At 68.1% G+C, this 56285-nt stretch carries 57 protein-coding genes (2 of these 57 cut by a window edge); 30 read left to right on the top strand and 27 right to left on the bottom strand.

What is annotated here, in order from left to right:
- On the top strand, window positions 1-553 hold the 3' portion of the coding sequence (locus OG474_RS07125; RefSeq protein ID WP_405061407.1) for a hypothetical protein. It extends 380 nt beyond the left edge of the window; the window shows 553 of its 933 coding nt (coding positions 381-933); its start codon lies off the left edge, out of view; it ends in the stop codon at window positions 551-553.
- On the opposite strand, the gene OG474_RS07120 is transcribed toward OG474_RS07125, so the two are convergent.
- From OG474_RS07120 to OG474_RS07075, 10 genes are all read right to left on the bottom strand, one after another.
- A complete protein-coding gene (locus tag OG474_RS07120; protein ID WP_405061406.1) occupies window positions 550-1374 on the bottom strand; it encodes an acyltransferase domain-containing protein in 825 nt (274 codons plus the stop codon). The two genes, OG474_RS07125 and OG474_RS07120, sit on opposite strands and share 4 nt — an antisense overlap.
- A 46-nt stretch (window positions 1375-1420) precedes the next feature.
- Window positions 1421-1708: a 4a-hydroxytetrahydrobiopterin dehydratase gene (locus tag OG474_RS07115; RefSeq protein ID WP_405061405.1), complete on the bottom strand. Its 288-nt coding sequence runs from the start codon at window positions 1706-1708 to the stop codon at window positions 1421-1423.
- A gap of 10 nt (window positions 1709-1718) precedes the next feature.
- Window positions 1719-3110, bottom strand: coding sequence for an MFS transporter (locus OG474_RS07110; RefSeq protein ID WP_405061404.1), 1392 nt, complete (start codon window positions 3108-3110; stop codon window positions 1719-1721).
- 17 nt (window positions 3111-3127) lie between these two features.
- Window positions 3128-3985, bottom strand: coding sequence for an alpha/beta hydrolase (locus tag OG474_RS07105; protein ID WP_405061403.1), 858 nt, complete (start codon window positions 3983-3985; stop codon window positions 3128-3130).
- Between the two features lie 26 nt (window positions 3986-4011).
- A complete protein-coding gene (locus tag OG474_RS07100; protein WP_405061402.1) occupies window positions 4012-5997 on the bottom strand; it encodes an ABC1 kinase family protein in 1986 nt (661 codons plus the stop codon).
- Between the two features lie 1584 nt (window positions 5998-7581).
- Complete coding sequence (locus tag OG474_RS07095; RefSeq protein WP_405061401.1) at window positions 7582-8331, bottom strand: succinate dehydrogenase/fumarate reductase iron-sulfur subunit; 750 nt, start codon at window positions 8329-8331, stop codon at window positions 7582-7584.
- Window positions 8328-10223: a fumarate reductase/succinate dehydrogenase flavoprotein subunit gene (locus OG474_RS07090; RefSeq protein ID WP_405061400.1), complete on the bottom strand. Its 1896-nt coding sequence runs from the start codon at window positions 10221-10223 to the stop codon at window positions 8328-8330. The genes OG474_RS07095 and OG474_RS07090 overlap by 4 nt, the downstream gene beginning before the upstream one ends.
- A gap of 13 nt (window positions 10224-10236) precedes the next feature.
- On the bottom strand, window positions 10237-11037 hold the full coding sequence (locus OG474_RS07085; protein ID WP_405061399.1) for a hypothetical protein: 801 nt from the start codon (window positions 11035-11037) through the stop codon (window positions 10237-10239).
- A complete protein-coding gene (locus OG474_RS07080) occupies window positions 11037-11345 on the bottom strand; it encodes a hypothetical protein (protein ID WP_405061398.1) in 309 nt (102 codons plus the stop codon). Before OG474_RS07080 ends, OG474_RS07085 begins: the two co-directional genes overlap by 1 nt.
- Window positions 11346-11452: 107 nt before the next feature.
- Window positions 11453-12079 (bottom strand): hypothetical protein, encoded by a 627-nt coding sequence (locus OG474_RS07075; protein WP_405061397.1) that lies wholly within the window; start codon window positions 12077-12079, stop codon window positions 11453-11455.
- A 62-nt stretch (window positions 12080-12141) separates the two neighbouring features.
- Here OG474_RS07075 and OG474_RS07070 point away from each other — a divergent pair, with 62 nt between their 5' ends.
- The 5 genes from OG474_RS07070 to OG474_RS07050 all read left to right on the top strand — a co-directional run bounded on the left by OG474_RS07070 (window position 12142) and on the right by OG474_RS07050 (window position 16487).
- Window positions 12142-12510 carry an NUDIX domain-containing protein gene (locus OG474_RS07070; protein WP_405061396.1) on the top strand — a complete coding sequence of 123 codons (369 nt, stop codon included), beginning with the start codon at window positions 12142-12144 and terminating at the stop codon, window positions 12508-12510.
- A gap of 177 nt (window positions 12511-12687) precedes the next feature.
- Window positions 12688-12984, top strand: a complete 297-nt coding sequence (locus OG474_RS07065) for a LuxR C-terminal-related transcriptional regulator (protein WP_405061395.1) — start codon at window positions 12688-12690, stop codon at window positions 12982-12984.
- Between the two features lie 100 nt (window positions 12985-13084).
- Window positions 13085-13999 carry an N-acetyl-1-D-myo-inositol-2-amino-2-deoxy-alpha-D-glucopyranoside deacetylase gene (mshB, locus tag OG474_RS07060; RefSeq protein WP_405061394.1) on the top strand — a complete coding sequence of 305 codons (915 nt, stop codon included), beginning with the start codon at window positions 13085-13087 and terminating at the stop codon, window positions 13997-13999.
- Between the two features lie 56 nt (window positions 14000-14055).
- Window positions 14056-14574 carry a flavin reductase family protein gene (locus OG474_RS07055; protein ID WP_405061393.1) on the top strand — a complete coding sequence of 173 codons (519 nt, stop codon included), beginning with the start codon at window positions 14056-14058 and terminating at the stop codon, window positions 14572-14574.
- Between the two features lie 149 nt (window positions 14575-14723).
- A complete protein-coding gene (locus tag OG474_RS07050; protein WP_405061392.1) occupies window positions 14724-16487 on the top strand; it encodes a VanW family protein in 1764 nt (587 codons plus the stop codon).
- Window positions 16488-16499: 12 nt separating this feature from the next.
- On the opposite strand, the gene OG474_RS07045 is transcribed toward OG474_RS07050, so the two are convergent.
- Both OG474_RS07045 and OG474_RS07040 read right to left on the bottom strand, forming a co-directional pair.
- On the bottom strand, window positions 16500-16937 hold the full coding sequence (locus OG474_RS07045; RefSeq protein ID WP_405061391.1) for a type II toxin-antitoxin system PemK/MazF family toxin: 438 nt from the start codon (window positions 16935-16937) through the stop codon (window positions 16500-16502).
- A gap of 9 nt (window positions 16938-16946) precedes the next feature.
- Window positions 16947-17843, bottom strand: coding sequence for a GNAT family N-acetyltransferase (locus tag OG474_RS07040; protein ID WP_405061390.1), 897 nt, complete (start codon window positions 17841-17843; stop codon window positions 16947-16949).
- 320 nt (window positions 17844-18163) lie between these two features.
- Here OG474_RS07040 and fdxA point away from each other — a divergent pair, with 320 nt between their 5' ends.
- Window positions 18164-18493 carry a ferredoxin gene (gene fdxA, locus OG474_RS07035; RefSeq protein ID WP_132172177.1) on the top strand — a complete coding sequence of 110 codons (330 nt, stop codon included), beginning with the start codon at window positions 18164-18166 and terminating at the stop codon, window positions 18491-18493.
- A 39-nt stretch (window positions 18494-18532) separates the two neighbouring features.
- Here the strand turns inward: fdxA and OG474_RS07030 are convergent, their stop codons facing one another.
- From OG474_RS07030 to dapD, 3 genes are all read right to left on the bottom strand, one after another.
- Window positions 18533-19036 carry a hypothetical protein gene (locus OG474_RS07030; RefSeq protein WP_405061389.1) on the bottom strand — a complete coding sequence of 168 codons (504 nt, stop codon included), beginning with the start codon at window positions 19034-19036 and terminating at the stop codon, window positions 18533-18535.
- 39 nt (window positions 19037-19075) lie between these two features.
- Window positions 19076-20053 carry a hypothetical protein gene (locus OG474_RS07025; protein WP_405061388.1) on the bottom strand — a complete coding sequence of 326 codons (978 nt, stop codon included), beginning with the start codon at window positions 20051-20053 and terminating at the stop codon, window positions 19076-19078.
- Window positions 20054-20146: 93 nt separating this feature from the next.
- Entirely contained in the window at window positions 20147-21082 is a 936-nt protein-coding gene (dapD, locus tag OG474_RS07020) for a 2,3,4,5-tetrahydropyridine-2,6-dicarboxylate N-succinyltransferase (protein WP_405061387.1), read from the bottom strand.
- 273 nt (window positions 21083-21355) lie between these two features.
- Between dapD and OG474_RS07015 the strand changes: the two genes are divergently transcribed.
- From OG474_RS07015 to OG474_RS06970, 10 genes are read left to right on the top strand one after another with little or no spacing between them, the layout of a single operon-like run.
- Entirely contained in the window at window positions 21356-22333 is a 978-nt protein-coding gene (locus tag OG474_RS07015; RefSeq protein ID WP_405061386.1) for a LacI family DNA-binding transcriptional regulator, read from the top strand.
- Between the two features lie 11 nt (window positions 22334-22344).
- Window positions 22345-23388, top strand: coding sequence for a hypothetical protein (locus tag OG474_RS07010; protein ID WP_405061385.1), 1044 nt, complete (start codon window positions 22345-22347; stop codon window positions 23386-23388).
- Between the two features lie 9 nt (window positions 23389-23397).
- On the top strand, window positions 23398-24246 hold the full coding sequence (locus OG474_RS07005; RefSeq protein ID WP_405061384.1) for a nucleoside hydrolase: 849 nt from the start codon (window positions 23398-23400) through the stop codon (window positions 24244-24246).
- Window positions 24243-25517 carry an extracellular solute-binding protein gene (locus OG474_RS07000; RefSeq protein WP_405061383.1) on the top strand — a complete coding sequence of 425 codons (1275 nt, stop codon included), beginning with the start codon at window positions 24243-24245 and terminating at the stop codon, window positions 25515-25517. The genes OG474_RS07005 and OG474_RS07000 overlap by 4 nt, the downstream gene beginning before the upstream one ends.
- Window positions 25514-26383 carry a carbohydrate ABC transporter permease gene (locus tag OG474_RS06995; protein WP_405061382.1) on the top strand — a complete coding sequence of 290 codons (870 nt, stop codon included), beginning with the start codon at window positions 25514-25516 and terminating at the stop codon, window positions 26381-26383. The genes OG474_RS07000 and OG474_RS06995 overlap by 4 nt, the downstream gene beginning before the upstream one ends.
- Window positions 26383-27219, top strand: coding sequence for a carbohydrate ABC transporter permease (locus OG474_RS06990; protein ID WP_405061381.1), 837 nt, complete (start codon window positions 26383-26385; stop codon window positions 27217-27219). Before OG474_RS06995 ends, OG474_RS06990 begins: the two co-directional genes overlap by 1 nt.
- 1 nt (window position 27220) lies before the next feature.
- Entirely contained in the window at window positions 27221-28300 is a 1080-nt protein-coding gene (locus OG474_RS06985) for a hypothetical protein (RefSeq protein WP_405061380.1), read from the top strand.
- A gap of 57 nt (window positions 28301-28357) precedes the next feature.
- Window positions 28358-29185 (top strand): phosphotransferase family protein, encoded by an 828-nt coding sequence (locus tag OG474_RS06980; RefSeq protein ID WP_405061379.1) that lies wholly within the window; start codon window positions 28358-28360, stop codon window positions 29183-29185.
- Window positions 29182-30051: an NAD-dependent dehydratase gene (locus OG474_RS06975; RefSeq protein ID WP_405061378.1), complete on the top strand. Its 870-nt coding sequence runs from the start codon at window positions 29182-29184 to the stop codon at window positions 30049-30051. The genes OG474_RS06980 and OG474_RS06975 overlap by 4 nt, the downstream gene beginning before the upstream one ends.
- 20 nt (window positions 30052-30071) lie before the next feature.
- On the top strand, window positions 30072-33149 hold the full coding sequence (locus tag OG474_RS06970; protein WP_405061377.1) for a GH92 family glycosyl hydrolase: 3078 nt from the start codon (window positions 30072-30074) through the stop codon (window positions 33147-33149).
- Between the two features lie 201 nt (window positions 33150-33350).
- Here the strand turns inward: OG474_RS06970 and OG474_RS06965 are convergent, their stop codons facing one another.
- Both OG474_RS06965 and OG474_RS06960 read right to left on the bottom strand, forming a co-directional pair.
- Window positions 33351-34262 (bottom strand): hypothetical protein, encoded by a 912-nt coding sequence (locus OG474_RS06965; protein WP_405061376.1) that lies wholly within the window; start codon window positions 34260-34262, stop codon window positions 33351-33353.
- 4 nt (window positions 34263-34266) lie between these two features.
- Window positions 34267-34554, bottom strand: a complete 288-nt coding sequence (locus OG474_RS06960) for a helix-turn-helix domain-containing protein (RefSeq protein WP_405061375.1) — start codon at window positions 34552-34554, stop codon at window positions 34267-34269.
- An 82-nt stretch (window positions 34555-34636) separates the two neighbouring features.
- Here OG474_RS06960 and map point away from each other — a divergent pair, with 82 nt between their 5' ends.
- On the top strand, window positions 34637-35422 hold the full coding sequence (gene map / locus OG474_RS06955) for a type I methionyl aminopeptidase (protein ID WP_405061374.1): 786 nt from the start codon (window positions 34637-34639) through the stop codon (window positions 35420-35422).
- Here map and OG474_RS06950 read toward each other — a convergent pair.
- The 5 genes from OG474_RS06950 to OG474_RS06930 all read right to left on the bottom strand — a co-directional run bounded on the left by OG474_RS06950 (window position 35415) and on the right by OG474_RS06930 (window position 39974).
- The gene (locus OG474_RS06950) at window positions 35415-35939 is read right to left on the bottom strand and encodes a hypothetical protein (RefSeq protein WP_405061373.1); all 525 of its coding nucleotides are present in this window, start codon (window positions 35937-35939) and stop codon (window positions 35415-35417) included. The genes map and OG474_RS06950 overlap by 8 nt on opposite strands.
- Window positions 35936-37036 (bottom strand): helix-turn-helix domain-containing protein, encoded by a 1101-nt coding sequence (locus OG474_RS06945; RefSeq protein WP_405061372.1) that lies wholly within the window; start codon window positions 37034-37036, stop codon window positions 35936-35938. Before OG474_RS06945 ends, OG474_RS06950 begins: the two co-directional genes overlap by 4 nt.
- 278 nt (window positions 37037-37314) lie before the next feature.
- Entirely contained in the window at window positions 37315-38310 is a 996-nt protein-coding gene (locus OG474_RS06940) for a LacI family DNA-binding transcriptional regulator (protein WP_405061371.1), read from the bottom strand.
- 69 nt (window positions 38311-38379) lie between these two features.
- The gene (locus OG474_RS06935; protein WP_405061370.1) at window positions 38380-39315 is read right to left on the bottom strand and encodes a ribokinase; all 936 of its coding nucleotides are present in this window, start codon (window positions 39313-39315) and stop codon (window positions 38380-38382) included.
- Window positions 39312-39974 carry an SIS domain-containing protein gene (locus tag OG474_RS06930; RefSeq protein WP_405061369.1) on the bottom strand — a complete coding sequence of 221 codons (663 nt, stop codon included), beginning with the start codon at window positions 39972-39974 and terminating at the stop codon, window positions 39312-39314. The genes OG474_RS06935 and OG474_RS06930 overlap by 4 nt, the downstream gene beginning before the upstream one ends.
- Before the next feature lie 260 nt (window positions 39975-40234).
- On the opposite strand from OG474_RS06930, the gene OG474_RS06925 reads away from it, so the two are divergent.
- The 4 genes from OG474_RS06925 to OG474_RS06910 all read left to right on the top strand — a co-directional run bounded on the left by OG474_RS06925 (window position 40235) and on the right by OG474_RS06910 (window position 45513).
- Window positions 40235-41578, top strand: a complete 1344-nt coding sequence (locus tag OG474_RS06925) for an ABC transporter substrate-binding protein (protein WP_405061368.1) — start codon at window positions 40235-40237, stop codon at window positions 41576-41578.
- A gap of 65 nt (window positions 41579-41643) precedes the next feature.
- Complete coding sequence (locus tag OG474_RS06920; RefSeq protein ID WP_405061367.1) at window positions 41644-42531, top strand: carbohydrate ABC transporter permease; 888 nt, start codon at window positions 41644-41646, stop codon at window positions 42529-42531.
- Complete coding sequence (locus OG474_RS06915) at window positions 42521-43483, top strand: carbohydrate ABC transporter permease (RefSeq protein ID WP_405061366.1); 963 nt, start codon at window positions 42521-42523, stop codon at window positions 43481-43483. The genes OG474_RS06920 and OG474_RS06915 overlap by 11 nt, the downstream gene beginning before the upstream one ends.
- Before the next feature lie 11 nt (window positions 43484-43494).
- A complete protein-coding gene (locus OG474_RS06910) occupies window positions 43495-45513 on the top strand; it encodes a DUF4185 domain-containing protein (protein WP_405061365.1) in 2019 nt (672 codons plus the stop codon).
- Here OG474_RS06910 and OG474_RS06905 read toward each other — a convergent pair.
- Genes OG474_RS06905 through OG474_RS06895 form a run of 3 tightly spaced genes read right to left on the bottom strand, consistent with a single transcriptional unit; the run spans window position 45486 to window position 48477 of the window.
- Window positions 45486-47129, bottom strand: a complete 1644-nt coding sequence (locus tag OG474_RS06905; RefSeq protein WP_405061364.1) for a DUF4091 domain-containing protein — start codon at window positions 47127-47129, stop codon at window positions 45486-45488. The genes OG474_RS06910 and OG474_RS06905 overlap by 28 nt on opposite strands.
- Before the next feature lie 38 nt (window positions 47130-47167).
- Window positions 47168-47836 (bottom strand): maleylpyruvate isomerase family mycothiol-dependent enzyme, encoded by a 669-nt coding sequence (locus tag OG474_RS06900; protein WP_405061363.1) that lies wholly within the window; start codon window positions 47834-47836, stop codon window positions 47168-47170.
- A complete protein-coding gene (locus OG474_RS06895) occupies window positions 47827-48477 on the bottom strand; it encodes a pyridoxal 5'-phosphate synthase (protein WP_405061362.1) in 651 nt (216 codons plus the stop codon). Before OG474_RS06895 ends, OG474_RS06900 begins: the two co-directional genes overlap by 10 nt.
- 135 nt (window positions 48478-48612) lie before the next feature.
- On the opposite strand from OG474_RS06895, the gene OG474_RS06890 reads away from it, so the two are divergent.
- The 6 genes from OG474_RS06890 to OG474_RS06865 all read left to right on the top strand — a co-directional run bounded on the left by OG474_RS06890 (window position 48613) and on the right by OG474_RS06865 (window position 53872).
- Window positions 48613-49278, top strand: a complete 666-nt coding sequence (locus OG474_RS06890) for a VOC family protein (protein WP_405061361.1) — start codon at window positions 48613-48615, stop codon at window positions 49276-49278.
- 4 nt (window positions 49279-49282) lie between these two features.
- The gene (dapE, locus tag OG474_RS06885; RefSeq protein ID WP_405061360.1) at window positions 49283-50350 is read left to right on the top strand and encodes a succinyl-diaminopimelate desuccinylase; all 1068 of its coding nucleotides are present in this window, start codon (window positions 49283-49285) and stop codon (window positions 50348-50350) included.
- A 37-nt stretch (window positions 50351-50387) separates the two neighbouring features.
- Window positions 50388-51260: a TIGR00730 family Rossman fold protein gene (locus tag OG474_RS06880; RefSeq protein ID WP_405061359.1), complete on the top strand. Its 873-nt coding sequence runs from the start codon at window positions 50388-50390 to the stop codon at window positions 51258-51260.
- Between the two features lie 79 nt (window positions 51261-51339).
- Window positions 51340-52836, top strand: coding sequence for a DivIVA domain-containing protein (locus OG474_RS06875; protein WP_405064548.1), 1497 nt, complete (start codon window positions 51340-51342; stop codon window positions 52834-52836).
- Window positions 52836-53315: an SRPBCC family protein gene (locus tag OG474_RS06870; RefSeq protein WP_405061358.1), complete on the top strand. Its 480-nt coding sequence runs from the start codon at window positions 52836-52838 to the stop codon at window positions 53313-53315. Before OG474_RS06875 ends, OG474_RS06870 begins: the two co-directional genes overlap by 1 nt.
- A complete protein-coding gene (locus OG474_RS06865; RefSeq protein WP_405061357.1) occupies window positions 53312-53872 on the top strand; it encodes a DNA-3-methyladenine glycosylase I in 561 nt (186 codons plus the stop codon). The genes OG474_RS06870 and OG474_RS06865 overlap by 4 nt, the downstream gene beginning before the upstream one ends.
- Before the next feature lie 213 nt (window positions 53873-54085).
- On the opposite strand, the gene OG474_RS06860 is transcribed toward OG474_RS06865, so the two are convergent.
- Window positions 54086-54877, bottom strand: coding sequence for an enoyl-CoA hydratase/isomerase family protein (locus OG474_RS06860; RefSeq protein ID WP_405061356.1), 792 nt, complete (start codon window positions 54875-54877; stop codon window positions 54086-54088).
- Between the two features lie 33 nt (window positions 54878-54910).
- Window positions 54911-55717 carry a PaaX family transcriptional regulator C-terminal domain-containing protein gene (locus tag OG474_RS06855; protein ID WP_405061355.1) on the bottom strand — a complete coding sequence of 269 codons (807 nt, stop codon included), beginning with the start codon at window positions 55715-55717 and terminating at the stop codon, window positions 54911-54913.
- A 164-nt stretch (window positions 55718-55881) separates the two neighbouring features.
- On the opposite strand from OG474_RS06855, the gene OG474_RS06850 reads away from it, so the two are divergent.
- Window positions 55882-56049 (top strand): DUF3117 domain-containing protein, encoded by a 168-nt coding sequence (locus tag OG474_RS06850; protein ID WP_132174389.1) that lies wholly within the window; start codon window positions 55882-55884, stop codon window positions 56047-56049.
- Window positions 56050-56181: 132 nt separating this feature from the next.
- Window positions 56182-56285, top strand: the 5' end (the start) of a protein-coding gene (locus tag OG474_RS06845) for a leucyl aminopeptidase family protein (protein WP_405061354.1). It continues 1414 nt past the right edge of the window; the window shows 104 of its 1518 coding nt (coding positions 1-104); the start codon lies at window positions 56182-56184; the stop codon falls past the right edge of the window.

Genomic DNA, 56285 nt, shown 5'->3' with positions numbered 1-56285 from the left:
CGCTTTCGACCAGATGGTTCGCACCGGCCCCGGGCTCGCGGCCGGCACGACGGTCCATGCTCCGTTCGACCCTGCCACGGTCAAGGGCATGCGGACACCGTGCCTGGAAGGCAACAGAGCGGCGTACCGGCGGGCGATGAACGCGCGCGGCATGCTGTACGACGCCTCGGCCACCGGCTACATCAAGTGGCCGACGAAGGTCGACGGGCTGTGGAACTTCCCGCTGCAGGACGTCACGCTCGCGGGGACGAGCAAGAAGACGCTGACGATGGACTACAACCTCTGGTACGCCCAGACCAAGGCCCGGACCGCGCCGGCCGCCAAGGTGCGGCAACTGCGCGAGCAGGTGCTGGCGACGTACCGGCAGGCGCTCGCGCGGTCGCGGGCGAAGGGCAATCCGCCGCTGTTCCTCGGCAACCACTTCAACCGCTGGAACAACAGCGTCTACTCGGATGCGCTGACGACGTTCGTCACCGAGACCTGCAAGCAGCGTGACGTCCGGTGCGTCAGCAACGTCGAGCTGGCCAGCTGGTTGGCGAAGTACCGGCCTTAGAACTTGCTGTAGCCGCTGGCGTTCTGCCAGGTGCCGCCCTGTTTGATCCGGCCGACCACGAGCCGCTGCAGGCTGGTGTCCTGCGGGAACTCGTCCAGCCGGCCGAGATCGTGGCTGCGGAAGGTGAAGAAGATCGCGCTGTCCTGGCTGTCGGTCGGTGTCCCGTACGGCGTGAACCGGCGACCGAAGCGGACCATGTTCGACTCGGGCGGCAGGTTGTCGAGCAGGTACGGATCGAGCAGCCAGGAGTTCAGCGTCAGGGTCTTGATCGGGTACTCCGTGAAGTACCGCGCGAAGAACTCGCGGGCCTGCGCGATGCTCGCGTCGACGAGCTCCGGCGTGATCGGCCCGGACTCGGGGATGTGGACGCCGAGCACCCACTCACCCGGCTCGGTCCCCGGCACCGGCTTGTCCTCGGTGACTTGGTAGAGCATGTACTGCAGCCGTCCGAGCGCGTAGATCTGACCGGCCCAGTGGATTGTCAGCCACCAATGCGTTGCGAGTCCGTACACGCCGTGCGTCCGTCGGCTGACCTGCAACTGCAGCCCGAGATCGGCCAGGGTCGCCCAGCTGATGTCGTCGGGGATCCCGCGCTCCGCGTGGTACTTCCGGATCTCCGGGACCGTCTCCAGTAACGCCGCGACGGTGTTGCGGGTGTCCTCGGGCATCCGCAGTTGCGGCTCGGTGCCCTGATGGCCGACGCCGGCCCGCAGTTGGGTGACGAGGTCCTCGACGGCGGCCGGATCAGCCGCGAACTTCTCGGCGTCCTCCCGGTCCTCTTCGGAGAATCCCAGCAGGCGGTACTCGTCGACGGAAGTCACCCGGCAACGGTAACCGATGTACGCAGTGCCTATTTCTTGTGGAACTTTATTCGGCCGCGGTGTCGATGTGGTGCGCGAGCACCAGGTCGTCCTCGGTGATGCCGCCCGCGTCGTGGCTGGTGACCCGGAAGGTGATCTTGGTGTAGCGGATGTCGATGTCCGGGTGGTGGTTCGTCGCCTCGGCCAACTGCGCGACGGTGGCGACCAGGCGGATCCCGTCCAGGAAGGTGTCTCGCTCGACGGTCCGCACCAGCGTCTTGTCCACGGCCTTCCACAGCGGGATCAGGTCGCGGAGCGCGAGATCGATCTGGTCGTCCGTGAGCAGCTCAGCCATGCGGGTCACTCTAGACCTTCTGGCGCACCCGTCCGGCACACAGCAGTGCGAGAGCTGCCAGTACGGCGCCTGTGCTGACGATCACGCCGAATACCCACGGCTGCGGGTTCTCGGCGTTCAGAGCCAGCAGGGTGCCGGTGACGGCGACTGTGGTCGCGATGCTCATCACTGCGGCCATCTGGGACGCACTGGCGTTGCGGCCGGAGTTACCGGAGTCGGATAGGTCGAGCGTCAGCACGGAGAGGCTCGACCAGCTGAGTCCCATGCCGATTCCCGCGAGTGCCCAGCCGGACAGTCCGAACCAGACGGATGCGTCGGTCCAGGCCAGCAGTGAGGTGACTGCGATGCCCACTGTCATCAGTGCGAGTCCAGCGCGCAGCACGGTGACGCGTTGGAAGCTGTGTTCACGTCCCTGCAGCCAGGAACCCAGCGCCCAGAACACTCCGGTGACTGACAGGCTCACACCGGCTTTGGATGGGCTGTAGTGGTGCTGCAGGGTGAGCAGCAGCGGCAGGTAGACACTGACGCCAGTGAAGGCGGCACCACCGAGCCCGCGCACTGTGACCACTGCTGGGAAGCCACGCTGGGCAAAGAACGCGCCACGCGGCAGCACTCGGACGGCCGCAACGGCCAGGACGACAAGCGCGACGACGATCACCGAGCCGCCGAGGATCCGATGTGCGCGCAGGTGATCACCGGTCAGCGTCAACGTGAACAGTGCGATCGAGATCGCGGCCGCCCACGGCAGCGCCGTACGCCAAGCGGCCAGTTCGGCGAGGTGCTCGGCGGTGCGCTCCGGCTCTGGTGTCTGTTGCGCCTGCCGGATCGCCGGCTGCAGCAGGAGCCACGTCGGGATCAGCAAGACCACAGCGCCCAGGAACACCCACCGCCAGCCGAAGTGCTCGGTGACGACTCCGGTCAGCAGTGGTCCGAAGATCGAGGGCAGCACCCACATCGCCGAGATCAGCGACATCATCCGCGGTCGCAGGGCGACGGGCAGGGTGCGGGCCACCAGCACGAGCAGGGATATATCGATCAGGCCCTCGGAGATCCCGCTCAGCACCCGGCCGGCGATCACCATCGGCATCGCCACCGCGAACCCGACCAGCAACTGGGCCAGCCCGAACGTGATCGCACCCAGCCGCAGCGCCTGGAGCGGTCCGTGCCGATCCGACCAGAGTCCGGCGATCGCCAGTGCGAACACGAAGCTCGCGTTCGGAGCCGCGTTGGCCAGCCCGAAACTACCGAGCGCGTCGAACTCGTGCACCATCGTGGGCAACGCCGTACCGACGGCTCGGTTCTCGAGGGCGCTCAGGGTGACGAGGCCGATCACCCCCAGCGCGAGCGGCAGGTACGGACCGCTGAAGAGCCGGGGGACGGTCGTCGACGGGGCTGCGGTCATCCCGTCATCCTCGGGGTTCAAGCGGACTTGAGGTCAATTCCGGCCAGGATGTCGACGGTTCGCTCCGGCTGGTAGATGAAGCCGGCGTGGCTGACGTCGAGGGAGTGGACGGTGTACGGGTTGTCCGGCGTGAGCTCGTCGCCCTCGCGGATCAGCATGTCCTGGGCCGCGATCGGCATCGCGAGATCCGCGGTGAGGCGGACGTAGGTGCGCGGGACCGTGCCCCAGGTGGCGGCGTCGGCGCGGGCGTCACCCATCATCACCTGCAGCGACTCGTCCGGCTGCATGTGGTTGAGGAAGGCAAGGAACTGTTCGTCGGTGACGTCGGCCAGGACCGCAGCCTTCAGGGTCTCGAGCAGTCCCTTGTCGGCGGTTCGGTAGTTGGCCCGACCGGCTCCGACCACCTCCGGGTCGCCGATCGACAGCCCGGCCACCTGCGGCAGCAGGCTCTCGTCGAACTCGGGGCCGGTGTACTCGATCGGGTTCCGTTGCGAGACCGGCGCCCAGGCGGAGATGTAGACGAGGTGCGCGACAAGCTCCGGTGCCTGGTTGGTCAGCGCGGTGATCGTCACGCCGCCGAGGCTCGCGCCGACCAGGACGACCGGTCCGCGCTCGGCGAGACGCCGTACGGCGGGTAGGAGGCTGTCGACGTTGTCCTGCAGCGTGACCGTGGCCAAGGTGGACGGCTCGGTCGCCCAGCTGTCGAGGTCCTGGGGAGCCAGGTAGGAGACCGGGTACTGCGCGTCGAGGCCGTGGCCGGGCAGGTCCGCGGCGTACGAGAGCAGGCCGCGGAGCGCGAACTCACGCTGGATCGTCGTCCAGAAGAACGAGTTGCTGCCCGAGCCGTGGACGAGGACGTAGGTCGGAGTACTCATGCCGTTATTTTCGCACAGCTGAACTTTTACCGCACCCCGGTTTTGTCGGGGATGCGGAAGATCAGGACGAGGACCCGGAGCACGAGGACCGCGCAGATGACCAGGAGGTTGTAGGCGAAGAGTTGGTAGAGGCTGATGTTCTCGCTGACGCGGGGGCCGCCGGAGATGCCGAGCAGCAGCACGGCCATCAGGCCCGCGGTCGCGCCGAGGCCGGCGAGCAGGACCTGGTGCAGTAGGCCGGTCAGGTGTTTGCGGTCGCGTTCGTCGGCGAGCAGGCGGACGTTCAGGCCGAGTCGGCCGCTCTCGGCCGCGGCGGCGATTCGGTCGATCCGCCGCGGGAGGCGACGCAGCATCGGCAGGATCGAGGCCAGCTCCTCGGTCGCCGTTCTTTTCAAGGCCTCCGGGGTCAGGCGGTCGGTGACGTGGGCCGAGGCGAACTGGCGGGAGGCGGCGACCAGATCGAAGTTGGGGGAGATCCGGCTGATCGTGCCCTCGACCGTGGCCAGCGCGCGGAACACCGCGGCGACCTCCGGCGGTACGCCGAGCTCGTGCGAGGTGATGATCTTGAACAGGTCGTTGAACATGGCCGGCCCGATCGCCAGCGCACCGGTCAGATGCCGGGTCATGAACTGGCCGACCGCGCGCTCGAGGCCGCGCTCGTCGATCACGTCCGGCCGGTCGACGATCTCCAGCAGTGCGTCAGTGGCGCCGACCGGGTCACCGTGGTCGATCGCGAGCAGGAACCGCTGCAGGGCCTCGCGCGTGGCCGGGTCGAGCCGGCCGACCGAGCCGAGGTCGAGCATCCCGATCCGGCCGTCCGTGAGCAGCAGGAAGTTGCCCGGATGCGGATCGGCGTGGAAGACCCCGTCGATCGCGACCTGGCCGAGCAGGCAGTCGAACAAGGTCCGCCCGAGCTGGACGGCGTCCAGGCCGCGTTCGGCGATCGCCGGTGCCGCGTTGCCGAGGCCGATCCCGTCCAGGCGCTGCATGGTGAGTACGCGCCCGGTGCTGTATTTGTGGTGAAGCTCCGGTACGACGATGTCGTTGCTGGCGGCAACCGACTGGCCGGCCGCGACCGCTGCCATGTTGCCCGCCTCGACGGTGAAGTCGAGCTCCTCACGCATCGCCTCGGCGAAGCCGTCCGCCAGCGCGCGAACCCCCATCGAGCGACCCCAGTCGGTGTTCCGCTCGAGCAGCTTCGCGAGGCGCCGGACGATATCCAGGTCGCGGTCGACCACACTCGCGATGCCGGGCCGCTGGACCTTCACCACCACGTCCTGCGCCTCGGGAGTCCGCAGGGTCGCCGTGTAGACCTGGGCGACACTGGCCGCGGCGAGCGGCTCGGTGCCGAAGTCGGCGTACACCTGGGTCGGTGGTGCGCCGAGCTCCTCGGTGAGCACCTGCTCGATCTCGGCCCACGGCGCCGGAGTGACCTGATCCTGCAGGCGGCTGAGCTCGTCGGCCACCGACAACGGGATGATGTCGCTGCGGGTCGACAACACCTGCCCCAGCTTCACGAACGTGACCCCGGCATCATCCAGCGCCAGCCGCAGCGACCGCGCCAACTCGGCCTGCCCAGCCGCATTCTCCCGACCGGGTCGACGCCGGCCCCGCAGATACGGCCCCAGCCCGTGCTTGATCGCGATCCGCAGAATCTGCAGGTACCGCCGGGTCCGCGCGATCCGACCGGCCAGGTCCCGCCGCAGATCCCGGGCCCTGGGCAACGACCCCGTCGGCACCAACGCCTCCGCCAGCACCAGGAACACCAGCCCGCACAACGTCGCGCACAACGTCGTCAACGCCAAGAACGCGACCGCCGCCGCATTCGACCCGGTGAACGGCGCCTGCCCCACCAGCGCGTTCGCGATCGGACTGAACGTCGACAACGTCAAAGCCGCCGCCAACCCCAACCGCACCAGCCCGAACCGCACCCCCAGCAACCGCTGAGCCACCGGAATAAACAGCACCATGAACACAACCAGGCTGAACAACCCAGCCACCACAACATCCATGGTGTGAACCCTAGGCCCGCCCGGCGTTCACGGAGCTCACCCACACGGGTGATTGAACCCCGTACCGCCCCAGGAGCTTCCGCGAGCCGCCCGCCACCTTTGCGTATCCGCCGCTTTGCGTGGAGCTACTGCCGCTCCCGTGGCAGTAGAACTCCGTGGATCTGTGGCTGGTCGGGGTTTGTGGGTGTTTGCGGGGATCTACTGCCGCTGAGAGGCAGCAGACCCCCGCAAAGCGGTTCGTGTCCCCCCGATTCGCGCCGCACCGGACAGGCCGGACACGTACACGGTGGCTGGCCGCCGCGGCGGCCGATTTACTGAAGTGCTAGGCGGGCGTCGTCTGTGGCTGAGGGGGATGGCCAGGCCGGCGACCACAGTTTCGGCTGCTTGAGCTTCCGGGCTTCGGTTGCGGTCCCGGAAAAACGAGGGGATCTCCCCGCAAGTTGCTGGTTCTCCCCTCATATTTTGAGCAGAGAAGGGTCAACTTGAACGGATATCCAGCCAAATTTCCGCAGCCGAGGCAGACGAGGCAGGCGACCCGAACCGCCGTGCTCAACCACGGCGGCGGGTCGCCTGACAGGCCTCCTTGTCGTCGGGAGCAACCACCGCGACGGGGCAGCTACCAAGCCTCCTCACCGTCGGGAGCAACCACCGCGACGGGCCAGCTACCAAGCCTCCTCACCGTCGGGAGCAACCACCGCGGCGAGTCAGCTGACAGGCCTCCTGATCGTCGGGAGCAACCACAACCCGTCAGCCCCAAGCAACGGGCACGCGGTCACCGGCCTCGCCATCCGGCCCAGCCACAGACCAGCCCAGCCACCCGTCTCAGTCAATCCGGCCGCAGCGGCGACCAGCCACCGACCACGCCACCGGCCGAATCCGAGCGGCCGGACGGGACGAGCACATCCGGGAAGGAGGGGTTCCTGTCCAGACAAAGCCCTCAGCCACAGCGACCGATCACCCGTCGCGATCCCGCTCCCAAATCGGTTCGGGGAGAGTCTCCTCCCCCCGGAGAGCGGACCGGGGAGCATTCACCCCCCGAATCGGTCCCAAATCCTCCCCAAACCAGTTTGGGGAGGACGCCGCCGGCCAAATCGCAACAGGCTCCTGGAGGCAGTAATCCTCCGCTAACCGCACCTACTACAGGCACGCTCACCTGCTCTGAGCCCCCACCAGTCATTCCGTAGCCGTTTCGGTGACTGACCCGTGCTCAAGGCGCGGCGGATCGCATGCTTTGAGCCCCCACCAGTCACTTGGTGCCTGCGTCCGTGACCGATGCGTGCTCAAGGCTCGGCCGTCGACTCTCCGATGCCTGCGGTGTGTGGGCTTGCTGCCTGCGCCGCCGCCCAGACGTCGTGCGCGCTCACCGCGCGTCGACCCTCAGCGGGCACCGGACCGGTCGGATCCGCGCGCTTTGCGTGGAGCTACTGCCTCAGGGAGGCAGTAATCCCCCGCAAAGCGGTCACAACCCTCAGCCCTGGAGGCGCCGAAAGGGTGTCGCCGCCGGAGGCGGTGTCCTTGGGTTGTCGGGTGGAGAAAGAACAAGCGCCCGGCCGCGGGTGCGGTCGGGCGCTTGGTGTGAACTTGTCAGACGCGGCGGCGGATTTTGTTGCCCAGCCAGACGATGGGGTCGTACTTGCGGTCGGCGACTCGTTCCTTCATGGGGATGAGGGCGTTGTCGGTGATCTTGATGTGTTCGGGGCAGACCTCGGTGCAGCACTTGGTGATGTTGCAGAAGCCGAGGCCGTGGTCCTCCTGGGCCGCCTTCTGGCGGTCGGCGGCGTCGAGCGGGTGCATGTCCAGCTCGGCGATGCGCATCAGGAAGCGGGGACCGGAGAAGGATTCCTTGTTCTCCTCGTGGTCACGGATGACGTGGCAGGTGTCCTGGCACAGGAAGCACTCGATGCACTTGCGGAACTCCTGCGAGCGCTCGACGTCGACCTGCTGCATCCGGTACTCACCGGGCTTCAGGTCGGCCGGGGGCTTGAAGGCGGGGATCTCGCGGGCCTTCTGGTAGTTGAACGAGACGTCCGTGACCAGGTCCTTGATGACCGGGAAGGTCCGCATCGGGGTGACCGTGACGGTCTCCCCTTCCTCGAAAGTGTTCATCCGGCACATGCACATCAGCTTCGGCATGCCGTTGATCTCGGCGCTGCAGGAGCCGCACTTGCCGGCCTTGCAGTTCCAGCGGACCGCCATGTCGGGGGTCTGGGTGGCCTGCAGCCGGTGGATGACGTCGAGGACGACCTCGCCCTCGTTCACCTCGACCTCGTAGTCCTTCAGCTCGCCGCCGTCGGCGTCCCCACGCCAAACGCGGAACTTCGCCTGGTAACTCATACGGGCAGCTCCTCTTCGGTGAGGTACTTCGCCAGTTCGTCGCGCTCGAACAGCTCCAGCAGGTCCTCGCGCATCGGGATCTGGTCCTTCTTGACCACGGTGACCCCGTCGCCGTCGCTCTGCAGCGAGCAGACCAGCAGCAGCTTGCGCCACTCGGCGTTCATGCCGGGGAAGTCGTCGCGGGTGTGACCGCCGCGGGACTCCTCGCGCAGCAGGGCGGCCTTGGCGACGCACTCCGACACGGTCAGCATGTTGCGCAGGTCCAGGGCCAGGTGCCAGCCCGGGTTGAACTGGCGGTGACCCTCGACCGTCATCTTCGCGATCCGGCCGCGGAACTCGGTCAGCCGCGACAGCGCCTGCTCGATCTCGCCGGCCTTGCGGATGATGCCGACCAGGTCGTTCATCGACTGCTGGAGTTCCTGGTGGATCGTGTACGGGTTCTCCCCGCCTTCGAGCTCGAACGGCGCGAGGGCCTCGGCCGCCGCGGTGTCGATGTCGGCCTCGGAGATCTTCGGCCGGTTCTCGCCGAGCGACTCGACGTACATCGCCGCACCGGCTCCGGCGCGCCGGCCGAAGACGAGCAGGTCGGACAGCGAGTTGCCGCCGAGGCGGTTCGAGCCGTGCATCCCGCCGGCCACTTCACCGGCGGCGTACAGGCCCTTGACCGAGGACTGCGCGGTGTCCGGCTCGACCTCGACGCCACCCATCACGTAGTGACAGGTCGGGCCGACCTCCATCGGCTCCGCGGTGATGTCGACGTCCGCCAGCTCCTTGAACTGGTGGTACATCGACGGCAGCCGGCGCTGGATCTCCTCGGCGGGCAGCCGCGAGGACACGTCCAGGAAGACGCCACCGTGCGGCGTACCGCGCCCGGCCTTGACCTCGGAGTTGATCGCCCGGGCGACCTCGTCGCGGGGCAGCAGCTCCGGTGGGCGCCGGTTGTTGTCGGCGTCCTTGTACCAGCGGTCGGCCTCTTCCTCGGTCTCCGCGTACTGCGCGCGGAACACGTCGGGGACGTAGTCGAACATGAACCGCTTGCCCTCGGAGTTCTTCAGTACGCCGCCGTCGCCGCGCACCGACTCCGTGACCAGGATCCCCTTCACCGACGGCGGCCAGACCATGCCGGTCGGGTGGAACTGGATGAACTCCATGTTGATCAGCGTCGCACCGGCCCGCATCGCGAGGGCGTGACCGTCACCGGTGTACTCCCACGAGTTCGAGGTGACCTTGAACGACTTGCCGACACCGCCGGTGGCCAGGATGACCGCGGGGGCGTCGAACAGGATGAACCGGCCGGACTCGCGCCAGTAGCCGAAGGCACCTGAAATAGCTTCGGAGTCGCCGCCTGTGTTGTCTTTCAGCAGTTCGGTGACCGTGCACTCGGCGTACACCTTGAGGTTGGCCTCGTAGTCGCCGGTCGCCTCGAAGTCCTCCTGCTGCAGCGAGACGATCTTCTGCTGCAGGGTGCGGATCAGCTCCAGCCCGGTCCGGTCGCCGACGTGGGCGAGCCGCGGGTAGGTGTGACCGCCGAAGTTGCGCTGGCTGATCTTGCCGTCCGGCGTCCGGTCGAACAGGGCGCCGTAGGTCTCCAGCTCCCAGACCCGGTCGGGGGCTTCCTGCGCGTGCAGTTCGGCCATCCGCCAGTTGTTCAGGAACTTGCCGCCACGCATGGTGTCGACGTAGTGGGTCTTCCAGTTGTCGTTCGCGTTCGCGTTGCCCATCGCGGCGGCGCAGCCGCCCTCGGCCATCACGGTGTGTGCCTTGCCGAACAGCGACTTGCACACGATCGCGGTCCGCTTGCCCTGCTCGCGGGCCTCGATCGCCGCGCGCAGACCGGCGCCGCCGGCCCCGATCACGACGACGTCGTAGGTGTGTCGTTCCAGCTCAGTCATATCTCGCAGATCCTCAGTTCAAGAAGCGCAGGTCGGAGAACCAGCCGGCCGACAGCGCCATGATGTAGAAGTCGGTCAGGATCACGGTGAACAGCGACGCCATCGCGAACGTGCCGTGCTTCGGGTTCAGCTTGGACACGAAGGTCCAGTACCGGTACCGCAGCGGGTGCTTGGAGAAGTTCTTCAGCCGGCCGCCGACGATGTGCCGGCAGGCGTGGCAGGACAGCGTGTACAGCCAGAGCATCACCAGGTTGACCCAGATGATCAACGTGCCCAGACCGATGCCGAAGCCGCCGTCCTTGCCGTGGAAGGCCTGGACGCCGTCGTAGACGTTCAGCAGACCGAAGACCAGCGCGCCGTAGAAGAAGTAGCGGTGCAGGTTGAGCCCGGTGAGCGGGAACCTGCTCTCACCGGTGTACTTCTTGTGCGGCTCCGGTACGGCGCAGGCGCCGGGCGCGAGCAGCAGCGAACGCCAGCCCGCCTTGCGGTAGTAGTAGCAAGTACCGCGGAAGCCGGCCAGTACGGCGAACGTGATGATGCTGTACGGGATGAAGACCGGGAACTTCGGGAACCAGCTGCCCAGGTGACTCGAGCCCGGTACACAGCCGTCGTTGATACACGGCGAGTACAGCGGGGTCAGGTAGTGATGGGCGTCGACCCAGTACCACTTGTTCATGAAGATGCGGATCGTCGCGTAGACGATGAAGAAGCCCAGGATCACTCCGATCCGCAGCGGCGCCAGCCACCACCGATCGGTCCGTGCCGTCTTCAGCCCGACCTGTGCGCGCCCGGGCGAATCAACTCCGTGAGCCATCAGGGTGCACGCCGATCCGGTGCGCCGAAGCCTTCATGCTCCGCGTCTGTCCACATGGACGCGTCATACTCCACGTCGGGAATCTCCTCGAGGTCCTCCGGAACCGGTCCGGGTCTGTGCCGTGGGTCGGGAGGGCCTAGCTCGGCCAGATCGTCGCTCAGCCTGGCCACATCGGACACGAGCCGGCGAACGCCGAGGGTGTCTCCGTACTCCTGGCTCAGCTTTCCGACGGCCGCATGCAGTGCTTCGAGCGCGCGGACTACGGGCGCGACGGCGCCGTTCGCCCCTGAATGTTCTCCAGCACCCATGCCGACTCCAGTGATGGTGTTGTAGCTGTCAGTATGGGCACACTTTGCCGCGCTCAGGCATGCAACGGAAGACCTCTCGGTACGGCGTGTTTCTACTTAGGGTTGCCTCAGTTGCCGACGGCCGATGAGTGGAGTAATGGGGCGAATCTGGCCTTCAGGACAACGAGATTCGCCGGTGGGGTCAACACCTCGGCCTCGAACAGTCCGGGTGGCCGGCGCGGTTTTTCGTAACCCTGCCAGGACCACGGCAGCACCTGCCCATCCAGCATCAGCGCCGGGCGGCCGTCGTACCGGATCATTGCGCCGTCCGGCAGCTCGGCCAACGGTCGCACCGTTGTGCGTTGCCGACGAGTGCGTGGCTCGACGCGTTGGCTGTGCAGTACGGCGTCCATGGCGGGCGCGCGTGGACGCTCGTCGAGGCCATTGCCTTGTGCCCAAGCTCCGGCGTACCGCAGGAAGTCCCTGCGCCGGCAGTAATGACAGGGTCGGTGTCCGGCCGCGAGAGCGACCGCTTCATCGAAGAAGAACAAGGCGGTCCAGCGGCCGGGCGGCATCGGATCGCGCTGAACTCCCTTCCAGTCAAGGACGCAGCAGATCCACGCCTTCGAGCGCCAGCGGGTGGTGCCGAGGGCACGCCCCGGCCCGTGCAATGTGCCGCGGTTGCCCATGAGTAGGCCGCGGCCCGGCTCGGCCACGATCTCCTGGGTCGGAAGAACCCTGTTCTGCAACGGCATACGGCTCATCGTGCCGTAGGGCACCGACGGTTTTTCGTTATACGTCTGACAGAGTCGACCCCGTGCAGATTGTGGTGGGTGTCGCGGTGGTGCGTGGCGATCGGGTGCTGGCGGCGTACCGGCCGGGGCCTGACGGGGGCTGGGAGTTCCCAGGTGGCAAGGTCGAGCCGGGGGAGTCCGAGGCGCAGGCGGCGGTCCGGGAGTTGCGGGAGGAACTGGAGCTGGAGGTCGAGATCGGGGACTCGCTCGGCCCGGGGGTGGACATCTCCGACAAGTACCGGCTGCACGTCTACCGGGCCTCGGTCGTGAGTGGCGAGCCGGTGCGCACCGAGCACTCCGAACTGCGGTGGTTCGCGGCCGCCGAACTGGTCGAGGACGACTGGCTGATCCCGGACCGGCCGTTCGTCAGGGTCCTGCGCGAACTCCTCTAGTGGCGGAAGTCACATTTGGAGTAGCAGTGCCGGGGGATGGTCAAACTGTGACCAACGGTCACCCTCAGAAAACGGCCCTTACCGCAATTGTATGGGTCGTTTGTATGGGTTGTACCTGGTGAGTGGTCTACTCCGACGGCGAGAATCCTCCTGCACGCTACTGGGGAGGAGTGAGGAATGTCGGTGTATCAGGTCGTCCCATCCGTCCGGAGGGAAGACATCGCGTCGGAGGACGTCTGCGAGATCTACGAACTGGGATCCCGGCGGCAGTCGCCCGCCGCGATCAAGGAGCTGACCAGCCGCCAGATCGCGATCGGCCGGATGCTGTCCACCGGGACGAAGGACGCCGCGATCGCTCGTGAGCTGGGCCTGTCGCTGCGGACCGTCCGGGCCGAGGTCAGCGCGCTGGTCGTCGGGCTCGGTGCCAAGTCCCGCTTCCAGGCGGGTTGCCTGCTGGTCCGCCGCTTCGGCTGACCGTCACGCGCACCCGCGCCCACCGGAATTTCGGGCTCCGGTCGGGGCGCGGGGGCGCTCGTAGGGAATATCTGAAGGATCAGCGACGTAATCTCTGGTTATGGCTGAGCTCCCCACCCACAGGCTTCTCCTGGTGCACGCGCACCCGGACGACGAGACCATCAACAACGGCGCCACGATGGCGCGGTACGTGGAGGAAGGCGCCCACGTCACGCTGGTCACCTGCACCCTCGGTGAAGAGGGGGAGGTGCTCGTCCCCGACCTGGCCCATCTGGCCGCCGACCGGGACGACCAGCTCGGCCCGCACCGGATCGACGAGCTCGCCGCGGCGATGTCCGAGCTCGGTGTGACCGACCACCGCTTCCTCGGCGGCCCCGGCAAGTACCGCGACACCGGGATGATCTACAACGACGAGGGCAACGCGGACACGCCGCCGGACACCCGCCCGGACAGCTTCTGGCAGGCCGACCTGCTGGCCGCGGCGAACGAGCTGGTCCCGATCATCCGCGAGATCCGTCCGCAGGTCCTGGTCACCTATGACGAGTACGGGAACTACGGTCACCCGGACCACATCAAGGCACACCGCGTCGCCATGTACGCCGCTGCGCTGGCCGGCGCCCGCTCGTACCGGCAGGATCTCGGCGAGGCCTGGGACATCCCGAAGATCTACTGGACCGCCATGATCGAGTCGGCGATGCGGGAGAGCCTGCGCCAGCTGCGGGCGGCCGGTGACACCACGACCTTCGAGGGGATGGACCCGGAAGGCCCGATGCCGCCGCTGATCACTCCGGACCACCTCATCGACGCGATCATCGACGGGACGCAGTGGCTGGACCGCAAGATGAACGCGATGAAGGCGCACGCCACCCAGATCACCGTGGACGGACCGTTCTTCGCCCTGTCGAACAACAACGGCAACACGATCTTCGGCGACGAGGGCTACCGCCTGGTCAAGGGCACCGCCGCGCCGGGCCCGAAGGGCGTCGAGGACGACCTGTTCGCCGGCCTGGCGTGATCGTCCCCACACGCGGACGCCAAGCATCGACCAGCGCTCGGGCATAGGCTGCGGAAGTGCCTGCGCCCGAGACCGGTGGGATCGTGCCGCCCGGGGAGTTCCGGGCGGCGGTCGGGCAGTTCGCGGCGGGCATCCTGATCATGAGCACGCTGCAGGACGGCGTCGCGCACGCGATGACCGCGAATGCGTTCACCTCGGTGTCGCTTGATCCGCCGCTGGTCCTGGTCTGCGTGGACAAGGGCGTGCGGATGCATGACGCTGTCCTCGACTGCGGCTACTGGGCGGTGTCGGTGCTGGCCGCGGATCAGCAGGAGCTGGCCGCCCGGTTCGCGCGGTCGGGGCGCGATCTGCGCACCCAGTTCGACGGGGTCGGGACCGAGCCCGGCCCGAAGACCGGTTGCCCGGTGATCGCCGGTTCGCTGTCCTGGATCGAGTGCCGGACCTGGGCGACGTACGAGGGTGGGGACCACACGATCGTGGTCGGCGAGGTGCTGAGCCTGGGCCACGGCGAGCCCGTCGGCCGGGGTGCGCTGATCCATCACGCCAGTCACTACCGGGAGTTGCCCGGAGGCTGAGCGTGGCGGACACGCCGTACCGGGGTCTTTTGGGGCAGGCGGGGCCTGCCCCAAGGGTCGGGAAGGCCTGCCCCGTCCCGTAAGCTGTGCCCTTGTGTTCCGGGTGGACACAAGCCTGACCACGGCTTTGAGCAGGAGGACTTCGTCCGGTGGGGAAGAAGCAGCTCGCGGGGATCATCGCCGCGGCAGGACTGGGTGTGCTCGTCGTGGGGTACGGCGCCGCCTTCGCGTTCGCCGGGGACAAGATCCCGGGTGACACCACCGTGCTCGGCATCTCGCTCGGCGGGTTGTCGCAGAGCGACGCCAAGGCCAAGCTCGAGGCCGGGCTCAAGGACCGGCTCGCGGAGCCGATCAAGTTCAAGGCCGGCGACTCGGCGACGGCGTACTCGGTGGACCCGGCCGAGGCCGGGCTGAGCCTCGACGTCGACGCGACCGTCGCCCAGGCCGGGGCAGGCCGCAGTCTGGCCCCCGCGCGGATCTGGCGCGGTCTGACCGGCGGTGCCGCGGTCGAGCCCGTCGTCGACAAGGACGAGGCGAAGCTCAAGGCGGCGGTCGAGAAGCTCGCCACCCAGGTGAACCGCCCGGCCACCGAGGGCACGATCACCTTCGACGGTGTGCGGCCGGTGTCGCACAAGCCGGCCCAAGGGCTCGCGCTCGATCCCGCGAAGGCCACCGACGTCGTCCTCAAGGCCTACCCGTACGGCGGTTCCGTCGCGGAGCTGCCCGTCCAGGTGACCGAGCCGCAGGCCGGGTCGGACGCGATCACCAAGGCGATGAGCGACTTCGCCGAGCCGGCGGTCTCCGGGCCGATCAAGCTGACCGTCGGCGACAAGTCGGTCTCGCTGAGCCCGGCCGAGTTCGCGCCGGCGCTGAGCTTCACGGTGAACGGCGGCGAGGTCAAGCCGGCGCTGAGCGGCAAGAAGCTGGAGCCCCTGTTCCAGAAGCGGTTCAAGGCCCTCGAGACGCTGCCCAAGGACGCGACCTTCGAGATCGCGGCCGGCAAGCCGCGGGTGGTCCCGGCCGTCGACGGCATGGTCGTCGACCGCACCAAGGTCGTCCCGGCGATCCTCTCGGTGCTGTCGAAGCCCGCCGGTGAGCGCCAGGCCGCGGTCGGCCTCGCGAACACCAAGGCCAAGGTCACGACCGCGCAGGTCGAGGCGCTCGGGATCAAGGAGGTGATGGGTCAGTTCACCACCAACTTCCCCGACGCGGAGTACCGCAACATCAACATCGGCACCGCGGCGCGCAAGATCAACGGCACGCTGCTGAAGCCGAACGAGACCTTCAGCCTGAACAAGGTGGTCGGCGAGCGCACCAAGGAGAACGGCTTCACCGAGGGCAACATCATCAGCGGCGGCAAGTTCGTCCTGGACCTCGGCGGCGGTGTCTCCCAGTCGGCGACGACGACCTTCAACGCGGCCTTCTTCGCCGGGCTCAAGGATGTCGAGCACAAGGCGCACAGCGTCTACATCAGCCGCTACCCGATCGGCCGCGAGGCGACCGTGGCGTGGCCGTCGGTGGACCTGAAGTTCCTGAACGACTCCGGCCACGGGATCTACATCCAGACCATCTTCCGGGCGTCGACCGCCGGCAGTCAGGGCGAGCTCACGGTGAAGATCTGGGGCACCAAGGTCTGGGACATCACCGCCCGCGCGTCCGGCAAGTCGAACCCGCGTGCGCCCGGACTGGTCTACAGCCAGGAGGCGGGCTGCCGGCCGCAGGCGCCGACCGCCGGTTTCGACATCACGATCTTCCGGGACTTCGCGAAGAACGGCGTCAAGCAGAAGACCGAGCAGTTCACCACGCACTACAACGCGGCCGACGACATCCGTTGCGGCCCGAAGCCCGGGACCGAGACCCCGGTGGTTCCGCCGCAGAACGGCCAGACCACGCCGCCGCGCAAGCCGAGCTGATCGGTAGCGCTCTCAGCTGCGATGGAGGGTGTGGAGCTCGGCAGCGACCTGGTTGAACAGGTCCTCGCCGATCACCGCGCCCTCTCGCCGCACCTGGGCGGGATCGACCCGTAGGATCCGGTCCAGCCGCACCTCGCTGTTCCGGCCCTCGCGGTCCCAGTCGCCCTTGCCGACGTCCATCCAGACCCGGCCCCAGCGCGCCTCGTCGGCGGCGTCCCGGTCGTGGTCCTTGCTGGTCAGGATCAGCGCGAGCAGGTACTGACCGTCCGATCCGACGACGAGCACCGGCCGGTCCTTGCCGCGGTGGTGGTCCTCCTCGAACGGCACCCAGGTCCAGACGACCTCGCCCGGATCCGCCACCCCGTCATCGGGATGCGGCGTGTACTCGACCTGCACGGTGCCTTCGAAATCGCCCGGGTACTCAGGGCGCTCCACCACGTGATCCGCCATACCCGGAGCCTACTGGGACGGACTCACCAGATACCGGTAGCGATAGGCCTCGACGTAGCCGAGCCGCCGGTACGCCGTCACAGCCGCCTGATTGCTCTCCAGGACCTCCAGATAGGTCCGGCGGCCGCCCTGAGGGCCCGCCCAGCGCGCCAGAGCCTGTACGACGGCCGCGGCCAGCCCGTTGCCCCGATGGTCCGGCGCGACCCGGACAGCGTCGACTCCGAGCCAGTGACCGGTCATCGAGGCCCGACCGACGGCCACTGGCTGCCCGTCGACCGCGATCGAGGCGAAGACCGCCTTGGGCGCTCCCTCCAGAACCACGCGCGCTGCGGAGGGAACCGGTCCCTCGAAGGCGACGCCGTACCAGGCGTGGTCGGGGCGCTCGGTGAGCTGGACGTCGTACGGCGGGAGGGCGTTCACGTGGTCGAGCGTGGTGTGCATGACCAGGACGTCCGAGCGGCCGGGGTGCGCCTCGACCCAGCCGAGCCCGCGCAGCTCGGCCTCGGCCGGGCTGCCGAGGCGGATGTGGGCCTGCGGGGGCAGGCCGCGCTCGACGTAGAAGGCCTCAGCGCGCTCGAGGGCCTCGGGGAGGGGCATGCCCGGGCTGCCGGTCGGGAGCAGCGAGTTGCCGCGGCCGGTCCAGCCTGCGGATGCCCGGAGCAACCACTCACCCAGGTACGACGTTTCGGCCGCCGGGCGACCGAGGGCGGTGGTCAGGAAGAGCTGCTCGACGTCGACCGGACGGAGCGGCATCTCGGGGATCGGTTTGGCCGCGGTGACCGCGGTCAGCTCGATCTCGTGCCGGCTGCTGTCGGCATGCCGAACCACCAGCCGGCCCTCCCGGTAGCCCTCGAGGACTCCGATGACGTCGGTTAGGCCACCCTTAATTCGGTGCCGGACGACCACACGGTGTCCGATATCACGAGTACCAAGGCCTGACACGATCCGGACTCCTGGCAGAGTGGGCAGAGTATTACCGTGATACTAGTGTCGTGTAAGCGATGTAGCTCGGCGCTACCGGCGCCCAGGCACGCACCTCGCGGCACTTGCGCAGCACCCACGATGGATCCGCATCGAGGCCGCCGCCCAAGCACCGCGATGCACGCACCTGGACACCGGTATCGCTCGAACTACACCACTTACACGACACTAGAGACTCTTGCACCACCGCATCGCAGCAACCCAGAGGACCGCCGCTGCGCTTGCCTGCCATAGGAGGAGTAGCAGTGACCTACGTCATCGCGCAGCCGTGTGTTGACCTGAAGGACCTCGCGTGTGTCGAGGAGTGCCCCGTCGACTGCATCTACGAGGGCAACCGGATGCTCTACATCCACCCCGACGAATGTGTGGACTGCGGAGCGTGCGAGCCGGTCTGCCCGGTCGAAGCCATCTACTACGAGGACGACACCCCGGAGCAGTGGAAGGACTACTACACCGCGAACGTCGACTTCTTCACCGACCTGGGCTCGCCGGGTGGCGCGTCCAAGATGGGCAAGATCGACAAGGACCACCAGTTCATCGCGGCCCTGCCCCTGCAGATTCACGAAGAGCACTGAGTTCGTCCGGGTGGGGTGCCGCAGGGCACCCCACCCGACTCAGAACCCGGCTTTGGCCTCGAAATGGGCCAGCGCCTCTTCACGGGCGAGCCGGAAGCCGATGGCGCACAGCGCCGAGCCGGGGAATCCGATCACCGCGATGATCACCATCGAGCGGATCACCACCGCGTGGAGCGCGTCCTCGTCCGGGCCGGTGAACCACAGGTCCGTCGCCGAGTGGAAGCCGACGGTGACGGCGATCCCGATCAGGCCGTAGCCGACGATGATCAGCAGCCGCCCGAAGCGGTCCCGGAAGCCGCGTCTGCGCGCCCCGCGCCACAGGTAGCGGCCGAACGTGAAGATCAGGCTGCCCCAGATCGCGAGCAGGAAGTTGTCGACGACGAGGAACAGATCGTTGGTCGACGAGCCGGGACCGGCGCCAGCGACGGCCATGAAGGCCCGCGCGACGCCGTACAGGAGCAGGCCGAGGCCTGCCACGATCAGCACGAGTCCGGCCAGGTTGAACAAGACGTTCGGCCGGTGTTGCACCCCCTGATTTTCCATGTACTCAGGGTGAGCAAGAACCTTCAGACAGTCTTCAGGTCACTGCTCGAGGACATCCACGTGAACGTGGTCCAGGTGCCGGAGGATCTTCGAGTCACCGCTGCGCTCCGGTGGGGTGTAGTCGCGCCACCCGCTGTCCGAGCGGCCGCCGGACGTCCAGATCTTGTCGCTGAAGATGACTGTGCGGATGTTGAGCACGTTCGCCCGGGCAACCAGGTACTGCGCCATCGCCCAGCCCTTGGTCGTGTTGGCAGTGGAGATCGGCCGCACGAACACGTCGACGGCCCGGCCCTCGTAGTGGGCGGAGCCCTCCATGTGCCCGGTCTGGACCCCGCCCGGCGCATAACCACCGGTCGAGAGCGTCCCGAACGTTGCCAGCAGATCCCGCCGTACGGCGTCCGCTCGCGGCGTCAGCCCGTTCTTGCCGATCGTCTCGGCCGGTACGTCGCCCGGGTTGACCGTGCAGCTGAAGACGGCCTTCGAGTTGCCGGTGAACGCGGAGGCGAGCACGCGGGCGTCGGCCTCGTGATCGGCGTACGCGTTCGGGAAGGCGCTGCGCTGGACCCGGTCGGCCGCGACCGTGACCGGGAGTGTCTGGTAGCCCTTGACCTTCACCAGGGCGTCGTAGAACTTCCCGGCGGCGTAGTGCGGGTTCTGCACCTGCTTGGCCGTGCCCCAGCCCTGCGACGGACGCTGCTGGAACAGTCCCAGCGAATCCCGGTCGCCGTGGGCGAGGTTGCGCAGGCCGGACTCCTGGTAGGCCGTGGCGAGCGCGATCGTCACCGCCCGCGCCGGCAGCCCACGCCGTACGGCGACGCCCGCGATGATGGCGGCCGACTCGGCCTGCTCCAGGTCGAGCACGACCTTCGCGCCGCTGACCGTCGCCTCGCACTGCTCCGGCGGTGGCAGCAGCGGACCGAGACTCTTCCCGCCGATCCAGGCCACAGCTCCGCCGATCACCACGCTGAGGGCCGCGATCGACCCCAAGGCGACGAGCACGCCTCGTTTCATCGGCATACCGCTCCCAACGTGCGGGAGCGGCGGCCTGGTTCCGCACGTTTGGTCACGATGTGATTGACGCTCGAACCCGCCCAGCGGTTGGCGCGTGCATCAAGCGTTAGCGTGCAGGGCCTCGTTGAGGGTGATGCCCTCACCCTTGCGGGGCCGGGCCTCGACCGCGCCGGTGACCGAGTTGCGGATGAACAGCAGCCCCGGCTGACCTGACAGGTCGCGCGCCTTCACCACGGTGCCGTCCGGCAGGGTGACCTTGGTGCCGGCCGTCACGTACAGTCCGGCCTCGACCACGCAGTCGTCGCCGAGCGAGATCCCGGTCCCGCCGTTCGCCCCGAGCAGGCACCGCTTGCCGATCGAGATGACCTGCTTCCCGCCACCCGACAGCGTGCCCATGATCGACGCGCCGGCCCCGATGTCGCTGCCGTCGTCGACCACGACACCGGCGACGATCCGGCCCTCGACCATCGACGTACCGAGCGTGCCGGCGTTGAAGTTCACGAATCCCTCGTGCATGACGGTCGTGCCCTCGGCCAGATGCGCACCCAGCCGCACCCGGTCCGCGTCACCGATCCGCACCCCACTCGGTACGACGTAGTCCGTCATCCGCGGGAACTTGTCCACGCTCGTCACACTCAGATGCTGACCGGCCGCCCGCGCCCGCAGCCGCACGTGCTCGATCTCCTCCACCGGAACCGGCCCGACCGAGGTCCACGCATTGTTCGGCAATGCGGCGAAAATCCCGTCCAGGTTGACCCCGTGCGGCCGCACCAACCGGTGCGACAGCAGGTGCAGTCGCAGGTACGCGTCCGCAGTCCCACTCGGCGCCGCGTCCAGCGCGATCTGCGTGCTCACGACCTCACGCCGTACCGCCCGCAACTCGTCATGCCCCTCAGCCGCCACCAACTCGGCCGGTGCCTTCGCCCCGTCCGGCTGCTCGCCCAGCTCCGGCGCCGGATACCAAACATCCAGCACGGCCCCACCAGCAGTAACAGTCGCAAGGCCAAAGCCCCAGGCATGAGTCACGTTCGTCATACCCCCACCCTGCCAGACGGCCCCTACCCCGCTCAGACCGGACCGCCACCACTGTCCAACCAGGGCAGAGGCGGCGGCCGCCGCCTGGAGCGCGGTTGCAACTGGCCGTTCGGTGAGGTTGATCAGTGGCTGAGGTCCGGCGCTCCGGGCCCGCAACCAGGGTTCCTCGCCGACTGTGGCTGGGGGTGTCCTTCGAGCGGTGGCTTTTCGGGGGGCGGGGTTGACGGACGAGCGGGTGAAGAGTTTATCTATACGTATAGATAGGGGAACGCCGTGGCCAGGGTGACGCAGGCTGATGTGGCTCGGGCGGCGGGGACCTCGATGGCTGTGGTCAGTTACGTCGTGAACGGAGGGCCTCGGCCGGTGGCTGAGGGGACTCGCTTGCGGGTGCTGGCGGCCATCCAGGAGACGGGGTACCGGCCGGACGGGGTGGCTCGGGCGCTGGTCGGGGGATCGACCATGACGCTGGGGCTGATCGTTCCCGACATCGCCAACGAGTTCTTCGCGGAGCTGGCGGGGGCGGTTGAGCATGCGGCCCGGGCGGCCAAGCGGACTGTGCTGCTGGCGAACTCCGAGGGGGATGCGGAGACCGAACTGGGGCTGTTGGAGACGTTCCTGCAGCGGCGGATCGACGGGGTGGTGCTCATCTCGAAGGTTCCGGTGACGGCTGCGCGGCTGTTGGAGCTGGCCGGGACCCGGCGGGTGTTCCTGGGAGCCGCGGCTGCGGGGGAGTCGTCGATCGGGGTCGACAACTTCGGTGGTGCGGTGGCGGCGACCATCCATCTGGTCGGGCACGGGTACGGGCCGGTCGCGATGATCGGCGGTCCCGCGCAGGACGGGGTCGCCGAGGCCCGCCGGGCCGGCTGGCTGCACGCCCTCACCTCGCTCGGCGCGGCCGATGACGTGGACTTCGTGCACCAGCCCTTCACGGTCGACGGTGGGTACGCCGGTGCGCTGGAACTGCTCGCCCGACGGCCGCGCGCCATCTTCACCGCCTCCGATCGGCAGGCGATCGGCCTCTTGCGCGCGGCCGCCGACAAGGGGTTGTCGGTCCCCGATGACCTCGCCATCGCGACCTTCGACGGTTCGGCCGCGTCGGCGTACGCGGTGCCGTCCTTGACCACCGTCCAGCAGCCGATCGCGCAGATGGCCGAGCTCGCCGTCCAGCAGTTGACCCACCCCGATCCGCAACCCTTGCAGGCCGTTCTCGATGTGGGGCTTGTCGTCCGCCGGTCCTGTGGATGTTCTTGAAGGAGGCACCGATGTTCCGCCGAATCGCCGCCGTACTCACCGTGCTGGTCCTGCTCCCACTGTCCGCTGCCCACGCGACGGTCGGCGGCTGGTCCACCCCCATCAGGCTGTACGCCGCCAGTGACATCCAGGGCCGTGGTTACGCCTATGCGCCCAGCGCCGTCGCGGGCAGCCCGACCCGCCTCTACACCTGTCACAGCAAAGCCTCGAACACCGTCCGCGACGACATCTTCCTGACCAAAGTCGGCGGTACGTCGACCTCCGTGCTGACCGGATCCGGCTCCGGCTGGGACCACTTCCACAACTGCGATCCGAGCGTCGTACGGGTGAACGTGCCGTTCAGCGGCCACACCTACAGCTATGCGCTGTTCTACCTCGGCAACGATCTCGACGCCTCCGCACACAACGCGATCGGCGTCGCGGTCGCCGACAACCTCGACGGGCCGTGGGTGAAGTTGCCGAACCCCGTCATCCGGTTCCCCGGCAGCAGCATGTCCGAGTGGGGCGCCGGCCAGCCGACCGCCACGACTGTCAACGCGGCCGGCGGTACCGTCGTTCTCGCCTGGACCCAAGGTCTGCCGAGCGGGAACGTCGGCAAGGCGGCCCAGATCAGCTTCGCGTCCGGTACGCCGGTCGTGCAGTCCGAGCGTGTCCTTCCGATGGCCGGGCTCACGAAGCAGGACGGCACGCCGGACGACGGGCTGAACAACTTCGACCTCGTCTACTCGCCGCCGCGCGACCGCTTCTACATGGTCCGCGAAGGCCATCCGTATCCGAGCGGCTCGCAGCCGAACTACATCTCCGATCACCTGCAGATCGCGAGCATCTCCGGTGCCGGCTTCTGGGGCACGCCCGGCGCGAGCTGGACGGTCGAGAGCACGATCACCAGCGCCCGCACCGGCAGGCCGCGGACCCACAACCCGGGCTTCCTCCGTACGGCGTTCGGCACCCTCCCGAACGAGTCCGAGCTGACCGTCGTCTACACCTCGGCCGGCTACGACCCCGACTCGCTCTGGTCGTACACCCTCTGGCAGACCACCGCCCCCTTGACCTGAAAGATGCTGATGGCAACCTCTCTGACCCTTGACACCGATATCGGCAGCGACGTCGACGACGTCCTCGCGCTGGCCGCCATCTTCGGTTCTCCCGAACTCGACCTGGCCGCCGTCACCACCGTGTACGGCGATACGTTGCTCAGGGCAAGGATGGTCCGCCGGGTCACCGGGACCGCCGGTCGCGAACCCGGACCGATCGTGCCGGGCCGGGCGGCGACCCGCTCGGGCCGCGAGGTCTGGTGGCCGGGCCACGAGGGCGCACTGCTGGCCGGGCTGGACCAGGAGGAGATCGACAGCGAGGCCGATCCGATCGAGCTGCTCGCGAGCTCCCCGACCGTGGTCGCGATCGGCCCACTGACCAACGTCGCCGAGGCCGTCGAGCGCCAAGGCCATGCCATCGCCAACCTGTGCGTCATGGGTGGCGATTTCAGCCGCACCGAGCCGGAACACAACATCAAGTGCGATGTCGACGCCGCCGCGGCGGTGTTCGGAAGCGGTGTGCCCGCGACGGTGATCGGGCTCGACCAGACCACGCGGTTGCGGCTCGGTGGGTCGGTGGTCGCGGCGGTCGAGGCCGCCGGACCGCTCGGGCAACTTCTCGCCGCGGAGATGCGGCAGTTCTGGAAGTTCACCGCCGAGGACTCGAACGTGCCGCACGATCCCGCGGCCGTCCTGACGCTGACCGACCCGGAGCTGTTCACCTTCGGCACCGGCCGGATCGCCGTCGACCCGGCCGGTTTCACCCGGTTCACGCCCGGCGACGGGCCGCACCGGATCGTCACCGATCTCGACACCGGGCAGGTCGCCCGGCGGATCGTGGATCGGATTCTCGCCGCCTGTGAAGGAGCAAGGCCGTGAAACTCCCCTGGCTACTCGTCCCCGCCGTACTCGCGCTCGCCGCCTGCCAGTCCGGCCCGTCGGCCACACCGGCCCAGCAGCAGGATGGCGGGCCGGTCACGATCACCTTCGCGAACGCCGACCCTGCCGCGACCTGGCAGCCCGTCATCGACCACTGCCGGCGGGAGATTCCCGGGCTGACGGTCAAGCAGCTCAACATCCCGTATCCGCAGCTGACCAGCACGATCACCCAGCGACTCAGCCAAGGCAACGCCGACCTCGACGTCTTCAACGTCGTCCCGGCGTGGATCCAGGACTACACCAACCGAGGTTTCCTGGCGGACCTCTCGGAGCTGAAGTCCAAGGCCGTTGCCAACGCTGTGAGCGCGGACATGGTCACGGCGAACGAGGTCGGCGGCAAGCTGTTCGCGATCTCGCCCTGGACGACCTCGCAGTTCCTCTACTACAACGCCGACGTCCTGCGGAACGCCGGGATCACACCGCCGTCCGCGGACCCGGCCGAGCGGTGGACCTGGCAGCAGCTCCGGGCCGCGGCCGCGCAGCTGAAGGGCAAGGTGCAGTACCCGCTGATGTTCGATCAGTTCGACAGCTACTACCAGCTGCAGCCGCTCGGCGTCTCAGCCGGCGGCGGCAACGGGCTGACCGGGGACAAACCCGACTTCACGAACGCCGGCTGGCAGTCCGCGCTCGGCTTCTACCAGGGGCTGTTCAAGGACGGGCTGTCCCCGCGCGGGATCACGAACGACAAGACGAACGCGATCTTCTCCAGTGGCAAGGCCGGCTTCATCGTGTCCGGGCCGTGGACGGTGTCGAACGCGGTCAAGGGCAAGCTTCCGTTCGGGGTCGCGGCCGCGCCGGTCTTCGAGGGCGGGAAGCCGGCCACCTCGACCGATTCGTGGGCGATGGCCGTCAGCCAGAAGTCACCCCGGCAGGCTGCGGCGAGGAAGTTCGTCGAGTGCGTGACGCTGACCGAGGCCGGTGCCACGGCGTCGATCAAGGTCGCGCAGATCACACCGACCCAGAAGGCGGCGTACCAGACCTTTGCCAAGCAGCTCGAAGGCGCCGGTGGTACGGCGACCAGCGGGCTGGCCGGGCTGATGGAATCCGAGCTCCGTACGACGGCCGTGCACCGGCCATCCGTCACGGGGTACACGGTCTTCGAGGCCGAGGCGGAGAAGCTGTTCGCCGACGTCCGCAACGGCGCCGAGCCGGCCGCGCGCGCGAAGCAGGCTGACGCGACCATCGCCGAGCAGCTGAAACGCCTGGGATGAGCGCGCGCCGACGGCGGGACCTGCGGCTGGCGGCCGTGCTGCTGGCCCCGGCCGTGCTCGCGATGGTCGCACTGCGCGTGGTGCCGGCGGTCTCCGCGTTCGGCGAGAGCTTCCGGCACCTCTCATTGCGGACCGGCATCACGGAGTTCGTGGGGCTCGACAACTACGCGTACCTGCTGGGATCCCCGCGGTTCCATGAGGTACTGATGACCACGCTGCTGTTCAACCTGGTCATCAACCCGGTGATCGTGCTGCTGTCCACCGTGCTGGCGTTGTTACTGGCGCAGAAGCTGCCCGCGGTCGGGGTCTGGCGGTCGCTGGTGTTCGTGCCGGCCGCCGTACCGGGGTCGGTGACCGCGCTGATCTGGAGTACGGCGATGCAACCCGACGGCCTGCTGAACGCGTTGTTCAAGGTGATGGGACTTCCCGCCCAACCGTTCCTGACCTCGCCCAGTCAGGCACTGGGGTCGATCGGCGTCATGCTCGCCTGGGGCGCGATCGGGTACTGGATGCTGTTCGTGATCGCCGGCCTGAAGGACATCCCGCTCGCGGTCTACGAGGCCGCGCGGATCGACGGTGCCGGCTGGTGGCGGCGGCTGACCGCGATCACGCTGCCGCTGCTGCGCCGGCCGATGGCGTTCGTGCTGGTCGCCTGCACGGTCGGCAGCTTCCTCGCCTTCGCGCCGGTCCAGATCCTCACCAAGGGTGGTCCTGAGGGCTCGACCAGCCTGCTCATGTACGACGTCTACATGAACGCCTACCAGGTCGGCGACCTCGGTGTCGCGCAGGCGGAGGTCGTGCTGCTGATGCTGCTGATGGCCGTCATCGTCGCGGTCCAGTTCCGGGTGCTGCGGGAGGAGCGCTGATGCGAGCATCACTGACTTCCCGCGTCGGTTCGCTGATCGCGGCCGCGGCCGCCGCCGTACTGGTGTTCCTGCCGTTGTGGTGGGTGTTCGCGTCGTCGTTGCGGCCGGGCAACACCTTCGTGGAGTTTCTGACACCGCTGTCCTGGAAGGCCTTCCTGCCGGCCGGTGGATCGTTCGGCAACTACGAGGTGCTGCTGAACGGCGACTTCACCCGGGCGCTGCTGAACAGCTTCCTCGTCGCCGGGGCCACGGTCGCGCTCGGCCTCGCGGTCGCGGTGCCGGCGGCGTACGCGCTGGCGGTCCTCGACTTTCCGGGCCGCGGATTCGTCTTCGCTTTCGTGATCCTGGTGTCGATGGTGCCGTTCGACGCCATCGCGATCCCGTTGTCGGGGCTGTTCACCACCTGGCGGCTGACCGACAGCTACGCCGGACTGATCCTGCCCGCGCTGGCCAACGGGTTCGCGATCTTCGTGCTGCGCCAGTTCTTCCTCGGCGTCCCGCAGGAGTTGCTGGACGCGGCCGAGGTGGACGGGCTGGGCCGGGTCGGAACGTTGCTGCGGATCGTCCTTCCGCTGTCCAGACCCGCGCTGATCGGCGCCGGGCTGATGCTGTTCCTGTCCCAGTGGCAGGCCTACCTCTGGCCGTTGCTGATCGGCACCTCTCCGAGCAGACAGCTCGCGCCGATCGCCCTGGCCAACCTGAGCAACCTGTACTCCGTCGACCTCGGGCAGATCCTGGCCGGTTCGTTCGTGCTGAGCGTCGTACCGATGGTTCTCCTGCTGTTCTTCCAGCGGCAGTACACAGAGTCGTTGTCCACCACCGGAATGCGAGGCTGAGATGACCGTCCCCGTCATCAGCATCACCGATCTCTACCACCCGCCGGAGGACCCGGGCGACAACGTCGACCTGATCATGGCCTACGGCCTGCCCGAGATCGACCTGCGCGCGGTCATCCTCGACGTACTGGAGGAGAAGCGGTCGCTGATCGACGGCGGTGTCCCCGGGTACGCCGGTCCGCGCGATCCCGGGGTCATCGCGGTGACCCAGCTGAACGCGATCTTCGGCCGCGGCGTCCCGTTCGCCTGGTGCCCGTTCACCCGGATGCGCGACCCGTTGGACACCATGGACGATGCTCCGCCGTCCCAGCAGCGGGGGATCGAACTGCTCATCCAGACCCTGGCGGCCGGCCCCGAAGCGGTGCACCTGCTGTCTTTCGGGTCGGCCCGGCCGATGGCGGTCGCCTACAACCGCGCTCCGGAGGTCTTCCACGAGAAGGTCGCCCGGATCCATCTTTCCGCCGGTACGACGACGCCGACGTACCCGGAGTGGAACGTCGTCCAGGACCCGCAGGCGATGATCCGGATCGTCGACTCCGGTCTGCCGCTGTCGCTCTACCCGTGCGCGGCCGACGACGGGGTGGCCGAGCACAGCTGCTACGGATACGGCAACCAGAACACGTTCTGGAGGTTGCCGGATCTGAAGTGGATCGAGGACATGCACCCGTGGCTGCGGCGCTACCTCGGTTACGCGCTCGGCCGGTCGTCGCGCCCCGACTTCCTGCGTGCGCTCGAGGAGGATGCCCCGGCCGAGGTGATGGCCGACATCTACCAGCGCACGCACTCCGTCTGGGAGACCGCGGTCTGGATGGAGGTCTCCGGTCGCGTCCTGGTACGGCGTACCGATGGATCGCACTCGATCATCCCGGCGGCCGAGGTGCTGCCCGCGGACGCCGTGATCCGCAACGAGCAGGTCCCGTGCATTGTCCGCTCCACTCCGAGTGGACTGTACGAGTACGAGCTGGGCGGAGACGGCCGGACGACCGTCTTCGTTCGCGACGACCCCTTCGAGTACGAGCGGGCCTTGATCGAAGCGATGCCGGCGCTCTATCAATCCTTCCGCCCAGATGGCCTGAGCTGAGGCTGATCTCCGGCCGTCCAGTGGGAGGCGTCGGGCGAGACGTGGTCTACTCGTCGGATGCTTCCCTCTTGGCTCCCGCCGGCGGTTCTTGATCTGACCCAGGCGCCGGAGCTTGAGGCGTTGCATGGGGAGTTGCTGCGGCAGTGGGCATCGTCTGAGGTCTGGCGGTTGTCGTACGGGCTGCGCAGCGTGATCGTGAAGCGCGGGACGGACACGCAGTCGGGCGAGGGCGCGGCGTACGAGCGGTTCGTGGTTCCGTTGAACTTGCCGGCTCCTCAGGTCTTGTACACCGGGGGTGAGGTGCTGGTGCTCGAGGACGTCGGCCGGGTGACGCTGGAGCAGGCGCCGACCGCGGAAGGCTTTGTCGCGACGGCCGGGCTGCTCGCCGAGATCCGTACGGCGGCGGTCGACGGGCCGAGTGAGTTTCCGCCGGAGCGGGTGAAGGAGCTGGCGGCTCGGATCGGCCGGATCACCTTCGACATGGCGCCGTTGACCGAGGCGCTCGCCCTGTTGCACGAGCAGGCCCCGTCGCGAGTGGTGCATGGCGATTTCGTCCCGAAGAACCTGGTCACGGACGGGGTTCGCTGGACGGCGGTCGATTGGCCGCTGGCCCATCTCGCCCCGCATCTCAGCGATCTGTACACGCTGGTGCGCGAGGCAGTTGCCCTCGGCCACGATCGCGGGCCGATCGTTGCCCAGTACGTCGCATCCTCCGGTGCCGATCCCTTCCTGGTCGACCGTCAGATCCTGGTCGGCGGTGCCGCGTTCTGCCTGCGGGCGCTCGACTTCGTGATCACCGAGGGACTGCAGACGATCCCCGAATCGGCTGAGTGGGTCGACCCGCTGCTGGCCGAGCTCGCGGATCTCGTGGACCAGTTGTCGTGAGGTTGCTGATTCTGGGCGGTACCAAGAACCTCGGTCGCCATGTTGTCGAAGCAGCGCTGCGGGACGGGCACGAGGTGACGCTGTTCAACCGCGGCACGACCAATCCGTCGTTGTTCCCTGAGGTACGCCGACTGCTCGGCGACCGGGCAGACCCGTCGGCCCTGGCTGTGGGGGAGTGGGACCGGGCGATCGACATGTCCGGGTTCCTCGTGCGCGATGTGCGGTTGAGCGCGGGGCTACTGCGCGATCGGGTCGGCCACTACACATACATGTCGTCGATCGCCGTGTACGCGGACAAGACGACACCGGGGCAGGACGAGTTCGGGCCGTTGGTGCCGTGGCCGGTCGATGCCCCGGACAACGAGTTCACGATGGACCTGTACGGCCCGGCGAAGGTGCGCTGCGAGTCGTTGCTGACAGCCACCTTCGGGGACCGGACCTCCGCCGTACGGTCGGGTTTCGTGGTCGGTCCTTACAACCCCGACTTCGGCAACTGGGGTACGGCGCTTGCCCAGGGCACCCGAATGGAGTGTGCAGCCGGGGCCGGGCAACCGATCCAGTACGTCGATGCGCGCGATCTGGCCGACTTCCTGCTGCTGGAGGTGTCCGGTCCGTTCAACGTGGTCGGCCCGACGCGGTCGATGGCGGAGCTGGCGGCGGCGTGGCGTTCCGTCGTACCGGATCCGGCGCCGATGGACTGGGAGCCGGCTGTCGATCGCTTCCACCTGGACGACGAGGGGATCTTCCGGCTGGACAACAGCCGCGCGCTGGCGGCTGGGTTCCGGCCGCGGCCGGACGCGGAAACCGCGCGCGACTACGTGGCCTGGGTCCAGGACGGGAACACGCCGCCAGACCCGCCGCATTAAAATGTCATAACATTGCCGCCGTGATCCTTGAGACAGGTGGAGGGCCGGGCGGCCCGACCAGCCCGCAGGCAGGCTTCAGCAGTGTCGACGCGGTCAAGTACGCCGGGACGACCGGTGGTCGGCAAGAAGCATCACTGAGCGTGGCCGCGGGGGTGGTCCAGCGTGGTGAACGGTTGCGCTACAAGGTCTATCCGGAGCTGGACGACCGCCTCGAGTACGACGCGACGTACGTGGCGGTGGACCTGATCTTCACCGACGGGACGCGACTGTCCGAGCTCGGGGCGACGGATCAGTACGGGAACGCCTTTCACGCTTTTGGACAGGGCGTCGCGAAGGTCCTCTATGCCAACCAGTGGAACGACGTACAGGTCGACTTGGCGAAAGGCCTGGGGAAGACGGTCGCGGACGTCGTCCTGACGGTTGACGCACCCGCGTCCGGTACGGCCTTCGTGGGCTGGATCGACGACGTGGAGATCGGGCCGGCCCCGCCGCGGCTCGACGGGTCCGACCTGGCGGCGTACGTCGACACCCGGCGCGGGACCAACGCGAGCTTCGCGTTCTCCCGCGGGAACACGCTGCCGATCACGGCCTGGCCGAACGGCTTCAACTTCATCACGCCGGTCACGGACGCGTCGACGTACCGGTGGGCGTACGAGTACCACCGGCTGAACAACGCCGACAACCTGACCGAGCTGCAGGGGCTGACGTTCTCGCACCAGCCGAGCCCGTGGATGGGCGACCGGGATCAGCTGACGATCATGCCGGTCGCGGCGGCGACTCCGCTGGGTGATCCGGTCGCACGGGCCGCGGCGTTCAGTCACGACGACGAGATCGCGCGGCCGGACCTGTACTCGGTGAGCTTCACGAACGGCCTCCGCGCCGAGGTGGCGCCGACCGATCACGGCGCGATCTTCCGGTTCGCCTTCCCCGCGGACGCGCCCGGGCGGCACGTCGTCTTCGACACCATCGACGAGAACGGCTCCTTCGCCTACGGGCGCGGGGAGTTCGGCGGGTGGGTCGAGAACGGTGCGGAGACCGGCCGGACCCGGATGTACTGCTACGGCGTCTTCGACCCGGAGCCGCTCATCTTCGGTGCCGCCGACGGCGGGCGGGACAACGCGCGGGGTTGCACGTTCGACGTCGACGAGGTGACGCTGCGGATCGCGACCTCGTTCATCAGCGAGGACCAGGCGCGGAACAACCTGCATCTGGAGTTGGAAGGCCGGTCGTTCGACGAGATCCAGCAGGCCGCCAACGAGGTCTGGAACGAGCGGCTCGCGGTGATCCGGCCGGAGGGCGCGACCGAACCGCAGCTGCGCACGGTCTACGGCAACCTCTACCGGCTCAACCTCTACCCGAACTCGCAGTTCGAGAACGAGGGCACTGCCGAGGAGCCGTCCTACGTTTACGCCAGTCCCGTCATTCCGCCCGTTGACGGCAAGGCAGTAGTGAAAACGGGCAAGATGTATGTGAACAGCGGCTTCTGGGACACGTATCGGACGGCGTGGCCGGCGTACGCGTTCCTGTACCCGAAGCTGACCGCCGAGTTGGTGGATGGATTCGTGCAGCAGTACCGCGACGGCGGGTGGATCGCGCGCTGGTCCTCGCCGGGGTATGCGGACTGCATGACCGGTACGTCGTCGGACGTGTCGTTCGCGGACGCGTACCTGCGCGGGGTCGAGCTGCCGGACCCACTGGCCACGTACGACGCCGGGCTGCGGAACGCGACCGTCGTACCGACAGAGACCGAGGTCGGGCGGAAGGGGGCCACGACCGGGTTCTTCAACGGCTATGTCAGCAACGACACCGAGGAGAGCGTTTCCTGGTCGTTGGAGGCCTACCTGAACGACTTCGGGCTCGCGGCGATGGCCGCTCGGTTGGCGGATCACCCCTCGGTCCCGGCTGAGCGTCGGGGGCGGTTGCGCGAGGAATCGGCGTACCTGTATCGGCGTTCGCAGAACTACGTCCTGCTGTTCGACCCGGCGATCAACTTCTTCCAGGGGCGCCGGGCCGATGGGGAGTTCGCCCAGACGCCGGAGGCGTTCGACCCGTGCGAATGGGGCGGGGACTTCACTGAGACCGACGGGTGGAACTTCGCCTTCCACGTCGCGCACGACCCGGCTGGGCTGGCTGGTCTGTACGGCGGTCCGGCCGGGCTGGAGGCGAAGCTGGACGCGTTCTTCGCGACCCCGGAACTCGCCGCCAAGAAGGGCACCTACGACATCGTCATCCACGAGATGCTCGAGGCGCAGGCGGTCCGGATGGGGCAGTTCGGCTTCAGTAACCAGCCCGCGCATCACATCGCCTGGATGTACAACTACGCCGGCGCCCCGCACAAGACGCAGGCCATCGCCCGCGAGGTCCTCGACCGCCTGTACGTCGGCGAGCAGATCGGCCAGGGGTATCCGGGCGACGAGGACAACGGCGAGATGTCCGCCTGGTACCTCTTCGCCGCGCTCGGTCTTTACCCGCTACGTGTTGGTGCACCCGAGTACGCGATCGGGTCGCCGCTCTTCCCGCGCGTCACGGTCGCGCCGCTCGGCGGATCGCCGCTGGTCATCACGGCCTCGGGTGTTGCGCACCCGTACGTCCAGGAGCTCCGCGTCGACGGGAAGTCGTTGTCGACGGCATCGATCACGGATCTTGCCCTGCAGGGAGCCTCGGAGGTCGAGTTCGTCCTCGGCCCGGAACCGTCGGACTGGGCGACCCTGCAGGCCCCGCCGTCGCTGTCCTCGGGAGTGCCCGCCCCGCTGGTCGACCTGATCCCTGTGGACGTCGCCAACCCGCTCTTCGACAATACCGCGGACACCTCGGTTGAGGTCGACGCGACCATCGAGTGGTCCCTCGCTTCACCGGCGACGGCAACCTTCTACACCCTCACCTCCGCGGCCTCGTCGGGTGCCGATCCGAGTGGCTGGCGCCTCGAAGCCTCCTCCGACGGCGTCACCTGGTCGGTCCTGGACGAGCGGAGCGACCAAACCTTCACCTGGCGCCACCAGGTCCGCCCCTTCCAGATCCCCACCCCCGCGCAACACCAGCACTACCGCCTAACCTTCACCACCCCCGCATCCCTAACCCAACTAGAGCTCCTCCACTAGCCCCCTCCACCCGACAGGCGATCCACGCCAACCCCCCACCTGAGGGGCTATCCACCGCACTGGGGGTTGCCCCCTCAAATTTCGAGTGGGCAACCCCCCAGTTGAGTGGGCGCCCACTCAACTGGGGGGTTCGCCGGATCGCCGGATCGCCGGATGGGCGGATGGGCGGGGTGGGGGAACGGGCGGAGAGGGGGGAGGGGATTAGGCGGCGGCTCGGGCTAGGCGGGTTGCGGCTTGGTTCAGTACGGCGGTGAGGGCTACTGGTGGCTGGTTCCAGAGGATCTCGGCGCGGGCGTTGTGGAGCGCCGGCCAGAGGCTGGCTGCCCAGGCGACCTCCAGCTCGTCCGGTGCGAACTCCCGTTTCTCCTGATAGGCAACGAGAAAAGCCTCGGAGCTGGCCAGCGGGGCGAGCGTGGGTACCTCATTGCTCGCGAACGCTCCCGCGGCCGCACCGACCAACGCGGGCTCCGGCAACCACGCCACGCTGTCCCAGTCATGGATGGCGTACGGCGTGGGGCCGTGCCAGCGCAGGTTCTGCGCCTCCCAGTCCGCGTGACCGAGCACGTGTCGCGTCTCGCGGGCTTTCAGCAGTCGTCGCCGGGCGCGGGCCGCGATCGTGATCAGGTCCGCGCGCAGCGAATCAGCACCCGGTTTGCTGTCGTGTACGACGTTCGGTGGCCACTGGCCAGGTCCGTCGTGATCCCAGCGCACCCACTCCGGGTTGGGCAGTGGTGGCGGGAGATCCAGGTGCGCGGTAACCCGCATCACGTCGGCATACAGTCGAGCAGAGCGCGTCGCCGTACCGGCATCGTTGCCGTCAGCAACCTCGCCGCCAGGTCGCCACTCCTCCGCGTGCACGGCTCGATCGCCAACCACGCTGACTCCGGTGAGCGGGCGTGCACATGGAAGGCCGGCTTCGACCGCTGCCTGCTGGACGGCCAGGCAGGTCGCTGCTCGACCGTCATCCGGGCGCGCCTTGACCACGACCTCGCGCCCGTCGTCCAGCCGTAGTCCCCAGACCTCGCTCATCACCGAGGCTGCCAACAACACCTCGACCGGCCGGGCGCCGAGCTCCTGCTCGCACCAAGCCATCAGCCAGGGGTCGATGGGCACTGCGTCAGGAGGCGAGGCGTTCGCGGGTACGGCGGGGGGCCGGTGCCGCGGGTGGGTTGATCTCGGTCCAGACCTCGTCGAGGGAGAGGCTGAGGACTTCGGCGATCGCGGCGATCGTGGGGAAGGCGGGGGTGGCGACGCGGCCGGACTCGATCTTGCGGAGGGTCTCGGGGGAGACGCCGGCGTCGAGGGCGGTGTCGAGGATGGAGCGGTCACCCCGCGCGCGGCGGAGCAGTGCGCCGAGGCGTCGTCCGCGCTCGATCTCGGTGGGGGTGAGAGGCAGCCTTACCATGGTGGGGATTATAGTACCGGTATAGTTTGACCGGTATTGTTTGACCAGCACTGTTATTGGTTGCTTGAGAGGGACGCCCCGCATGATCGAGATCCTGAGCCCCGCCGAGGTAGACCGAGCCCGGAAGACCGGCGCGCTGGTCGGCACCATCCTGCAGACCCTGAAGAGCCGGACCGCGGTCGGTACCAACCTGCTCGACATCGACCAGTGGACCAAGACGATGATCGCCGACGCCGGTGCCCAGTCCTGCTACGTCGACTACGAGGCCTCGTTCGGCCGCGGCCCCTTCGGCCACTACATCTGCACGGCCGTCAACGACGCCGTACTGCACGGCAAACCCTCCAACCAGACCCTGGTCGACGGTGACCTGCTCACCCTGGACCTCGCCGTACTCCTCGACGGAGTGGCCGCCGACGCCGCCATCAGCTTCGTCGTCGGTGACACCCAGCCGCCCGAGAGCCTCGCCCTCATCGCCGCCACCGAACGCGCCCTCGCCGCCGGCATCGCCGCCGCCGTCCCCGGCGCCCGCATCGGCGACATCTCGCACGCCATCGGCACCGTCCTCACCGCCGCCGGCTACCCCATCAACCTCGACTTCGGCGGCCACGGCATCGGCTCGACCATGCACCAGGACCCCCACGTAGCCAACACCGGCCGCCCCGGCCGAGGCTACAAACTCCGCCCCGGCCTCCTCCTCGCCCTGGAGCCCTGGGTCATGCAAGACACCGCCGACCTGATCACCGACCCCGACGGCTGGACCCTCCGCAGCGCCACCGGCGCCCGCACGGCCCACACCGAACACACCATCGCCATCACCGAAACAGGCCCCGAGATCCTCACCAAGCCAACGGCAACGCCTGCTAGCTAAGCAGACCTCGTTTGCGTGCCCACTCGCCGAAACCGCCCGGCTCAAAGGGGTAGCGAGCGCCCGATGCGAGCAGTTGACCAACCAGGGCGCTCGCGGATGACTCTCCCCAGCGCTCCTGCTGGACAGCCAGCGCCACGACCCACAGTAAGCCGTGGACTTCTAGTCCGTAGCTCTGCGCCACTCTGCGTGCTTCGGCATCATCGACAATCGCCACGGCCTGGTGGATCTCAGCCCACGCGAAGACAGTGGCCTCGCCCTTGCTGTGTGTCGTGGTGGCGACTCGATCGAGCCAGGCCCCGAGTGCGGTCAGTTCCTGGATGTGGTCGACGTGCACAACCTTCGTCCACTCCGGCTGAGCGCATCCGTGCTCGCTGAGTTCTTCGATGACCGCGGCGGTCGTGTGGTTGTGCCAAGGTTCCTCTGCAGGTCCTTTGGCGAGTTCTCCCAAGACGTCCAGTCGGTCGACCTTGCCGGCGTGGATCAGAGGTGATGCGTCCCAGACGATGCTTCGGTTCAAGGCCGGGGCTCATCCACGGTCGGCAGTTCTTCTTCGGTCAGTGCACCATGGAGCAGCTCGACGGCTCTGGCCTTGGTGATCCGCGCCTGGCGGTACGCGGCCAGCACGGCCTTCTTCCATCGTGGGCCGACGTCACCGACCGGTAGATCCTCGAGCGGGACTTCGCCGTAGATGGCCATGAAGTCTCCGCGCTGAGGCGTGCGGGCGTACATCGCCTGGGTCTCGCCCTTGGCGATCAACTGCAGCCGGCAGGCCGCGCGCACGACGGCGGTCCACGAAATCCGGTACGTCGCCGACAGCCGAACCAGGCGAGTCCACGAGTCCTCACCGCCGTGGCGGGTCCACTCGGACAGGAGTTCGTCGGACGGCAGGAGGAGTTCACCGGCGAAGACGTCAATCAGTTTCTCGCGTTCGTCGCGGCTGGCGGCGACCCCGACATCGCTCTGGTACTCGTCGCCGAGGATGTGGTGCCCGATCTCGTGTGCGGCCGTGAAGCGACGGCGGCCGCTCGGCGGCCGGCCGCCGAGGACCGCGACACCGAAGCCTGGCTCGGGCGACAGGGACGAGCCGTCGACGTCGAAGTCGGCGACGAGGACGTAGAGACCGACACGCTCGGCGATGTCCGCGAGGGATGGCAGTGGACCGGCTGGTACGCCGGCGAAGGCCCGGATCGACCGTGCGAAGGTGCGAGCGGACTCGGCATCGCGAACCGTCGTCCGTGGTGTGCGGCCGATGTCGCCGAGCACGTCCAGGCCACGCAACTGCTCGGCGTCACGAAGGTGCCCTTCCAGCAAGGCGTCGATCCGGTACCTGGTCCGTTGAACTGCTTCGGCATCGTCGGAAAGGCTCTCGCGCCGGGACACCATCGCAGCAGGCGATCGGTGCACGAAATGTGACAACGGCAGACCGAGCGCGTCGCTGATGCGCAGCAGCTCGAGCGCCGAGACCTTCCGGTCACCCGTCTCGACCTTGACCAGTGCTGATCGTTCCAGCCCGATCCGGCCGGCAAGATCTGCTTGACTCAGGGCGGCCGCCAGCCGCGCCTCGCGGATTCGCTGCCCGAGCTCGGCAAGAGTCTCGATCGCCTCTGTGGTCACTGTGCGAATATCGCACACTTCCGCGCCCAAGGCGAGAATTTCCCTGACCGCGGACCCCGGGCGCCAACCGTCCCGGCGCAGTGCTGGGGACGGGTCGTGATCGCCGTCGTCCTGCTGGTGCCAAAGTGATGCTCCGTGGTTCCTGCGGACCGCCCCCACTCACCAACTCGGGTGGCAGGTGTGGCGCCACGCTCAGTGGCGTGCTGGAAACGGCCGTTTTCGGCAGTTGGTGAGTGGCGCAGGTCCGCAAAAAGCAGCCGCCGCGGAGCGGTGTCCCTTTACTTCGGGGCCGAGGTGGCTCGGATGTGGAGTTCGGTGCGGAGGGTGACTGTGGAGGGTGGGCGGCCGGGGGAGGCGATGCGGTCTTTCAGGAGGGTGCCGGCGGTTCGGCCCAGTTCGTAGGTGGGTTGGGCGACTGTGGTGAGGCTGGGGACTACCAGGTCGGCCCAGGGGATGTCGTCGAAGCCGACGACGGCGATGTCGTGGGGGGCGCGGAGGCCTTTTTGGGCCAGGTACTCGAGGGCGCCGACCGTCATCAGGTTATTGGTGGCGAAGAGGGCTTCGGGGGGTTCGGGGAGGGCGAGGAGGGACTCCATCGCCGCGTAGCCGCCGGCTTCGCGGAAGTCGGCGTACCGGACCAGGTCCTTGTCGTAGCGGATGCCGGCGGCCTTGAGGGCGGAGCGGTAGCCGGCGAGACGGTCCATGGCGGTGCTGACCTTGCGGGGGCCGGTGATGCAGGCGATCCGCCGGTAGCCGCCGTCGATCAGGTGTTTGACGCCTTCGTGGGCGCCGTGCTCGTTGTCGACCAGGACGGTGTCGGCCTCGACGCCTTCGACGCGGCGGTCGATCAGGACCATCGGGGTCTTGGCGTCGGCGAGCTGCTGGACACCCTCGGCGGTCGAGGTCGGCGAGATCACCACGCCGGCCATCTGCTCGGTCAGTACGGCGGACGCGTACGCCGCCTCCTTGGCCGGATCCTCGTCGGAGTTGCACAGGACCACGTGGTAGCCCTCGGTCTGTGCGACGTCCTCGAGCCCTCGCACGAGCGACGTGAAGAACGGGTTCTCGATGTCGGAGATGACCACGGCCCACAGGTTCGTCCGGGACTTGCGCAGGTTCCGCGCGACGCCGTTCGGACGGTAGCCGAGCTCGGCTACCGCGGTCCGGACCTTCTCGGACAGCTCCGGGTCGACGTTGCGTCGTCCGCTGAGCACCCGGGACACCGTCGCGGGGGAAACCCCGGATCTACGCGCGACGTCGTAGATCGTCGTCATACCCGCCCCCTGCTGGAAATCGATTGGCCGTCTGGATCGCACCCTAACCCCGATCCAGACCAAAAGATCTCATGACGTGCCGGGGTCCAGTAGCGCGAGGGCGGCTGCGCGGGCCGGAGCGGAGGCGGCGGCGCCGCTGACGGTGGTGGAGAGGGCACCGGCTGCGTTGGCCAGTCGTACGGCGGCCACCAGGTCTGCACCGGATGCCAGCGAGGCGGCGAGGGAGCCGCAGAAGGCGTCGCCCGCCCCGACGGTGTCGACCGTCGGCACCAGGTGCGGTTCGATCCAGACCTCGGCACCCGACGAGCGGTCGACGACGAAGGCGCCCCGCGCACCGAGCGTCACCACGCACCCGCGCAGGTCCCACTCATCCGCGAGCTTGCGGGCGATCACGGGTACCTGCGTCTCGTCGTCGCAGTCCAGCCCGGTCAGTGCAGCCGCCTCGACCTCGTTCGGCACCAGGATGTCGACGTCCGCCACCAGCCGCGGATCGATCGGCCCCACTGGCGCCGGTGTGAGGATCGTCGTCACCCCGGCCGCTGCCGCGATCCGCAAAGCCGTTTGGCTGGCTGCAACCGGCAACTCCAGCTGAACGCTGAGCACCCGGCTGGCCGTCAACACATCCGCGGCAGCTTCCACATCCGCGGACGTGATCGCTGCGTTGGCGCGCGACACGATGATGATCGAGTTCCCACCATCTGGCAGTACGAGCGGCAATCCGACGCCGGTCCCCAGCGACGGGTGCCGCACGATCCACGAGGTGTCGACGCCGTCGCCGGAGAGCAGTTCGAGAAACTCCTCGCCGTACCGGTCGCTGCCGATCGTCCCGACGATCGCCGTCCGCGCGCCCATTCGGGCCGCCGCGATCGCCTGGTTCACGCCCTTGCCACCGAGGAACTCGGCGAACCCGGTCCCGTGCAGCGTCTCGCCCGGCATCGGCCGCCGCTCCGCGCTCGCGACCAGATCCTTCATGAACGACCCGAGCACGCACACGTCGTACCTCATGCGTCCTCCCCGGCGAGACGCTTGCCCAGGGCACCGGATGGATGGAACCGGGCGAAGTCGTGATGACTGAACTCCCGCAGTACGACGAGTGCGCACGCGAGTGCATCGCCCATCGCGAGCGAGGCCGTGGTGGATGCGGTCGGCGCGAGGTTCAGTGGATCGGCCTCGCGCAGCACCATCGTGTCCAGCGTGTACGTCGCAAGCCGGGCCAGCGTCGACGCCTCGTTCCCGGTCATTGCGATCACCGGGATCTCCCGATCGCGAAGCATCCGGGCGAACGCGCAGACCTCGGCCGTCTCCCCGGACGCGGACAGCGCCAGGACCAGATCGCGGTTCGTGACCGCGCCCGAGTCGCCGTGCAGCGCATCACCGGAGTGGATGAAGGTGGCCGGCGTGCCGGTGCTCGCAAGGGTGGCCGCGATCTTCCGGCCGACCAGTCCGGACTTGCCGAGCCCGGTCACCACGAGATGCCCCTCGCACGCGGCGACCGCGATCAGTACGTCGAGAAAGACGCCGTCGAGGCGGTCGGCCAGTGCCGACACGGCCGCGGCCTCGGTCTCGATCGCCGTCCGCGCCGCCTGCAGACCGCGAGCGACCAGATCCCTGGACAGCTCGTCGGCCGTGCGCTGGGCGGTCGCACGGTTCGGCACAACTGGCATCCGGACCTCACAAACGGGAGAAATCGATTTCCAGGAAGTAGACGCAGAGTAGGCAGTGGCCCCGGAGGGTGTCAACGGCTGCACCCAGGTCGAAACCCTTGCCTGCAGGCGTAAATCCGCAGGTTTGATCACATCGAGACCGCTCTCGCTCTTGACCGTCTTCGGCCTCGATCGTAGATTGCGAGAAATCGATTGCCCTGACAAGCCCGAACAGCGCAATCCGGGTAGACCAGTCGGCCAGACCACCCCTGGAGCATCTGATGGCTGCAACACCTTCCCCTGCACAACTCAGCCGCCGTACCCTGCTCGGCGCCTTCGCCGCGAGCGCGGCCGCCGTACCGCTGCTGTCGGCCTGTGGCGGTTCGTCCGGCGGGGACGGCAAGGAGATGTCGTTCTGGAACTTCTACGGCCCGTCCGACGACCAGAGCCCGCAGAGCAAGTGGTTCGTGGCGACGGTCGACGAGTGGAACAAGAACAACGACGTGAAGGTCAAGCTGCGCTACATCCCCGGCAAGGACTACCTGAACGGGACCACTCTGCAGACGGCGTTCCAGTCCGGACAGGGCCCGGACATCTTCCTGATCAGCCCGGGCGACTTCCTGCGCTACTACAACGGCAATGTCCTGCAGGACCTGGGCTCCGTGCTGTCAGCCGAGTCCAAGGCCGACTACCTTCCCGGCCTGCTCGAGGCGCGCAGTGTGGACGGCAAGGTCTACGGCCTGCCGATGGAGATCGAGCCGCTGGCCATGTATTACAGCGAACCCGCGTTCGAGAAGGCTGGTCTGTCCGAGGCCGACCTACCGAAGACGTGGGACCAGACGCTCGCGGTCGCCGAGAAACTCACCGGCAAGGACCGGTACGGCGTGATGTTCGAAACCCTGCCCGGCTACTACCAGAACTTCACCTGGTACCCGTTCCTCTGGCAGGGTGACGGCACCCCGATCAAGGACGGCACGGTCGCGTTCGATTCGCCGGCCGCCGTACAGGCGTTGAAGTTCTGGCAGGACACCATTCAGAACAAGGTCGCCCCGCGCAAGGCCCTCGGCGACGGCGGCGGTGACGTCGTCTCGAACCTCGGCTCCGGCGCGGCCGCGATGCAGCAGAGCGGGATCTGGGCGGTCGCCGACATGCGCGCCAAGGCCAAGAACTTCAAGTACGGCGTCATTCCGCACCCGACGCCGAACGGCGGGAAGGCGGCCACCGACCTCGGCGGATGGGCGTTCGTCGCGAACTCCAAGGGGAAGAACCCGGAGGCGGCGGCCAAGTTCATCGCCTGGGCGCTCGGCTCGACCGACGCGGCCGGGGTCGAGCGCCAGCGGCAGTGGAACACGGTTGTGAAGACGAACGTGCCGCCGCGCAAGTCGGTCCAGGCGGCGGCGGATGCCAAGGGCGCGTTCGACGACGGTGCTCTGAAGAAGTTCGTCAGTGAGATCGCGCCGACCGGGAAGCCGGAGCCGCGGTTCCCACCGGAGGTCTACCAGCCGATCGCCGATGCGATCCAGGCCTGCCAGCTGAATGCGTCCGATCCGGCGAAGGCGGCGGCCGATGCGGCGGCCCGGATCGACACGTTCCTGAAGACCTATCAGGGCGCGCCGATCAGCTGATGGTGACTACGACAGCTCCACCTGCCAAGTCTGTTGCGCGGGCGCAGTCGCGGGGGAAGCCCGGCATGTCGAGGAAGCGACGTGAGGCGCTGGCGGCGTACGCGTTCCTCGCGCCGGACACGCTCGGTCTGCTGATCTTCGTCGCGCTCCCGATGGTGCTCGCGTTCGGGGTCGCGTTCTTCAAGGTCGATGGCTTCGGCAACTACCAGTACGTCGGTCTGGCCAACTACCGGTTGATGGCGGGTGACGACCAGTTGCTCGCCTCGCTGAAGGTGACCGGGACCTATGTGGTCACCTTCGTGCCGATCGCGTTCGTGGTCAGCTTCGCGCTGGCCATGCTGGTCCGCAATCACTTCAAGGGCATCGGCTGGGTGCGCTCGGCGTTCTTCCTGCCGAACGTGGTCAGCCTGGTGGTGGTCGGTCTGATCTGGCAGTTCCTGCTGGTCGACAAACGCGGCGCTCTCTCCAAGCTGCTCGCACCTCTCGGCCTTGGCGACGTCTCCTTCCTCGGTACGCCGTCCCTTGCCCTCGGCACCTATGTCGTGATCAGCGTCTGGTTCCTGATGGGTTATCAGATGCTGGTCTTCCTCGCCGGTCTGAAGGACGTTCCCAAGGAGCTCGAGGATGCAGCGGAGATCGACGGCGCCAGCTCCTGGCAACGATTCAGGTATGTGATCTGGCCGCTGCTCCGCCCGACCAGCTTCTTCGTCGTGGTGAATTCGACGATCGGCGCGGTCACCGGTCTGCAGGCCTTCGACCTGGTCTTCGTGCTCACCAAGGGCGGCCCTGCCCGCGCGACCAGCACCGTCGTGCTCTACATCTACGAGCAGGCGTTCACCTTCAACAACATGGGGTACGCCGCCGCGCTGACCACTGTGGTCGTCGCGATCCTCGTGCTGTGTACCGGCCTGATGTTCGGCGTCACCCGAGGAGGCCGGTTCGATGAGGAATAGGGCGCGGCTTCCGATCCCGCGCCTACTGCGCGGCACTCGGCACGGCACCTCGACGCACTGGCCCGAAGGCCAAGATGCTCCGCATCGAGACCTCCGCTCCAGCACGCCGATGCACCGCACCGAGCACCTGCTCGCTACGGCGCGGGATCGAAAGCCGCGCCCTAGGGTCCTGCCGATCGTCGCCCACGTGCTCGCGATCATCGCGGTGTTACCACTGCTCTGGATTGTGATCAGTGCTCTCAAACCGGCCGCGGACGTCTTCGACTTCGGCTGGCCGTCCACCTGGACGCTCGACAACCTGCAGTACGTGCTGCTGAAGATCCCGATGCCGCGGTTCATGCTGAACTCGGCGATCGTCTCGGTCACCGTGACCGTGATCGCGTTGTTCTTCCACTCGATGGCGGCGTACGCGCTGGCCCGGTTACGGTTCCCCGGCCGCGGGATCATCTTCTCCGGCATCATGTCGACGCTGCTCGTCTCGCTGCCGGTGATCCTGGTGCCGCTGTTCCTGGTCGCCAAGCAGCTCGGCCTGCTGGACAGCTACGCCGGCCTGATCGTGCCGAGCATCTTCCATGCCTTCGGCATCTTCCTGCTCCGCCAGTACTACCTGAACATCCCGCGCGAGCTGGAGGAGGCCGCCGACCTCGACGGCTGCGGCTACTGGCGGCGGTACTGGAGCGTCATCCTGCCGCTCAGCCGTCCGGTGCTCGCCTCCCTGTCGGTGCTCTTCTTCCTGGCCAACTGGAACGCGTTCCTCTGGCCGCTGACCATCACCCGGAACCCGGACCTGCGCGTCATCCAGCTCGGCGTCTCCGGCATGCAGGGGCAGTACGCCTCGGCCTGGAACCTCATCCTCGCGGCCGCCGTAATCGCGGCCGTCCCCACGGTCGTGGTGTTCGTCGCGGGCCAGCGCCGGCTGGTCGACGCGATGAAGACGACCGGCCTCAAGTAGAAGGTCCTGCCATGAAGCGTGGCTTGTTGCTCGCCGTCCTGCCCTTGGTCTTCGGTACGGCGTCCGTGGTCGGCTGGGGTGGTCCGCCGGCGCCGCCGCCGACCACGACTCCGATCGGCACCGTGCAGGTCGAGTCGAAGGGCATCCCGAGCCCGAGCGACGGTGACCTGTGGCCGTCCTGCTGGGCCGGCAACGACAAGCTGTACGCCGCGAACGGAGACGGGAAGGGCTTCAGCCTCGACCAGGACTTCTCGGACATCGCGGTCAGCGAGATCAACGGCGTACCGGGGAAGTTGTCTGGGGCAACGATCTCTCGCGGGATCGGGCCGGTCTGGAGCGGGGCCGGGTACAACCGCAAGCCCACCGGCCTGGTCTGTGTCGGCGACACCCTCTATCTGGCGGTGCAGGATCTCGCGCTCGACTTCAACGACGTACCGGCGGCGACGATCCTGAAGTCCACCGATCACGGGAAGACGTGGACGTGGGACAAGCGGAAGCCGATGTTCGCCGACCATGTCTTCACCACGATCTGGTTCGCGGACTTCGGTCGCGGCGGGGCGCTGGCCCCGGACGGCTACGTCTACGCCTATGGTCTGGACGGCAACTGGCGGGACTCCTTCGACGACACGGCCGCGGATCCGCAGAGCGTGTTCCTGGCCCGAGTGCCCAAGGGGAAGGTGCAGGACCGGAGCGCGTGGAAGTTCTACACCGGCAGCGGCTGGTCAGCTCGCCTGAAGGACCGCAAGCCGGTACTGACTGACCAGCGTCGGCTCTACGCGCAGACATACGGGACGAACGCCTCGAACCTGAGTGTGATCAGCCAGGGCGGAGTCACGTACCTGGCCAAGCAGAAGCGCTATGTCTACACGTCGTGGACCGAGTACACGTTCGAGTTCTACGAGTCCCCGACTCCCTGGGGACCCTGGAAGCACTTCCTGAGCAAGGACTTCGGCGGGTACCCGTGGTCGACCTCGAAGTACGGCGGGTACGGCGTCACGATCCCATCCAAGTTCGTGCAGCCGGATGGAAACACCATGTACCTGCAGGCGAACGTCTGCCCGTGCGGTGGTGGTGGAATCGGGACATCGGTCTACAACTTCAACCTGCGCAAGCTGGTGCTCACTCCTGCGTCCAGTGCGCCCGCTGACAACTTGCCCGGCGCAGGCAACCTCGCAGTGGGGGCAGTGCCGATCTCCAAGTCGTCCCAGTCCGGCAGTCTGGCGTTACTGAACGATGGCGTGGCCACCGGAAGCGAGTCCGACTTCGACGATGAAGTGAAGGGCACATCCTGGTGGGGTTACACCTGGCCGGCTAAGCAGCGGGTGAACCGGGTGGAGTTGACCTCTGGTGCGGTGTCCGCCGAGGGCGGCTACTTCACCGGCAGACCGCGCGTTCAGGTGCGGCGCGACGGTGCCTGGGTCGAGGTCGGCTCCCAGACAGTCGCGCCGGCCTATCCGGGCGATGCGTCGGCCGGGGCGCAAACGACGTACACACTGACGTTCCCAGTCCAGGAGACCGACGGGGTTCGCGTGATCGGCCTACCTGGTGGGACGCGCAGCTACACCACGGTGTCCGAGCTCGCAGTCCGGTATGTCGCTCAGTTGGCGGACGGTGGTTTCGAAGGGACCGGAGGTGGCAAGCCGGCCTGGCTCTTCGAAGGTACGGCGGCCAACGGGGTGGACCGCGGTCTCGGGTTCGCGCACTCCGGTGCGAACAACGGCTGGATCCGCTGCACCTGTACCGGGTGGAGCGCGCTCTACCAAACCGTCCCGGTGACGCCAGGAACGACGTACATGTTCGGCTCCTGGATCAACGCGTCCGCCAACCTCCCGACAGGCGCTGGTCGTTTCGGCGTCCGCAACGGCACGGTTGACCTTGGCAGCGTGGTGTTCGGGGCAGGTGCGGGCTACGAGCACCACGAGGTCACAGTGAAGGTCCCACCCGGTGTGCACGAGCTGACTGTGTACGCCGGGTTCACGGGACCGAATGTGGATACGTGGATTCAGATGGACGACTTCACGGTCAGCTGAGCCACCATGCGTTGGCGGGCTTGGTAGTAGTGGTCCGGGTCGAGCACTGGCCGGTTGAAGCGCAGTGCTCGGTCCGGGTCGATGACATCCAGCGCTGCCTCGTTTCCGTGCGCGGTGCGGATGGCTTGCAGTGCACGGTGGTCCCAGATCGCCTGGGCGAAGACGCGGTGGCGGATCGACGGCCACGGCGTACCGTCCGTGCCGGGGTAGACGATGAAGGGGTCGCCAGACGGGAACGCGCCGCCGGCTGAGGTTTCGGCGAACGGATCCACGCGCTGGACGGAGTACTGGGTGTACCAGAAGTTGAAACCCCAGTGCAGGAAGCCATCCACGCCGGCTGCGAAGAGCTGGTGACCGATCGCCCGGTTGCGCGCCGCGGGCATCCCGATGAAGCGGTTCGCGACGTCGCGGTTCTGGCTGACGCAGTAGTACACCCAGAGGCGCTCCGGCCGGTCGGCCAGGAACGGTTCGACGTGGTCAGTCGCGACAACCGGGACTTCGACCGCTCCTGACGTCCAGAACGAGTGCTCGCTCAGTGCGTCGACAACGGTCCAGCCTTTCAGCAGATCGGCGACGACAGCCTTCGCAGCGAGGTAGCTGGCGAGACCGTCCTCCCCGGACGGCTCGTCGGAGATGTGGAAGACCACGTGCTCGCGGTCCCACTCCTCGTCGAGCACTGCCTGGAGTGCTGGCAACAGCGCTTCCATCAGACCCCGGTACCGCGCGTCGGTCGCAGCGACGTCCCAGCCGAAGGCGCGCTGCTCGCTGACCACGATGCCGGGCGTGGCCTGGGCGCCCCACTGCGTGAAGAGATGCGCGACCTCGACCCCAGTGATCCCAGTACGGCGACACAGGTCGAGCCAACGCCGTAGCCGGTCGAAGCCGAACTGGTAGCCGTCGTCGGTCGCAGTGATCTCGATGAGCTGTACGACGGTCCGGTACGACCCGACCGCAGTGTCGAGCGGCGGCGTCCAGACCGGTGCGAGCAGTGACGTGGCACCCATCTCCACCGCTGATGCCATGAACCGCTCGACAAGGGCCCAGTGCTCTTCGCTGAACACCGCTACGCCGTAGTGATCGGCCAGCGCGTCCAGATGCATCCAGTGACTCGACACGATGTCCAGCGGCGGCAGCTGGATCCCCGTGAGCTCGACGGTGACCGACGTACGGTGCAGCTCGGTCCCGTCGGCCTGGTCGATCACGACGGTGAGTTCGTGGACACCTGCTCGCTCCGGATCGGTCGTGCGGACGTCGAACCAGAGCGCGGCCCAACCGTCGGGCCGCACTGGGGCCTCGCCGTTCAGGACCGGTCGCATCACGTCCGGGTACAACCCGGGCTCGTCGAACTCGTAGCCGTCGTCATGCTCCGGGAACGCGAGCAGCTGGCACGGCACCAGGTCCACCGCCCACACCGTGACCAGGTCGGCCGCTGCACCCTCGACCCGCACCCGGAGCGGGGTCGGATCGGCGTCGAGCGCTCGGTACGCGACCTGGAACGATGCCGGCTCCCCGAGGAACGCCTGGAACCGGGTGGCGGCGGCCACGGGACGCGGCTCCCGGGCCGGATGCACCTTCACCAAGGCGTCGCAAAGCACGAACTCCCACTGCGCAGTCATGCCTACATCATTCAGATGTGTGCATTAATGCGCAATGGTCAGGGGTAGGGAAGAAGCTCCGGCGCGGGTCCTTCGACTGCGGTCGTGGCAGGACGACCGGCGTACCAGGCGGTGAGGGCGGTCAGGGTGCCGGTCAGGACGTGTTCCTGGCCGGAGCCGTTCTCCCAGACCGGGCCGTCTGAGGGCTGGAGCACCAAGTGGACGCCGGCTGGGGTGCGTGGGCGGAGGAAGTCGAGGAGGTGGGCGCAGAAGGCGGGCGGCCACTCGTCGGGGGTGGCGGTGAGGCCCAGGTCGCTGATGTGGATCTCCAGCTCGCGCCAGGTGGCGTCGATGCCGTGGGCGAGGGTGCTGTTGCGGTGAGAGATCGGTCGGGACCAGTCCTCGGGACCGACCCGGTCCCAGGCGGCCAAGAGCCCGGTGACGGCTTCGTTGAGGTCTTCGACGAGCACTGCGGCCGGGCGGCCCGCACCGGCCTCGATGGCGGCATCCCGAGCCGGGCGACCGCCGTCGTACACCTCGACGAGCTCGTCGCGCAGGGCGTACTCGACCTGACGGGTGAAGGCTCGGGAGAAGTTGGCGATGTGGGTGATCACGTGGCCGCGGGACCAGCCGGGCAGCACTGAGTCACCGCGGGCGGTGGACTCGTCCAGGCCGTCCACCAGCGTGGTCAGCCGGGCCGCGGCGGTCTTCACGTCGATCAGGGCCACAAGCGCTCCTTCGTCCAGGTGTCGGTCAGGCGGTACCGCAGGCGAAGGTGACGGCGGTCCGGATCCGCCTGCCAGAACTCCACCTCGTCTGGTTGCAGCGTGTACAGCGTCCAGTTCGGCGCGACGAGCCCCGGGTCGGCCGTCAGCCGCTCGGTCTGCGCTGCCACCGCGGCCTCGACCTCAGTGGGATCAGCCAGTACGTCGCTCTGTCGCGCGGCAAGGGACTCTGCCCGGGCCGGGGTCGGACGAGCCAAGAAGTCGCGAGCCGAGTCATCCGGGTCGGCCGGCTGAACCCGACCGAGCACGCGCACCTGCCGGCCGAGCGGAATCCAGTAGAAGGTCAGAGCGGCGTACGGCGTCGCTGCCAGCTCGGAGCCCTTCGGACTGGCCGCCGACGAGGCGAACTGCCACCCGTCCACGGTGACGTCCTTCAGAATCAGCACCCGGGCATTCGGCCGACCGTCCGCGCGGACTGTGGACACGGTCGCAGCCAACGGCTCGGGGACGTGCTGGTCGACCGCAGTCATCAGCCAGTCGACGAACAGCTCGTGCGGCGAGTCCGGGGCCTGCTCCGGATCGAACTGCGGGGGAGTACCGGTCAAAGTCGGTACGGCGCGCAGGCGGGTCCGCAGGTCAGTCACGCTGACGACCCTAAGTCAGATCAAGGCCGCCCGCAGGTTCGTCCACGTCTCGCGCTGCGTCCGGGAACACGCCGACCACGCAGTGCGGTCGTTCGGACGCAAGGGTTGGGAGACGCCAAGCCCTAGCCTGAGGTCATGACGGTGGCCCGGTTCAAGGACCTGTGTATCGACGCGAACGCGACGAGCCCCATGGTGACGTTCTGGGCCGGAGTGCTCGGGCTGACGGTGCCTGCCGACAACCCGACCGTGCTGCTGGGGGACGCCCCCGAGAAGACGATCTGGATCAACACGGTCGGCGACGTGCGAACCGCGAAGAACCGCGTGCACCTCGATGTGCACGCCGGTTCGATCGACGAGCTGGTGGCGGCCGGTGCGACCGTTCAGACCGAGCATCCGCACTGGACCGTGCTGACGGACCCCGAGGGCGGGCAGTTCTGCGGATTCGTGCGTGACCGCGTCCCGGCGTACCGGCTGATGGAGCTGGTCGTCGACTCGGTCGATGCGAAGGCACAGGCCGAGTGGTGGGCTGGAGTGGTCGGTGGGGAGCTCGGGAGCTCGCCGAACGACCCGTGGTACTGGCTGGAGAACGTGCCTGGCCTACCGTTCACGTACTGGGTGTTCATCCCGGTGTCAGAGTCGAAGACCGAGAAGAACCGCGTGCACTGGGACATCACCGCACCAGCGCTGCAGCCGGTCCTGGACGCCGGTGCGACGCTGCTGCGGGCCAAGGACGACCAGATCGGCTGGCACATCTGCGCCGACCCCGAGGGCAACGAGTTCTGCGTGTTCGTCCAGCATTGACCCCATGACTCAGCTTGACCTGACCGTTTCCGGACCGGACCTCACCGAGGCTCTGGTCAACATCTCGTCGGTCAGTGGGACCGAGGAGCCGCTGGCCGACCAGGTCGAGGCGGCGCTGGCGGCGTACTCGCACCTGAAGGTGTTCCGGCATGGGAACACCGTGGTCGCGCGCACCGACCTCGGGCGTGCGGAGCGGATCGTGATCGCCGGACACCTCGACACGGTGCCGTTGAACGACAACCTGCCGGCCCGGCGCGCCGAGGGGCTGATCCACGGGCTCGGAGCCTGCGACATGAAGGGCGGAGTCGCCGTCGGACTGCGGCTCGCGGCCACACTGGCCGAGCCGAACCGGGACGTGACCTACGTCTTCTACGACTGCGAAGAGGTCGACTCGGAGCGCAACGGTCTGTTCAAGCTGACCCAGTCGAACCCTGAGCTGCTGGAGGGGGTGTTCGCGGTGGTGATGGAGCCGTCGAACGCCGTCGTCGAGGCGGGCTGCCAGGGGACGATGCGGATCGAGGTCACCACTCACGGCGAGCGGGCGCACTCGGCCCGGTCGTGGATGGGCCGCAACGCGATCCACGCGGCGGGGGGCGTGCTGGCCCGGTTGGCGGCGTACGAGCCGCGGCGGGTGCCGATCGACGGCCTGGAGTACCGCGAGGGGCTGAACGCGGTCGGGATCACCGGAGGCGTCGCCGGCAACGTCGTACCGGATCTGTGCACGGTGGAGATCAACTACCGGTTCGCACCGAGCCGGTCCGAGGCGGAGGCCGAGGCGCACCTGCGTGAGGTCTTCGACGGGTACGACGTCGTCGTCACGGACTCGGCACCCGGCGGACTGCCCGGGCTGGAGCGGCCGGCCGCTGCGGCGTTCCTGCAGGTGGTCGGTGGCGAGCCGAAGCCGAAGTTCGGGTGGACGGATGTCGCGCGGTTCACGCTGCTCGGCGTACCGGCGGTGAACTACGGGCCGGGCGACCCGCTGTACGCGCACAAGCAGGATGAATTCGTGCCGGAGGCCGAGATCGAGCTGTGTGAACAGCGGTTGAGGAGTTGGTTGACCGACCTGGCGTAAGCGGGGTTCTGGGCGCCCCACGCCCTAATCTGGGGGTATGGAAGAACAACCCTCGATCCACCCCGACCGTGCGGTCGGTCACCAGCAGCGCGGCCCGATCGTCATGCGGCGGAACCAGGTGCAGCAGTCCACGTCCGAGCAGCGGCTGCTGGACAGCCGCGGGCCGTCCGACTGGGTACACACCGACCCGTGGCGGGTGCTGCGGATCCAGTCGGAGTTCATCGAGGGCTTCGGCATGCTGGCCGAGCTCGGTGCGGCGATCAGCGTGTTCGGATCGGCCCGGACCAAGCCGGACGACCCGATGTACCTCGCCGCCGAGGAGTTGGCGCGGAAGCTGGTCGCCTCTGGGTACGCGGTGATCACCGGTGGTGGACCTGGCGTGATGGAGGCAGCGAACAAGGGCGCGTCCGAGGCCGGTGGGGTCTCGGTCGGGCTCGGGATCGAGCTGCCCTTCGAGAACGGTCTGAACGAGTGGGTCGACATCGGGATGAACTTCCGGTACTTCTTCACCCGCAAGACGATGTTCGTGAAGTACGCGCAGGGGTTCGTCGTGATGCCGGGCGGGTTCGGCACGCTGGACGAGCTGTTCGAGGCGCTCACGCTGGCGCAGACCCGCAAGGTCACGTCGTTCCCGGTGGTCCTCTTCGGTACGTCGTACTGGGGCGGGCTGGCCGACTGGCTGCGCGAGACCATGCTGGCCGACGGCAAGATCTCGGCGGCCGACCTCGACATGTTCACGATCACCGACTCCGTGGACGAGGCCGTGAGCTACATCATCAAGGCCGCCGAGCTGGCCGACGCGGCCGCCGAGGAAGCCGCCTCCACCGCCGCCCAGCAGGTCGCCGAGGCGGAGAACCCGGCCGCCCGCGAACGCCGCGAGGAGCGCCGTCTCGGGTCCGACGGGAGCTGAGTCGCTGCCCACCGATCGAGACTGCGGGACCCGCCGATTGTGCGGGTGACTGGATCGGCATGGCACGATCGGTCCCGTGATGTGGTTCTTCGGGTTGATCGTGGTGTTGTTGATCGGGGCTGTCGCCGTCGTGGCCTCGGGACGTTGGGGTGCCATGAGCCCGGCGTACGACGATCGCCCCGACATGACCGTCCCCGCGCGGCAGGCGCTGACCTCCGCCGAGATCGAGTCGGTCCGGTTCGCCGTCGGCCTGCGCGGATACCGGATGGACGAGGTCGACACCCTGCTCGAACGCGTCGCCCGTGAGGTCGCCGAACGCGACCGCCGGATCGCCGACCTCGAGCGGGCCGTCGCCCCCATCCTCGATTCCCCCGACGGCGACGGCTTCGCCTCCCGCGCCCGCTACACCGCCGCCGACTTCGACGACACCGGCTCCCACCAGCCCATCCTCGTCGGCGGCGACTTCCCACCGGCCGACAACACCGCCGACCCGTCCGCGGACGAGGCCGCCACTCCGGACTCAGCCACGGCCTCCGCGTCGGCTCCCGCCCCAGACTCAGCCTCGGCCCCCGCTTCGGCCCCCGCTTCGGACTCCGCCATGGCTCCCGCACCAGGCTCCGGCACGGCTTCCGGCCCGGGCTCGGCCACGGCTCCCACCGCGGTCCCGGTAGCTGCGGCTCCGGGGTTCACGATGCCGGCCGTTGCGGTTCCCGCAGCCCAGGAACCGCCCGCAACGGAATCCCAGCAGGCAGCCGAGTCCGCACCTCACCCGACAACTGAGGCCGCGCCCCAGCCGACAGACGAGCCCGTGGCTGAGGCCGACCCGCAGTCGGCCACCACGGAGCCCGCGCCGCCTACCGCCGCCTCCGATGCCGCAAACGACTACGAGCGCGCCCAGGCCGAGGCCCGCGCCCTCCTCGAGGCGACCACCGGCAGCCTGCCCACCATCCGCCCGGCCAGCGAGCACACCACCGAGCCCACCGAGCAGTCGGCCCCGCAAGCCCCTGACGCCCTCAGCTCCCAGCCCGCGCAACAAGCCGCACCCGACGCCTGGTTCCACGAGTCCCCGGCGCACCAGCCCTCCGCACCCCCCGAGCAGCCAGCACCGGTACCCGGCCAGTTCGAGCCCGAGCCCGCCCCGTTCCAGCAGCCCGCCGCACCTCAGCAGGCCGCGTCGGCTCCTGAGCAGTTCGAGGGGCAGGCTCCGACCGGGTCTGTCGCGTATCAGCAGCAGGGGCAGCCGTCGGCTTACCAGCAGTCGCAGGGGCAGTCCGCGGCGTATCAGCAGCCCGCCCAACCGACGCCGAACCAGCAGTCGGCCGAGCCGACGCCGTACCAGCAGGCTGTGGCTCCTCAGCAGCAGCCGACTCAGCAGTCCGCGGACCAGCCCGCGCCGTACCAGCAGCCCGCCGTACCGGGGCAGCAGGCGGCTCCGGTGCCGCATTGGGTGCAGCGGCCGGGTGCGGAGCAGGAGCAGGAGGGGTGGGAGGCGTGGGAGCCGCCTGCGGCGGATGGTGGGGCTCAGGGGCGGCACAGTGCGCCGCCGGAGCAGCCGGCTTATCGGCGTCCTAGCTGATGACGTCCGGCGACACCTGTCACGCCGAGGCGACCGTCGAGCTGGAGCTGGATCTGCAGGACGCCTGGGATGTCGTGGTGGACTGGTCGCGGCAGTCGCGGTGGATGTTGTTCACGCGCGTCTGGGCGACCGGGCAGGACGGCGTCGGAGTCGGTGGCGGGGTCGCGGCGCGAACTTCTGTCGGTGGCATCGGGTTCACTGACGACATGGTCATCACGCAATGGGATCCGCCGAACGAGTGCACGGTGAAGCACCTCGGGAAGATCGTCCGGGGTACCGGCACGTTCGCCGTCGAGCCGAGGGTGTGGTGCGGGATCACGCCGGCCGACTCGAAGGTCGTCAGCGCGTTCACCTGGTCCGAGGACGTGATCCCGCCGTTCGGCAGGCTCGGGCGGCTGGCGTGGCCGATCGTCCGCCCGGCGTTCGAGCTGATGATGCGGATCTCGTTGCGGCGCCTGGTGAAGGAGATCGCGGTATGACGGTCGTCGGCGAGGACGGGCAGCCGCGCTGTGAGTGGGCGACCTCGGCGCCGGAGTACATCGCGTATCACGACAACGAGTGGGGCAAGGAGATCCGCGACGACCGCGGGCTGTTCGAGCGGCTGACGCTGGAGGCCTTCCAGTCCGGCCTGTCGTGGATCACGATCCTGCGCAAGCGGGAGAACTTCCGGGCCGCGTTCGCGCACTTCGACCCCGAGGTGATCGCGAAGTACGGCAGCGACGACTTCGACCGGCTGATGGCCGACCCGGGGATCGTCCGGAACCGGCTGAAGATCAACGCCACGATCTCGAACGCGCGAGCCCTGCTCGAGCTCGACGACGGCGAGCTCACGAACCTGTTGTGGAGCTTCCGGCCGCCCAAGCAGAAGGTGCCGAAGAAGCTCGGCGACGTGCCCGCGACAACCCCGGAATCGGTCGCGATGTCGAAGGCGCTGAAGAAGAACGGATTCGTCTTCGTCGGCCCGACCACGGCGTACGCATTGATGCAGGCAACAGGCATTGTGAACGACCATCTGGCCACCTGTATCGCCCGCTGACCAGGGCGTTTGCAGAGGTCAAATGCACGTGCATAACGCACGAAATCGTGCAATTCGCGTTGACTGAAAGACAAACGGCTGAACGAGTTGTGTTACCGGTACGGAACGTGATGTGGTGTTCAGCGGACTCCCCGTCCGTCAGGTGGTTGTCCGGTCGTGACTCGCCCGACCGGAAAGTGGCCGGGGAGTCCACCAACGTGAGAAAGCCGACCTTCACCGACCGGTGAAGGTCGGCTTTTCCTTGGCCACGAACGACGCCACCGCGTTCTTGTGGTCCTCGGTGTCACCGGTCAGCTGCATCTTCGCCGCCTCGAACGCAAGCGACTCGGCCAGCGTGTGCGACGCGGCGTACGCGACCGACTGCCGCACCGACGCGTAGGCGACCGTCGGCCCCGCCGCGAGCTTGGCGGCGAGCTCGGCAGCGGCCGCCTCGAGGCCGTCAGCCGGTACGACGGACGACGCCAGCCCGAGCTCGAGTGCCTCGGCCGATTTGATCGTGCGCGGGAAGTACAGGAGCTCGACGGCCTTCGCCTGACCGATCAGCCGCGGGAGGGTCCAGGAGATCCCGGTGTCACACGACAGCGCGATCCCGGTGAACGCGAAGTTGAACCCGGCCGGCTCCGCCAGGATCCGGAAGTCGCACGCGAACGCCATCGACGCACCGGCCCCGGCCGCGACGCCGTTCACCGCGGCGATCACCGGCTTCGGCATCTCGGCCAGCGCCAACGCGATCGGCGCGTAGTGGTCGGGCACCGTGCTCCACAGCGCTTCGGTGTTGTTCGCCTCGAGCAGCCCGATGTGCTCCTTCAGGTCCTGCCCTACGCAGAACGCCCGCCCGGTTCCGGTCAGCACCACGACCCGTACGGCGTCGTCCTCGGCCGCGGCCTGGACCGTGTCGCGCAGCAGCACCTTGGTGGCGATGTCGAGCGCGTTCATCGCGTCCGGCCGGTTCAGGGTGATGGTGGCGACACCTTCGGACACGCCGTACGTGACGGAGTCACTCATCGTGGTCAGCTCCTTGACAGTGGGTGAGGAAATTCAGTGCAGTGTCAGGCAGTCGTCGACGAAACGCCCGGCCGCGGTGCCAAGTCGTTCCGCGTGGAAATCGAAGTATGCGGCGGCCCGGGTACCGGCCCAGCCGGCCGGCAGCAGTTCGGCCGGCAGCCCCGGATCGAGGAACAGGAACTTGCGCCATTCGTGCACCAGTTCGGAGCGGACGGCGAACGCCTGCTCGTCGGTGGTGCCGTCCCCGGCGGCGTCGACCAGACCCTTGGCCTCGATCAGCCAGGCGTCGTACGACGCGCCGAGCTCGTCGAGCTTCCAGACCCGGCGGGCGAACTCGATCGCGCCGTCGTCGACCGGCGCCCGGAAGCGGTCCGCGGTGATCCCCTCGACCTCGAGGATCTGGTCCACCTCGGCGTCGTTGCGCAGCCCGACCCAGGCGCCGTCGGACAGCGGAGCCCAACCCAGGAAGGCGAGTTGGCTCGCCAGCTGCTCGCGGCGGCGGGCGTTCGGGACCTCGTGCAGGATGCCGAGATGCCAGTGCCGGTCCCAGCCCGGAACACCGTCCGGATCGGTGCCGTCGGCCCCGGTCCGGTAGATCCGGGCGGCCGCGTCGTCGAGCCGGCGGCGCGCCCGGGTCGACAAGGCGTATCCGGGCTGGCCGTCGATCCGGACCGGCTCGAGCCAGGCCTGCCGGACCATCCGTGACACAGCGGTCCGGACGGCCGGTGGATGGACGCCCAGCGGTGCGAGCAGCCGCACCAAAGCGGCGACCGGCGCCCGCGCTCCACGTGCGCGGAGGTGGTCGCCGTACAGGTCGAAGAGGGCTGAACGGGCGTGCACAAAACCCGAGTCTGCCGTATGGTGCGCGCCTTCGGCCTGTGATCGGGGATAATGGGTCGCGATACACACTGCGATACGCGCCGACGGCGCATCACCGCACGGCGCCGGCGACGGTCTGCCGCGCGGTGTCGTCGCTCAACACCGAACTGGGAAGGGGTGCGCGCATGGCGGCGATGAAGCCGCGGACGGGCGATGGTCCGCTCGAGGTCACCAAGGAGGGCCGCGGGATCGTGATGCGGGTTCCGCTCGAGGGCGGGGGCCGGCTCGTGGTCGAGCTCAACGCCGACGAGGCGACCGATCTCGGTAACGCACTGAAGGCCGTCGTCGGCTGACCGACTCTCCGGGGTGCCTCTTCCGCACTCCCTCTCGACCTTCGACCCCGGTGGGTGCCCTTTGCGGCACCAGCCGGGGTCGTTACGGTTGGGCAGCACTTCTTTTGACACTTGACCAGTGAGGAACCACCAGTGGCTCGCCGCACCAGCACCTTCGCGTACCCGACGATTCCGGCCGTGGCCTGGCAGCCCGGTTTGCCGGTGCACGGGTCGCCGACCTGGGTGATCGTGGTCGG

It is taken from the genome of Kribbella sp. NBC_01505 (genome assembly GCF_045040285.1).
Lineage (GTDB): Bacteria > Actinomycetota > Actinomycetes > Propionibacteriales > Kribbellaceae > Kribbella.
The sequence above is the reverse complement of the archived record's forward strand: the minus strand, read 5'-3'. Positions and strand labels throughout refer to the sequence as shown.

Excerpts from the sequence above, each read along its gene's own strand:
- OG474_RS07115 (WP_405061405.1), bottom strand. The coding sequence starts at position 1,708 with ATGGCTGAGCTGCTCACGGACGACCAGATCGATCTCGCGCTCCGCGAC.
- OG474_RS07110 (WP_405061404.1), bottom strand. The coding sequence starts at position 3,110 with ATGACCGCAGCCCCGTCGACGACCGTCCCCCGGCTCTTCAGCGGTCCG.
- OG474_RS07105 (WP_405061403.1), bottom strand. The coding sequence starts at position 3,985 with ATGAGTACTCCGACCTACGTCCTCGTCCACGGCTCGGGCAGCAACTCG.
- OG474_RS07100 (WP_405061402.1), bottom strand. The coding sequence starts at position 5,997 with ATGGATGTTGTGGTGGCTGGGTTGTTCAGCCTGGTTGTGTTCATGGTG.
- OG474_RS07095 (WP_405061401.1), bottom strand. The coding sequence starts at position 8,331 with ATGAGTTACCAGGCGAAGTTCCGCGTTTGGCGTGGGGACGCCGACGGC.
- OG474_RS07090 (WP_405061400.1), bottom strand. The coding sequence starts at position 10,223 with ATGACTGAGCTGGAACGACACACCTACGACGTCGTCGTGATCGGGGCC.
- OG474_RS07085 (WP_405061399.1), bottom strand. The coding sequence starts at position 11,037 with ATGGCTCACGGAGTTGATTCGCCCGGGCGCGCACAGGTCGGGCTGAAG.
- OG474_RS07080 (WP_405061398.1), bottom strand. The coding sequence starts at position 11,345 with ATGGGTGCTGGAGAACATTCAGGGGCGAACGGCGCCGTCGCGCCCGTA.
- OG474_RS07075 (WP_405061397.1), bottom strand. The coding sequence starts at position 12,079 with ATGCCGTTGCAGAACAGGGTTCTTCCGACCCAGGAGATCGTGGCCGAG.
- OG474_RS07065 (WP_405061395.1), top strand. The coding sequence starts at position 12,688 with ATGTCGGTGTATCAGGTCGTCCCATCCGTCCGGAGGGAAGACATCGCG.
- mshB (WP_405061394.1), top strand. The coding sequence starts at position 13,085 with ATGGCTGAGCTCCCCACCCACAGGCTTCTCCTGGTGCACGCGCACCCG.
- OG474_RS07045 (WP_405061391.1), bottom strand. The coding sequence starts at position 16,937 with ATGGCGGATCACGTGGTGGAGCGCCCTGAGTACCCGGGCGATTTCGAA.
- OG474_RS07030 (WP_405061389.1), bottom strand. The coding sequence starts at position 19,036 with ATGGAAAATCAGGGGGTGCAACACCGGCCGAACGTCTTGTTCAACCTG.
- OG474_RS07025 (WP_405061388.1), bottom strand. The coding sequence starts at position 20,053 with ATGCCGATGAAACGAGGCGTGCTCGTCGCCTTGGGGTCGATCGCGGCC.
- dapD (WP_405061387.1), bottom strand. The coding sequence starts at position 21,082 with ATGACGAACGTGACTCATGCCTGGGGCTTTGGCCTTGCGACTGTTACT.
- OG474_RS07010 (WP_405061385.1), top strand. The coding sequence starts at position 22,345 with ATGTTCCGCCGAATCGCCGCCGTACTCACCGTGCTGGTCCTGCTCCCA.
- OG474_RS07005 (WP_405061384.1), top strand. The coding sequence starts at position 23,398 with ATGGCAACCTCTCTGACCCTTGACACCGATATCGGCAGCGACGTCGAC.
- OG474_RS06995 (WP_405061382.1), top strand. The coding sequence starts at position 25,514 with ATGAGCGCGCGCCGACGGCGGGACCTGCGGCTGGCGGCCGTGCTGCTG.
- OG474_RS06990 (WP_405061381.1), top strand. The coding sequence starts at position 26,383 with ATGCGAGCATCACTGACTTCCCGCGTCGGTTCGCTGATCGCGGCCGCG.
- OG474_RS06985 (WP_405061380.1), top strand. The coding sequence starts at position 27,221 with ATGACCGTCCCCGTCATCAGCATCACCGATCTCTACCACCCGCCGGAG.
- OG474_RS06980 (WP_405061379.1), top strand. The coding sequence starts at position 28,358 with ATGCTTCCCTCTTGGCTCCCGCCGGCGGTTCTTGATCTGACCCAGGCG.
- OG474_RS06960 (WP_405061375.1), bottom strand. The coding sequence starts at position 34,554 with ATGGTAAGGCTGCCTCTCACCCCCACCGAGATCGAGCGCGGACGACGC.
- map (WP_405061374.1), top strand. The coding sequence starts at position 34,637 with ATGATCGAGATCCTGAGCCCCGCCGAGGTAGACCGAGCCCGGAAGACC.
- OG474_RS06940 (WP_405061371.1), bottom strand. The coding sequence starts at position 38,310 with ATGACGACGATCTACGACGTCGCGCGTAGATCCGGGGTTTCCCCCGCG.
- OG474_RS06935 (WP_405061370.1), bottom strand. The coding sequence starts at position 39,315 with ATGAGGTACGACGTGTGCGTGCTCGGGTCGTTCATGAAGGATCTGGTC.
- OG474_RS06930 (WP_405061369.1), bottom strand. The coding sequence starts at position 39,974 with ATGCCAGTTGTGCCGAACCGTGCGACCGCCCAGCGCACGGCCGACGAG.
- OG474_RS06925 (WP_405061368.1), top strand. The coding sequence starts at position 40,235 with ATGGCTGCAACACCTTCCCCTGCACAACTCAGCCGCCGTACCCTGCTC.
- OG474_RS06920 (WP_405061367.1), top strand. The coding sequence starts at position 41,644 with ATGTCGAGGAAGCGACGTGAGGCGCTGGCGGCGTACGCGTTCCTCGCG.
- OG474_RS06915 (WP_405061366.1), top strand. The coding sequence starts at position 42,521 with ATGAGGAATAGGGCGCGGCTTCCGATCCCGCGCCTACTGCGCGGCACT.
- OG474_RS06910 (WP_405061365.1), top strand. The coding sequence starts at position 43,495 with ATGAAGCGTGGCTTGTTGCTCGCCGTCCTGCCCTTGGTCTTCGGTACG.
- OG474_RS06905 (WP_405061364.1), bottom strand. The coding sequence starts at position 47,129 with ATGACTGCGCAGTGGGAGTTCGTGCTTTGCGACGCCTTGGTGAAGGTG.
- OG474_RS06890 (WP_405061361.1), top strand. The coding sequence starts at position 48,613 with ATGACGGTGGCCCGGTTCAAGGACCTGTGTATCGACGCGAACGCGACG.
- dapE (WP_405061360.1), top strand. The coding sequence starts at position 49,283 with ATGACTCAGCTTGACCTGACCGTTTCCGGACCGGACCTCACCGAGGCT.
- OG474_RS06880 (WP_405061359.1), top strand. The coding sequence starts at position 50,388 with ATGGAAGAACAACCCTCGATCCACCCCGACCGTGCGGTCGGTCACCAG.
- OG474_RS06875 (WP_405064548.1), top strand. The coding sequence starts at position 51,340 with ATGTGGTTCTTCGGGTTGATCGTGGTGTTGTTGATCGGGGCTGTCGCC.
- OG474_RS06870 (WP_405061358.1), top strand. The coding sequence starts at position 52,836 with ATGACGTCCGGCGACACCTGTCACGCCGAGGCGACCGTCGAGCTGGAG.
- OG474_RS06865 (WP_405061357.1), top strand. The coding sequence starts at position 53,312 with ATGACGGTCGTCGGCGAGGACGGGCAGCCGCGCTGTGAGTGGGCGACC.
- OG474_RS06860 (WP_405061356.1), bottom strand. The coding sequence starts at position 54,877 with ATGAGTGACTCCGTCACGTACGGCGTGTCCGAAGGTGTCGCCACCATC.
- OG474_RS06850 (WP_132174389.1), top strand. The coding sequence starts at position 55,882 with ATGGCGGCGATGAAGCCGCGGACGGGCGATGGTCCGCTCGAGGTCACC.